Source organism: Bradyrhizobium algeriense, from assembly GCF_036924595.1.
In the GTDB taxonomy this organism is placed as follows: Bacteria; Pseudomonadota; Alphaproteobacteria; order Rhizobiales; family Xanthobacteraceae; genus Bradyrhizobium; species Bradyrhizobium algeriense.
This window is the reverse complement of the sequence record NZ_JAZHRV010000001.1, coordinates 2,782,170-2,835,553: the sequence shown is the minus strand read 5'-3', so window position 1 is coordinate 2,835,553 and position 53,384 is coordinate 2,782,170. Positions and strand designations below refer to the sequence as shown.

Sequence of the window (53,384 nt, the reverse complement as noted above, 5' to 3'; positions counted from 1 at the left end):
CGCCGGGCCGAAAGCGCGGCGCGCGCCTTTGCGATCAACGGCGATCAGGAATTCGCCAGGGAATATCGCGAGGCCAGCGACGCGATCCTGCCGGCGCTGGCGGCGCTGATCGAGGCCGTCAAGGACAATCCAGTCGAAAAGCAGCTCATCGAAGAGACCAACGCGCTGGTGGAGCGCCAGGTTACGGTCAATGGCGAGTTGATCAGGCGCCGAATCATGGGAGACACCGCCGCGGTCGCGGCGCTTGTCGGCCAGGAAGACCGTGCGGCGACGGCCGTGATCGCCGGGAACCTCGAAAGGACGGTGGCGGAAGAGCGCCGGCTGCTGTTCGCCAGACGCGCCGAATCCGAAACCATCGGCAGGTTCCTGCTGGCGATCGATCTCGCCGGCGTCACGCTGATTCTGATCCTCGCCACCGTTCTGACGGTATCGGCCCGCCGCTCGCGCCGGCAACTGCAGGATTCGCTGAGTGCCACCCAAGCCACCAACGAGGCGCTGGAGGCCGCGGTCGCCGAGCGCACCGAGCATCTGGTTGCCGCGCATGACGAACTCAGGCTTTCGGCGGCCGTGCTGCGCAGCACCTTTCACAGCATGGCGGAGGCGGTGCTGGTCATCGACACCAAGGGAGAGGTTTTGCTCTCCAATCCGGCCGCCGAGAAGATGCTGCGCTACCGGCCGGGAATGACGGTGGAAATGCTGCGCTCGCTCAGCACGGTGTTTCATGCCGACGGCGTCACGCCGCTGCTGGTCCACGACATGCCCGCCTCGCGTGCGCTGCGCGGCGAAGCGTTTGACGCCATCGAGATCGTGGTACGCCCCGTCAGCGGCAATCCGCCGGTTCATCTCCTGATCAGCGGCCGGCCGCTGCGCGATGCCGCGGGCGCCATCAGCGGCGCCGCGCTGGTCTATCACGACGCCACCGCCTCGCGCGAAACCGAACACAAGCTGCAGCAAGCGCAGAAGCTCGACGCCATCGGCAAGCTCACCGGCGGCGTTGCGCACGATTTCAACAACATGCTGACGGTGATCACCGGTACCACCGAAACGCTGGTCGCGCGGCTTGCGCGTGAGCCGGAGCTGCAGAAGACGGCCGAACTGATCGACCAGGCGGCGGAACGCTGCAGCGAATTGATCCAGCATCTGCTCGCCTTCGCCCGCCGCCAGCCGCTGCAGCCGCGCAATGTCGACATCAACGCCACCGTGCTCGATATCGCCAAACTGCTTCGGCCGACGCTCGGCGAGCAGATCGAGGTGAACTCGATCCTCGAACAGGAAACGGCGACCGCCCATATCGACGCCTCGCAGCTCGCCAATTCCCTGCTCAACATGGCGATCAACGCCCGCGACGCGATGCCGAACGGCGGCAAGCTGTTGCTGGAGACGCGCAACGTCATGCTCGACGAAGCCTACGCGCAGGCTAATCCGGGCGTGAAACCCGGCCCCTATGTGATGCTCGCGGTCAGCGACAACGGCGCCGGCATGTCGCAGGACGTGCTGGACAAGGTGTTCGAGCCGTTCTTCACCACCAAGGAAGTCGGCAAGGGCTCGGGCCTTGGGCTCAGCATGGTCTACGGCTTCGTCAAGCAGTCCGGCGGGCACATCCGGATCTACAGCGAGGTCGGCCACGGCACCACGATCAAGCTCTATCTGCCGCCGGCCCGCGGCCAGGTCGAGGCGGCGCCAGCCGCGGCGCCGCCGCTGCCGCATGGCAACGAAACCATCATGGTGGTGGAAGACGACGCGCTGGTGCGCAATTTCGTCACCACGCAATTGCAGAGCCTCGGCTACCGCACGGTGGGCGCCGCCAACGGACCGGCGGCGCTGAACCTGATCGAAGATGGTCAGGCGTTCGATCTGCTGTTCACCGATGTGATCATGCCCGGCGGCATGTCCGGCCGCGAACTGGCCGAGAAGGTGTTGAAGCTCCGGCCCGGCATCAAGGTGCTCTACACATCAGGCTATACCGACAACGCCATCGTGCATCAGGGCCGCCTCGACCCCGGCGTGCTGCTGCTGACCAAGCCGTATCGGAAGTCCCAGCTGGCTAACATGGTCCGGCGTGCGCTGACGGGATGAAGCGGTGGAAGTGGTGTTACCTTTTCACGCCTGCGGCACAGGCATTGCAAGCCCGAGCTCAAGCCGTCTCTTCTTTGACAAGCCCTGCGAGACGATAGAGTGAGACTGCCGGATGTAGTCGCCGAGCGCGGCATCGGGCAGCCCGGGCTTTGCGAAGTGCTGGATCCATTTCATGCCGCGCGATGCGAGGTACGGCGCCGGGCGCAAGCCCGGCTGATCCTTGAGCATCTCATACGCAATATCGCTCACTTTGAAGGTGACGCTCGGCTCGCCATGCTTGCCGCTGGCGATCGCAAAGACTTTGCCACCGACCTTCCAGACATGCGATCCACCCCACTGAACCACATGCGTGGTCGCAGGGAGCCTCCGGCAGAATGCATTGAATTTTCCGCGGGTCATCTTGTTGCGTTTCACCCAATCGGCCGCGCGTCGGACTTCCCATCGCGACGAGCGCCCAGCGCCTGGAGAGCATAATCAGGACAGCGCGCTTTCTGGACCGCGTGCGGGCCTATTTCATTACGAGCCATATCTCACGTTATTCTCATCGGAATGGTACCGAGGAAATCGCGCTTGCCGATTTCGACACCGCAGTGACGGAGGATGTCGTAGGCGGTGGTGACGTGAAAGTAGAAATTTGGTACCGCAAAGTGGTTGAGATAGTCCGCACCTCTCATGTGGCCCATATTCGTCGGACCGAGCGGGAATGTGATCTCGCTGTCGGCCGACTCGTCGATCTTCTTGGCGTCGAGCGTCTTCACAAAGCTGACTGTCTTGACGATGCGCGCCTTGAGCTCGGCGATTGTCTTCTCGTTATCCTCATACCTGGGCGGGTCGATGCCGGCGAGCCGTGCGCCGCCGTTCTTGGCCTGGTCACAGGCGCTCTGCACCTGCTGAGTGAATGCGAGCATATCGGGGAAGAGTCGCGCGCTGAGCAGCGTCGCGGGATCGATCGACCTTGCCGCAGCATATGTCTCAGCCTTGTCGAGAATCGCCGAGAGTGCATTGAGGCCAATCTCGAATACCGGAATTGATGCGTTCGACATCGACATGACGGGATCCTCCTTCGTTGATGGATCAGACAGGTCAAGCGGCGCGGTAGAATGACTTCTTCCGCTTGCCTGGGCGGCCTGGAAGCACCGTCGACTCGGCAACCCGGAACCCAAACGATCTCGTGCCGTCCACGCGAGCGCGCGCCTTGATGAAGCGCCCGCGGCCCCTTCGCCAAATCGTTCGCGCCGCCCAAGGTCTAATGGTGTATTCTAAGTGCATATGCACTTTATTTGTCAATATCTACGGCTTCTCCTCGCTTTGTCGACATCCATCTTTTATATGTGTATACACCTTAAATGGCCAATTTCTCTCAGTTGGCGCGACAGATGGCCGAGGAGTGTCCCGCCCTTCGTGTGCGGCAGGCCTCACGCGTTCTTGCCAAACTCTACGACGACGAATTAGCGCCCTTCGGGCTGCACTCGTCGCAGTTGCCGGTTCTCGCGGCCGCCGCACTGTTTGGGGATTCGGGCGCGACCATGAGCAGGCTCGCGCAGGCCGTGCTGATGGACCGCACTACGCTGACGCGAAGCATTCTGCCGCTCGAGCGTGCAGGACTTCTACGCGTCGCGCGGTCGCCGGAAGACGCTCGCACGAAAGTCGTCGTCATCACCCGGGCCGGCGAGCGCACGATCGAATCTATCTTTCCCGTGTGGGAACGTGTCTTCACGCGGATCAAGGAAACACTCGGAGAAGATACCCTCATCGAACTTCATTCGCAGCTCGATGAAGTGATTGGGTTGCGGGGTCGGCAGGCACCGGCGCGCTGCTCTTGACCAAGCCTTATCGAAAGTCCCAACTGGCCAACATGATCCGCCGCGCGCTTGCGGGGTGAACAAGGCGCAAGCCCCTGCTCTTGCGCCGTCGTTCTCGATTCCGACTTGATGTATGAAAGGGTGAGATGTTGGACGAAGGGATTCGGGGGAAGAGCCAAGGCTAATGGCCGACGTAACCTACAAGCGCTGCTATTTCGATTGGGGCGGACGCTGCGCCTACTGTGACATTGGACTCCCGCGGATAAAGTGGGACGGCAAGGTCAAGGCCGGCATCGACCACTTCATCCCGCTTTCAAAGGGAGGTCAGAACAGCCGGAGCAACCGTGTGCTATCCTGCTACCCCTGCAATCTCGCCAAAGGCGACACCGACCCGCGCGAGACGAATCAATGGCCGCACGTCCAACGGCGGCTTGCCGAGATCGCCGCGACGCGCCCTCTCAGTCACGGGCAGCTCAAACGGCTCCTGCCCGAACTGGTGAAACAGGTTTACGTCTAGGGCATGATCCGTAGCCGAAGAGCCCCGCGTGAGCGCAAAGTGGAACCGGTTCCCCTCGCGACAAGCGCAGCCAGTTTGCACCGAGATCATGCTCAAACAAAGAGAACGCTGCCCCCCTGACAGAGCGCCGTATCTTACGCTCTTCAAAGCGGGCGATTTCGCGCTCTCGTCCTCTATCCGCTAAACGCGCTGACCGAAAACCAGATGTCGCGGCTCCACATCTCTAACCGGCCGTCAGCAACAGAATCAGGGCCGAGCCGAGCGTCACGAGGACAAAGCGGGTCACGATCATGGGACGCAGCCAGACCGGGAAGACGGCGGATGCGGCGTTGATGACGTCCCTGACGTCGACCGCCCGGGCGTCGGGGTCTTGAGACTTCCGAAACTCGGCCTCCACGAACCGGACCGTGAACACCTGGCCGGCGGTGATGAATCCCCCGGCGATGAGAAGGATCGGATGGATGATCCAAGTCGCTATACGGCCGATATAGGGCGCGGTCAGGTTGAGCGTGGCGAGCGTCGCGAGGACTACGCTTATCCCCAAGGGGAGCATGAGCTCTGCAAGGCTCTCTTCGATCCGCACCCGGTGCCGCGAAAGAATCTCAACCGGGAAGCCCTGTCTGGTCACTGCGGTCTCGGCAGCACGCTGGCCAGCGGCGCCGTACCGATAGGCTGCCAGACCGATGACCAGGAACGTGACCGCGGTCGCATATTGAAGGGCGGCGATGACGCCGGGCATTGCGATATTTTCGAGAACTTGCACAGCCTTCAATTCTTAGCATGCATGTTCTTGCGCGCCAGCCTATGCTGGCGCGCCGTTCTCGAAGCGCGATCGCGCACTCGTCACTACGCGCCGGATCCGCCCACCACGATCTTCTCGTTCAGTTTTTGATCGACGGTCTGCACCGTGCGGTCGATCTCGGCATTGGGCGCGCCAAGCTCATGCGAAATCAGCTTTACCAGGAGGTCGACCCGCTCGATGAAGGGCGCTCCGGCGGCAACCGCACGGGCCGCCGATGACGGCTTGAGCAGGCTTTCCGCCGCCTTGGCATATTTCTCGAACGGCACCTGATCCGCCGGGTCGGCGCCCAGACGCCGGGCGATGCCGTCGACGTGGTCATAGATCGACTGCGAGAGTTTCAGGTCGCCGTGCACGGCGTCGCGGATCGACTGCGGCTCGTGCGGCGTGATGCAGCGGTAATTGCCGGTCAGCAGCATCGACCATTTGGCCAAGGGTACGAACAGCGAGTCGAACACTTTGAGCTTCACCGGAACGTCCTTGCCGTCCAGCGTCACCGCGTCGATATCGGCTTCGAGTTCCCGCAGCATCTTGTTGTGCTGCGGGTCTTCAAAGGCGGCGGCCTTGAAGTTGGTCGGCAGGCCGACATGAAGGACGTTCGCCGCCTCTTCCGGCGGGCGGAAGGCCTGCGGATCGGGCGAACACAGCGACACCAGTCCCGGCTTGAACCGCTCCCACACCAGCGCATTGGTATACGCCTCCTCCAGGTCCATATCCGCCAGCGCCGGGATCCGCTTGAGATAGGGCAAGGGCGGCATGTTCATGATCGAAAGACAGGGCAGTTTCGCCTCGGCGATCTTGATCATCAGAACGCGGATCGTATGGTTGGTGTATTGCGGCTCCTGCATCGCAAGGCCGACCAGATCGTAGCGCGAAAGATCGACCTCGGCGGGCGTGGTGGCGTCCAGTTTGCCGGGCAGATCGCGCGAGAAGATCGCGCGGTGCACCGCCTCGTCGCGCAGCTTGATGCGAACTTCGGTGCCGTCGCGATTGATGAGGTCCGCCGTCTTCATCCGGCAAACCAGAGTCACGTTGTGCCCCGCCATCAAAAGCTTCGTCGCCAGCAAGGAGCCGTACGAGGCTCCAAGGATCAAAATGTTGCGCGCCATACTCTCTCTTTCACAAATGATGCGGGGATTTTCTTGGAGGTCCGTCCCGGGGCGGGCCGAAATTTCGTCCGTGGCATACAACGAATTGATAGGCGCTACAATCACATAGCGGCCTGCCAAGACGGAAATAAAAGGGAGGTATTCCTAGGCCCGCGTCTCCTGCACGACGCCGCCCCGCGAAACTACCTCAGAGCTTCCGCAGATGCCGCAGCCGTAAACTCGCCAGGCAGGCGATGATCGCCGGAACGGCGAAGCTTGCCGGCACCCAGAACGCCACGTGCATCATGCTTTCATCCGTGGCCCCGGCGGAGAATCCACTGGCATTTGCAACCAGCCCCGCGAGCGCCGCGCCCAGGGCAAACCCGGTCTGCTGGACGGTGGGGACCGCGGAGGCCGCGACGACCTCATCACCCGCCTTGGCGCCGCTCATGATCCGGTGGGCGACAAAGGGCCAGCATTGGCCGATGCCCATCCCCAGTGCGACGATGGCCGGGATCAAGGCCAGCGTCGCCGCAGAGCTTGGGAGCAGTGACGCGATCGCCATCAGGCCGATGCCCATCACCACCGGTCCGGCCAGCATGAGCCGGTCCGGCCATGACCCGGATGCGCCGGCCGTGACAAGGGAAGCGATCGTCCATCCCAGCGAGCCGCTTGCAACCATGAAACCGGCCGCCAGCGGATCCAGTCCGCGCAAGTGCTGCAGGAAGATCGGCACGTATATCTGCAACGGGCTGAAGGTGATGCAAAGCAGCAGCGCCAGCCATAACCCAACGCCGGTCGGCGTATACAATGAAAACGCATCGCTCGGCAGCAGCGGCGCCGCCGCGACACGATCAAGCCGCAGCATCGCCGCCAGCGCGCCAATCGCAAGGACGATCAGGCCGGCTTTGGCCAACGACGATTCGACGATCGAGGCTGAAGACATCGCGGCGATTGCGAGCCAGATCAATGCGACGCGTCCGGCCGGCAGGCCTGCAGCGGGCGTCCGGCGTTCCGACGTGCCCGGCGACAGGATGACATAGGCGCTGACCGCCAATATGCCGGCGACGATCGCGGTCGCGACGAACGCGCCGCGCCAATTGCCGAAGCGGGCGAACATTCCCCCGACCAGCGGCCCCAGCAAGACGGACATGCTCCAGCTGGTCGACATCAATGCAATCGTCCGTGACCAGACGGCTTCCGGGAAAGTCGCTCGCACCGCGACATAGGCTGCGGCCGCCTCCAGACCACCGCCGAATCCCTGTACCAAGCGGCCGACAACGATCCAGCCCATTGTTGGCGCGAGCGAGCAAAGCAGCGCTCCGAGACCGAATGTCGCTACCCCGGCGCAGTAGGCCGCGCGGGGACCGACCGCAGCCGCGAGCATGCCGGCACAGCTCGCCGCGACAATGGATGACGCAAGAAATGCGGTTGTCGGCCAACTCAACATGGTGACGCCGCCCAGTTCACCGACGATGGACGGCAGCACGGTCGTCAGCATCAGGACATTCATCGATTGAAGCAGCACGCCGCCCAGCAGGATCCCGAGCGTCGGTATCCATTCCCATCTGAGCAGCGATCGCCATCCCTCGCGCCCCGGGTCCTGCTGCATGCCTGTTGCTTCCATTCCGGGACTCACACGCCGGGGTTGCCTGCCGGCTACGACCTTGTCGCCAGTACTACACCGGCCAGCGTGAACACCAGTGCCACAATCTGCGTCAGCCCGAGCGGCTCGCCCAGCGCGACCGCCGATGCGACGACGCCGATCACGGGCACCGCCATGGTGCCGATCGCCGCGACAGACGCAGGCAGGCGGGCGAGCGCGGCGAACCAGCTCACATAGGCGATGCAGAACTGGATCACGGTTGCATAGACCAGCAGCCACCAGCCGAGCCCTGTCACATCATCGATATGCGTGGTCTCGACGGCGAGACCGATGATGACGATCGGGAAACATCCCAGTCCGATCTGCCAGGCCGCGGCCGGGATCGGCGGCAGCGGCACCGGCAGTTTCTTCGCCAGCACGGTGCCGAGCGCAAAACCGAACGCGCCGCCGATCGCCATCACCATGCCCGGCAGTTTTTCGGTCGTGGCAGTGATGCCGTTGCCCCCCATGATGGCGGCGAGCCCCGCAAATGCCATCACCAGCGCCACCGTGCGCAAAATGGTCGGCCGCTCGCCGAGCACCGGCCAGGCCAGCAGCGAGGCCCATACCGGCATGGTGTAGGCGATCAGCGCGGTTTCGCTGGCCGGCAGCCACAATAGCGCCAACCCCATCAGCACCATCCAGCCGGTGACGTTGAGCAGCGCCGCCAGCATCAGCCGCGGCCATAAATGCCGCTCGACCCTCAGGCTCTGGGAGCGCGCCAGCGCCAGCACGGCCAGCAGTGCCGCACCGATCACGCCGGTCGAGCCGCGCAAGGTCAGCGGCGGCAACTCGCTCAACAGGTACTTCGTGACGGGCCAGTTAAAACCCCAGCCCACTGAGGTGATGGCGAGGAACATCAGGCCTGCGGGCGCGATCCGCGCCGGCGCGGTGGGTTTTGATTCTGTCATGGAGCCCGGCAAAGGGTGGAATCGGCGGTCACCTTGCCGCTTATCGGCGGCCGCGACCACGGGTGCGCGGACATGCCAGACCTCCCCTCCCCGTAGCCACACGTGAGTCTCATCAACGCAATCCCGAATGGCGAAAAAATACCTGCCCTGTGAACAGCGGGACGAAGCTGGTTTCCACACCTCCGAACAAAATTTTTTCCCTTGGGAATCCCTGAGGACTCACTGATACTTGGGCCCATCACAGGCGCGCGATCACCCCCTGTTTTCCCTCACTTTCCACCATATTTAGTATTTGATTCAGGAACTCGTACTAGTCCTTGACGGGCGCGACGGGTTTGGCCTAGCCTCTTTGCTGGACGGCGCGAGTTAAGTTTTGGGTCCCGCCGGACGCTTCCAAACGGGTTCCAGAGCGAGCACTCCGTCAGCCGGTCGAGGCACGGATCGAGGGCTCGTCTGCCCGTGAACGGGGGCGATCCGGCGCTGAAAAAACGAGCCGAATGGCTCAAGGCGGCAAGTTACGGCGTTGAGTTGGGATTGGCCCCGTCGATCGGCGGGACCATGGGGTGGCGAAGACAGAAACAGGGCCGGGTCCACCGGTCGAACTGGCGGATCTCAGGCCCAAGGTTGTCTTCAACCTTGGTGCCGAAGGTTCGCTCACTGACAACATCCGGCAACCGCGAAAAGCGGACCGGGCAAGAAGACGGGGCACGACCTATGCGAATCGAACGACGCAACACCACTTCCGGCCAGTCACCCTATGCAGGGATTGATTTCAGGCTGACGACATCGGAGATCCGCAACCCCGACGGTTCGATCGTGTTCCGGCTGGAAAATGTCGAAGTGCCCCAGTTCTGGTCGCAGGTCGCCTCCGACGTGCTGGCGCAGAAGTATTTCCGCAAGGCCGGCGTCGCCGCGCGCCTGAAGAAGGTCGAGGAAGAGACCGTGCCGTCCTGGCTGTGGCGCTCGGTGCCCGACACCGAGGCGCTCGCCCTCCTCCCCGAATCCGAGCGATTCGTCAGCGAGTTGAGTGCAAAACAGGTGTTCGACCGCCTCGCCGGCTGCTGGACCTATTGGGGCTGGAAGGGCAACTATTTCTCCACGGAAGAGGACGCACAGGCGTTCTTCGACGAGCTGCGCTTCATGCTCGCAAAACAGATGGTCGCGCCGAACTCGCCGCAGTGGTTCAACACCGGCTTGCACTGGGCCTACGGCGTCGATGGCCCCGGCCAGGGCCATTATTACGTCGACCCGTTCACCGGCAAACTGACCAAATCGAAGTCGGCTTACGAGCATCCGCAGCCGCACGCTTGCTTTATTCAGGGCGTGGGTGACGACCTCGTCAACGAGGGCGGCATCATGGACCTCTGGGTGCGTGAGGCGCGCCTGTTCAAATACGGCTCCGGCACCGGCTCCAACTTCTCGCGCCTGCGCGGCGAAGGCGAAAAGCTTTCCGGCGGCGGCCGCTCGTCCGGCCTGATGAGTTTTCTGAAGATCGGCGACCGTGCCGCGGGCGCCATCAAGAGCGGCGGCACCACGCGCCGCGCGGCCAAGATGGTCGTGGTCGACGCCGACCATCCTGACATCGAGACCTATATCGACTGGAAGGTGAAGGAGGAGCAGAAGGTTGCCGCGCTCGTCACCGGCTCCAAGATCAACCAGAAGCACCTCAAGGCCGTGCTGAAGGCCTGCGTGAACTGCGAAGGAAGCGGCGACGACTGCTTCGATCCCGAGAAGAACCCGGCGCTCCGCCGCGAGATCAAGCTCGCGCGCCGTGCGCTGGTGTCCGACAACGTGATCAAGCGCGTCATCCAGTTCGCGAAGCAAGGCTACAAGGACATCGACTTCCCGACCTACGACACCGATTGGGATTCGGAAGCCTACCTCACGGTATCAGGCCAGAACTCCAACAACTCGGTCTCGCTGAAGGACGATTTCCTTCGCGCGGTGGAAACCGACGGCGACTGGAACCTGATCGGCCGCACCAACAAGAAAATTACAAAAACTCTCAAGGCCCGCGAGCTCTGGGAGAAGATCGGCCACGCCGCCTGGGCGTCCGCCGATCCCGGCCTGCACTTCAACACCACCATGAACGACTGGCACACCTGCAAGTCGTCCGGCGACATCCGCGCGTCGAACCCGTGCTCGGAATACATGTTCCTGGACGACACGGCGTGTAACCTCGCCTCCGCCAACCTGATCACGTTCTATTCGACCACCACAAAACGGTTCGACGTCGAATCCTACGAGCATCTGTGCCGGCTCTGGACCATCGTGCTCGAAATCTCCGTCATGATGGCGCAGTTCCCGTCGAAGGCGATCGCCGAACTCTCCTACGAGTTCCGCACGCTGGGCCTCGGCTTCGCCAACATCGGCGGCCTGCTGATGACCATGGGGCTTCCTTATGACAGCAAGGAAGGCCGCTCGCTGTGCGGCGCGCTGACCGCGATCATGACCGGCGTCGCGTATGCCACCTCGGCCGAGATGGCCAAGGAATTGGGCCCCTTCCCCGGCTACAAGAAGAACACCCAGCACATGCTGCGCGTGATCCGCAACCATCGCCGCGCGGCGCATGGCGAGAGCCGTGGCTATGAGGCGCTGGCGGTCAATCCCGTGCCACTCGATCACGCCTCCTGCCCGCAGGCCGACATCATCACCCACGCCAAAGCGGCCTGGGACAAGGCGCTCGAACTCGGCGAGCTCAACGGCTACCGCAACGCGCAGACCACCGTGGTGGCACCGACCGGCACCATCGGCCTCGTGATGGATTGCGACACGACAGGCATCGAGCCTGACTTCGCGCTGGTGAAGTTCAAGAAGCTCGCCGGCGGCGGCTACTGGAAGATCATCAACCAGGCCGTCCCCGTGGCGCTGCGGACGCTCGGCTATAGTGAGGCCGATATCGCGGAGATCGAGGCCTACGCCGTCGGCCACGGCTCGCTCTCCAATTCGCCCGGCATCAACGTTTCGACCCTGAAGGCCAAAGGCTTCACCGACGAAGCGCTGGCCAAGGTGGAGAAGGCGCTGCCGACCGCGTTCGACATCAAGTTCGCCTTCAACAAGTGGACCTTTGGCGAAGACTTTTTGCGCGACACGCTCAACGTCGCACCGGAAGCGATCGCAGCCCCCGGCTTCGACCTGCTCGCCGCGCTCGGGTTTACAAAACGCGAGATCGAGGCCGCCAACGTGCACATCTGCGGCGCGATGACGGTCGAGGGAGCTCCCCACCTCAAGGCAGAACATTATGCGGTGTTCGACTGCGCCAACCCCTGCGGCAAAATTGGAAAACGTTATCTGTCGGTCGAGAGCCACATCCGCATGATGGCGGCCTCGCAGCCGTTCATCTCAGGTGCGATCTCGAAGACCATCAACATGCCGAACGACGCCACCGTCGACGATTGCAAGGCGGCGTATTTGCTGTCCTGGAAGCTCGCGCTGAAGGCCAACGCGCTCTACCGCGACGGCTCGAAGCTGAGCCAACCCCTTAACTCGCAGCTCATCAGCGATGATGACGACGAGGACGATGCGACCGAGGCGTATTACGAGAAGCCGATGGCCGCGCGTGCCGCCCAGGTCTCGGAAAAGATCGTCGAGAAACTGGTCGAACGTATCGTGGTGATGCGCGAGCGCGAAAAAATGCCGGATCGCCGCAAGGGCTACACCCAGAAGGCGGTCGTCGGCGGCCACAAGGTCTACTTGCGCACCGGCGAGTATGACGACGGCCGTCTCGGCGAGATCTTCATCGACATGCACAAGGAAGGCGCGGCGCTCCGCTCCTTCATCAACAACTTCGCCATCGCGGTTTCGCTGGGTCTTCAGTACGGCGTGCCGCTGGAGGAATATGTCGACGCCTTCACCTTCACCCGCTTCGAGCCGGCGGGCCCCGTGCAGGGCAACGACTCGATCAAGTATGCGACCTCGATCCTCGACTATGTGTTCCGCGAACTCGCGGTCAGCTACATGTCGCGCTTCGATCTCGCGCACGTCGATCCCAGCGAGTCGAACTTCGACGCGATGGGCAAAGGCGTCGAGGAAGGCAAGGAGCCGTCCGACAGCCACCAGGCCACCAAATATCTGTCCAAGGGCCTGACCCGCTCGCGCACGGATAATCTGGTCGTCATGCGCGGCGTCGATGCCGACGCACGCGGCTCCCACAACGTCACCGCGATCGCCGGCCACGGCCCCAGCGCCCGCCTCGCAGACACCCACGAAGGCGCGGTTGCGCTGAAGCAAGAAGCGAGCCACGACCTCTCGCCGACGGAACGGCTGGAAGCCATGCAGTGGAGCAAGGCCGGCAGCGCCGCGGTGGCCGTCGCCCCAAGCAAGGCCGAACGCCGGGCGGAAGCGAAAGCAAAGGGCTACGAAGGCGAGATGTGCTCGGAGTGCGGCAACTTCACGCTGGTGCGGAACGGGACCTGCATGAAGTGCGATACGTGTGGCAGCACGACGGGGTGTAGCTAAGCTTTGACCGACAGTCATGCCCGGGCCTTTGACCCGGGCATGCACGACTAAAGGGGTGGCTAACAGCCGCCCCTTTTTCAGAGGGTTAGTGACATGGATATTCAAACGGGAGGAAAGACATTTTCCAATCTTTCTAAGATCAACGTTTTACTTGGAAAGAATGGCTCTGGAAAAAGCACACTGCTTCGAATATTCGATCAGAATAAAGACGCCCTGCCAAATGTTGGTGGAGCGCGCTACGTGAGCCCCGAGCGCGGCGGGCTGCTCGCTTACCAAGGTGGGATCGAAACTCAACTTGTCGGAAGCCCGGAATGGGGCGCAACAACACGCCGACAAAATCGGTACGATAATTTTACGATAATTTCCGGCAAATGAGCGTTACCGAATATCGTCGATTAGAAACATTAGTTCTTAGAAAGATAGAAAAGGACACGACCGCGCGTCAGGACCTGAACTTCTCATTCGACACCACACTCGCTTCAATAAATCAGCTTCTTGACCAAGTACGGATCGTTCGCGCAGACAATGCTGCATTCAGCATCCTGGCTAGATCGAATTCCGAGAAACGGGCTCCGGAAACTCTAAGTAGCGGCGAATCCGAACTCATAAGCCTTGCCATCGAAATCCTCGCATTTGCGTACAGCACTGAGATCCATCGGGGTAGAACGTCTTACCTGTTCCTGGACGAACCCGATGTACATCTACATCCAGACCTTCAGGAACGCCTCATACGCCTTCTGGTAACTGCCGTTGAGAAGCGCGACATTGTTGTCATAATCGCTACTCACAGCACAGCCATCCTCGGCGCCCTAAGCGAGTACGATTACGCACGGGTTGGATTTGTAAGCTCGACGCAGAACGAAGTGGATTTCGTTTCTATCAGCAAAGTGATGCAGAAGATTCTGCCCGTTTTCGGCGCGCATCCTCTATCGAATGTATTCAACAAGACTCCAATTCTCTTGATTGAGGGAGAGGACGACGAACGCATTTGGCAGCAGGCAGTTAGGACTTCACAAGGCAAAATCCGAATTTCGCCCTGCCCGGCGGGTGATATCCAAAGCCTCAATGAGTATGAAGACCAAGTCGAGATCGTCGCTGGCGCGGTCTACGATAACGCGAAGGCATTTTCTCTGAGGGATCGGGATGAGTCTCCGTACGAGATCGACGACAAAGCAATCGTGAAGCGTATGCGCCTATGCTGTAGGGCTGCGGAGAATCTGTTGTTGTCGGATGACGTATTGCAATTTCTCGGAACCGATTGGGAAGAAATGACGGCAGCAATTGAAGATTGGCTGTCCAAATATCGCACGCATCCCCAATTCGTTGAGATGAACGCATTTAAGACTAGCGGATACGATCGATTGCGTAGCGACCTAAAGCCTCTTTGCAACATTCTAATGATGTTAGCAGGGTCACGGAAACCTTGGGAAATTGCGGTTGGGCAGGCCATCGCAGGTCTTTTGACAAATGCTCTCGACGGCGAGCATAGCTTAACAGCCTATCTAGGGCCTAAGTTGATAGATGCGTTGAATCTTAGGCCACCCCGTACAATATTCCCACGGCGTAGCAAATACGCTCAGTAAGTACCGACCGAGCTCCAGCCGCACGTTCGCTACGGTGCCTTTTGGAAGCGCGCTCACGCGCGGCCTATTGGCTGGGAAAGGCGATCGTCCTCAAACTAATGGCGTCAAAAAACGGAGCCCGGATGAGCGAGGCGATATCCGGGCTACGCTCGCTGTGCACCGCGACGAGGTGCGGGAAGTACATCATGGGGAAGCGGAGAGCAAATAATCCGCCCTTCCCCTTTCGGGCGCCCGCCCATTGCGCTACCTTGGGTTGGGGGTGCTGATAACGATGGCGGAGCTCTTTGATTTAGTAACGACAGCTGCATCGACGGGCTTGCAGGGGATGCAAGCCGCTTGGTCGAAAATTCCAGAAATCGCAAGATCGTTGTTGTCGGCCGCAATCGGTGTTGTCTTCGGCGCGTGGGTCGCTAGTCGCGCTCAGACCAAGCGTACGATCGTCGCGGAACTTCATGCCCTCAGGGCTGCACACGCACTTTGTTTCTCAATTGCGAATAAGTCTCTGTCGTTAAAAAAGCAGTTTCTTCGGCCCCTCAAACACGCATTCGATGAGGCATTCGCCGCTCATGCCGCTTATATCCATAGCCCCCTTGGAGTGTTCGGTCTTCAAATAGATCTACGAACAATCTCAGAAACCGAATTTCCGGCGGCGGCTTTGGAGAAAATTCTCCTCGACAAATGCTTTCTGCCTGGCGAGGCCATTGCCACTATGACGGCAGTGACAGACGCGGTTCACGACCTGAAGACCTCGTTGAAACTCCGCAACGATTTAGTTGATGAGTTTCGAAAAAATCCGCCGCCCACCCACGAGCAAAAGGCCGCCCGCTATTTTGGCATAGCGGCCGGTGACCAACGAGATGAGCGATTCAAGGATAACGTCGGTGCACTTTATGTTCAGGCCGACGACTGCATCTTCTTCGCGCGCAGGCTGAGCGATCAGATCCTCTCAGTAGAGAACAAGCTCCGAAGAAGAAATCGTTGGAAGTATTGGTTGCCAGGAAGGAAACTAAAGCCCGCAATTTGGAAACGGGCGGAAGAAGACGGATTGCTCCCGCTGGATTCGGATTACGCCAACTGGACGCGGGGTTTTGCAAAGGATCCTTCCATCGTCGATCGACTTGTAAATTGGTTTTGGTCGAATACGAGGCTGAAGCGGGAAGCATGATCCCCGACAAAGGAATTACGGTGGCAGTGCACTTAATTCCGGAAAGCCGGCAGATCTTAACCTACCTGCATGCGCCGGACGGTTTGACCTCCCCCCTTCTTCCACAGCCGAAATCCGCCCTCGAACGCGTTGGTGTTGGCGCCGAGGTGGACCTTGCGCCGCAGCAAGCGTAGCCCGGATGAGCGAAGCGACATCCGGGACTACTCTAACATCGCCCCGGATATCGCTTCGCTCATCCGGGCGACGCTCGCTACCAGCCTAGCTAACGCATCCATCGAAGCAATGAGAAGGCCGCTCGAAAGAGCGGCCTTTTGATTACAGGCGAATGAGTTTAAGTTCGGCAACAACATGAGAAGCATGCTGTCCAGACTGTTCGGGGTGATGAAATTTATCGTGCCCGCTCTCTATATCGCGGGAGCAATGGGTATCTGGCTGGCTTTTTCCAGATCAAACCCTGATGGCCTCGCCAATATTTGGATTGCAATCTACACATTTCCAATGGTCATGATCGGCACCTTTCTGCTGCAAGGCGAATTCCCATATCTGCCTGGCCGCTACTATGAAGCGCACGCCCTCTACTTCTGGCCAAGTGTTGCCCTTTTGGCTCTTGCATTATTTTTCATTTTTCACGGATTGCAGCGACTAACTCGTAAGGTGGAATAGCAAGCGTAGCCCGGATGAATTAGTAGGGCGGGTTAGCGCAGCGTAATCCGCCGCTCTCTCGCGATTGGGTCGGTGGGTTGCGCTAACCCACCCTACTCACGTCATTCACTTACTTTGCCAGCCCGAGCGACTTCAGCGCCTTGCCGTTGTCCTCGTTGTCCGCCTTCATGAACTCCGCGAAGCCAGCCGAATCCAGATAGAAGATCGTCAGCGCGACGTTTGGCTATTGTGCCCTACTTGCCCCAAAAGACGCATGCCAAGAAAAAGCAAGAGCATCCCACGCCTCCGCCGCTGGCGGCGCGGTGCACGGTGGGCGCGACGGAAGCTCGCGAGAGCACCGCGGGCGGCTCGGATCGTTGGCGTCGTGGCGATCCTGCTTGTGCTCGTCGCGCTGACGAACCTTGTCTATCACGTGATCCGCAAGCCGACTGAGCTGTTTGCCTTCGTTGGCGATGCGCTCGACAAGGAGCCGGCCGAGACGTGGCGGCAATACGGGCCGCTCTTCCGCGCCTATTCCACCAGTACGATCACGCCCGAATTGCTGGCCGCGCTGGCGCAGGTCGAGAGTTCAGGCAACCCGGTGGCGCGCACCTACTGGCGCTGGCGATTAAGCCTGAATCCTTTCGCGATTTATAAGCCCGCCTCCAGCGCCGTCGGCCTCTTCCAGATGACCGATGCGGCCTACGCCGAGGCCGCGCGGTCCTGTGTCCGAGAGAATGCGGTCACGAATACCGGCTGCGGGATCACCAGCCTCACCATCCGCGCGATCCCGAGCCATGCCATTGAGCTCGCGTCCGTGTATCTGGCTCGCAATGTCGCGGCGGTTCTCGCCCGCGTCCCCGATGTGCCGGCAAGCCTGCAGCAGAAGCAGGATCTCGCCGCGTTTATCCATCTTTGCGGCGGGGGTCCCGCCACAGCCTTCGCGCGCCGCAACTTTCAAATGATGCCCGGCGAGCGGTGCGGCGATCATCTCGTCACAGCCTATATCGTCAGGGTCAATGCGATGAAGCGGCAGTTCAAGCGCCTGGCGGCCGATGGCGGGTTCCAGAATTAACCTGCAGAGGGCATATCAAGCTTAACGCGCGAGTTTGGTTGCTACACTACGCAAGCCGAATAGATTCCGATGACCGGACGGTTTCCCCAAGTCGTCCGGGTCCACGCCAGCGAAGCCGCCAGGCGAATTGCCCTCTGCCTGGCGGCTTAGTTTTCGGCTCTCGGCGGGTGTAGCTCAATGGTGGAGCGTTGGGTTCAAGCCAAAGAGGCCGGTTCGATTTCGCGCTTCCCGCTCCTCATCCCCGAATGCGTTCAATGCGATTTATTCAGTGGGAGATGCCTATGCCTAATTCGCGCAAGCCCATTAGCGAAGTCGTTCTAGAGATCACTGACATCACCTCTCGACCTGTCATGGCAGAGAAACAACAAGCCGACAGCTACGCCCTCAAAGTAAAGGCAGCGATGACACGACTGAGCGAGAGCAAACGCTAGCCCGCAAGGACGATTAGCCCAACGGGTCCGCGCAAATGCGCGGCCCGATGACAGGCTCCGGCATCATTCGATACGCCCCGCCTTGAGCAGCCGTATCGACGACAATGTCGGTCATCCCCCGGACCGAACAACAGCCAAAGCACCTATCGAAAATTCTTGTTGAACATTGTTCATTTTCAGGCTACTCATACTTGAGCACTGCTCAAGCACTGGAGAAGCCGACAATGCAACCCGCACCCGGTATGGACGTCTCGATCGGCCCGGGCCGCCCCATGGCCCCATGGATCAAGCACGCTCCGACAATCATCACCGTCGGCATGATCGTGATCCTGGCGCTGCACGGACCCATTGCGCAGCCGGCGCATTACAACGAATTCGCCGACCAGTCGGCCGCCTTCGGGATTCCTCACGCAGCCGATGTGTTGTCCAATGCAGGCTTCGCTCTGGTCGCGATCTGGGGCTGGCTGACATTGCGGCCCCGACGCGCCAGCGACCATTTGCGCGCCGGATGGTCCGGCTACAGGCTGTTCCTGATCGGACTGTTCCTGACCGCTTTCGGGTCCGCGTTCTATCATCTCGCCCCCGACAATATCAGCCTGATCTGGGACAGGCTGCCGATCGCGCTGGTTTGCGCCGGCCTGCTCGCCGGCGTCCGCGGAGACATTCAGGGCGGATCCAGGACCGGGTTCGACGTGATCGTTCTCGCCCTCTACGCCGTCGCCAGCGTCGCATGGTGGGCTATCTCAGACAGGAACGGCGCGGGTGACCTGCGACCGTATCTCCTGTTGCAAGGGCTCGCTCTCATCCTCATCCCGCTATGGCAAGCGATTTATCGCTGCCCGCGCACCGATCGCATCGCCTTCGCCACCGCGATGGTGCTGTACATCCTGGCCAAGGCGGCTGAGGTGCTCGACCACGAGATCGCGACCGCTCTCGGCTTCGTCACCGGACACACCTTGAAGCATCTGATCGCGACGGCAGCCACGGCCGCCATTGTCTGGGGATTGACCCGACGATTTTCGCATGACGGTCACGCCGCGCGTCGGGTGGATCCATCGAATCTGGTATAAGCGACGGATGCATCCCGATGCAGCCAGCCCCCTCCTGCCACTCGTCACCTTGGCCGCGGGTGTGTTTCTGCTGGTCGCGCCCCGCATCGTCAGCGTCGCGGCGGCGCTCTATCTGATCGTCACCGGCCTTCTCGGCCTGAACGCGATCTACCACTTCTTCAGATAGGTCCGGAAAGCGCGGGACCGATGCCCGCGCCTCGCTCTGGTGTCTTTAGCCTTGTGGGGCAGACGTGGTCGCCGGGGCACTCAGGACTGCGCCTCCGACCGAAACGGGTCCGACAAAGTTCGGCTGCCGGGCCATCTTGTTGCGCATGGCCCGGGATAGCCGGTTGCGCGCGCGCTTTGTTGGAATGGACGAAGTGACGTCCGAGGTCATTGCATTTTTCAACGAGTCGACCTTCGCGATCAGCGTGGAGATCTGCGCCGACATCTTCTTCACGTCTTCACGTTCATCCGTGATCTGCGCGGATATTTTCTTGACGACGACCTGCTCGTCCGCGACGCTCTGTCTGAGAGAAGCAAGCGCAATCGAATCCTGCTGAAGACGGGCGGCGTTTTGCTGCAACAGGGAGGTATTCTCCTGCAGGGCGGCAGCGTGTTGCTGCTGGGCCGACGGAACATCCTTCGATGCGGGGCCGGCCAAATCGGCCATCAGATCGGAAATTTTCTGGTGCGGAATCAGCTCGGCCAACATGCTGACATTCGGCAGGGCAAAATCGGCAGGCGTCATGGTGTAGACGGCCGCCGCACTGTTTATTCCAAGCGCGATCACCGACAGCGCCAGGATCGATTTCCGGCTCGATGGCTTGGTCGGCGCCGTGGCTGCCGCCGTAGATGCGGGTTGTTCGCTTTGGCTCTGCTCTTCCGATGTCTTGGTCACGTGCAATAACCTCAAATGACAAAAAGAAGCCGTCGCCGGATCGTCCTCGCGACGGCTCCTTTTACGCGGCACTCAACTAGAACTGCCTCAGACTATAGGCCGATCGGATTAATTCGGCGTTAGCGTCAGTCGCGCAGGCATGAGCCGCTCCAGATACAAGCGGCGTGAGTGCTGCGAACCCGGGCCTATTCTACTTTGCATGGGGTTGTTTTCGCGATTTTGTGTCTCGGCTCTTCGGTGTACTGCGGAAGCAAGCGCAGCCACTGACCTCATCCGCTCACTTCGCCAGCCCGAGCGACTTCAGCGCCTTGCCGTTGTCCTCGTTGTCCGCCTTCATGAACTCCGCGAAGCCAGCCGAATCCAGATAGATCATGTCGAAGCCGCGCCTGTTCATGAACTCCTTGAACTCCGCGCTGTCCCAGATCTTCTTGATCGCGGTCTCGTACTGCGTGGCAATCTCCTTCGGCAGGCCCTTGGGCGCCGCAAAGCCGCGCCACACGCCCTTGTGCCACTTGTGACCCGTCGCCTCCTCGGTGGTCGGCACATCAGGGAAATTCGGCGCGCGGTTGGGTGAGAAGAACACGAGGCTGCGGATACGCCCCGCCTTGATCAGCGCCTCGGCTTCCGGCATCGAGCACGCGGCGAAGTCGATGCCGCCGGCCGCCAGATCGGTCAGCGCGGTCGCAGCACCCGTGGACGGCACCCAACGGATCGAGCCGGGCGAAACGCCGTCGGCCTGCATCAGGCCGGCGAGCGCGACATGCCAGCTTCCGCCCTGCCCCGTGCCTGAGGCCACCACCTTGTTCGGGTTCGCCTTGATATGCGCGAACAGCTCCTTGACGGTCTTGAAAGGCGAGTCCGCCTTCACATGGATCGCGGCGGGGTCCTGGTTCACCAGCGCGATCGGCGTATACTTCTCCCAGGTGAGATCGGTGAGCCCCACCCAGTGCATCAGGTTGATCTCGAGCGTGATGAGACCGAACGTGTAGCCGTCAGGCGCGGCGGTGGCGATCGCCTGGTGGCCGACCACGCCCGACCCGCCCGTGCGGTTCACGACGTTCACCGGCTGCTTGAGATCGCGTTCCAGCATGTGGGCGATCTGGCGCGCGACCGCGTCGGTGCCACCGCCGGCGGCCCATGGCACGATCAGCGTGATCGGCCGCTCCGGGAAGGCTCCTTGCGCGGTTCCGGCACCGAGCAGGCTTGCGGCCGCAAGCAGCGCAAGCGCAAAATTTCGAACATGGCGAAACATTCGCAAACCCTCCCCTTTGTTTTTGATGCGCCGGGTGAGACACCGCGACGCCGCGCTTATGCGCTATTGGCCATTCGGGCGGCAGAGCGCTGACATGTCAAGGGGAAGCGCCGGCACTTCGCGAGCGCTATTGCGCTCGTCGCGGGGCACGCATTCGCGCGACCCGTTGGCTCATCCGGCCTGCGCTCGCTGTTCTTGCAGGATCGGTGAACCGAGTTCATCGAAACGGAAGAGCTGAAAGATCCGCTGGCCGTTGAAGTCAAGGATCCTCAAATCATCAGTCTCGTGCAGATTGCTTTCGACGGCTTGAAAATGTCCGCCGTAGCGCTGCCTGGCGAGCGACAATGGAACCTCAAACGCGACGAACTTGCCGATGCCTTTTTGCTTGAGCACCTCAAGAAGCTTCTGATCGGTTAAGGACTCGTGCGATGTGAGAATGAGCAGCGGACCGCTCGCCGTGAGCAGCAAAAGCGATTTCATCGGATACTCCTTCGCGGTTGGACTGGACTCACCCGTCCTGTGCAGTTTAGCGCGCAGGGCGGATTAGTGAGGTAGCCCGTCAGGCCGACAACAGTTCGTCGAGCAAAAAAAGCCCGGCTCAAGGCCGGGCTTTTTCGTTCATTAGCGCCTGTCCTGACCGGGGCCTCCGCCACCACCGCCCGGTCCGCCGCCACCGCGCGGTGCGGCCTGCGGTGCGCCGCCGCCCTGCGGCGTCGCGGGCGCTGCTGCGCGCGGGGTGGCCGGGGCCGGCATCTGCGCGCGTGCGCTCGCCGGCGGGCCACCGCCACCGCGCGCCGCATTGGGCTGCGTCACGTGGGGCGTGGCACGCTCGCTCCGCGGCGCAACGGCACGCCGTTCGTCATGACCGCGGGCCATGACCGGCGGCGTCTGCGTGCGGGCGCGGGCCGTCGGCTGCTCGCGCACGGCCGCTCTCTCGCGCACGGGCGCCCTTGCGTCCTCACGCGTCGTGCGCACGTTCTCGCGCGTCATGCGGGGCTGCACCGCCGCGCGTTCGCGCACCTCGCGCGCGCTGCGCGTAGCGATGTCTTTCTCCCGCGTCACGCGTTCGGTCACACCGGCGCGGGTCCGCTCCGTCGCCCCGGCGCGCGTCCGTTCCTCGACACCGATACGCGCATTTGCACGCGCCTTTGCCTCGGGGAGCGCAGCGTCGCGCGCGGCCGCCGCGCGGCCGATCCGGGCCGCCGAGCGGTCGATCGTCAACCGCGTCGCGAAACGCTCATGCGATTGCCAGTAGCCGCCCCAATGGGCACGGCGGTGATACCAGGGACGTCCCGCATAGTGGCTCGACCAGTACGAGGCGAGCGCGAACGGCACGATGGGAACGTCGATCTCGTCGACATAGTCGGGCAGATAGACGTAGCGGTTGCGGTGGAGATATTCGAGATATCGCGACGACACCCAGCCACGATCGTCCGACCAGCTCACATCGCACCAGGCCTTGCCTCTGAAGCATCCGTGGATGTTGACACGGGCGCCGCCTGGAATGCGGTCGACCGTCGGAAAGCCTTCACCGGGCCCTGCCTTGAGGCTGACCGTAGTAGTAACGATGCCCGGCGCCGCCAATGCGGCGGTCGGCATCAGCAGCATGGCTGCTGCGATAAACAATCCTCTCAGTTTCATGGCGCGTTCCTCCTCTTGAGTTGGAACGCCGTAGCGAAAAAGGCGTTCCCTGAAGGAGTGGTCGCGTTATCAGAAGGATGCCGGTGTCTCGCAGGCGCGAGACGCGCCGCTCTTTTTTGTCATTTGCGGGATGCGGCCCATGCGCTGACGCCGCCAGGACGGCATCCTCTATCGGCGTACGCCGGGCGTTTTGATTGCCCCCTTCTTCCACAGTCGAAATCCGCCCTCGAACGCGTTGGTGTTGGCGCCGAGGCGGACCTTGCGCGGCAGGTTGTCGATCTTGTCGGCGTTTCCGCCGCCCAGCATGACGTAATCCGGCTCCAGTGCAGCGAGCAGACGCTTCAGGACGTCATCGACGTCGCGTTGCCATTTCTTCCTGCCAACGCGCCTGAGGGCTGCGGCGCCGACGCATTGCTCGAACGTCTTGCCGTGGCGGTACGGCAGGTGAGCGAGCTCCATCGGTTCCAGAATGCCATCCACGATCATCGCGGAGCCAAGACCCGTTCCCAGCCCCAGGAACAGCATCCGGCCGCCCTGGTAGCTGCCGACCGCCTGCATCAGCGCATCGTTGACGACCTTTGTCGGGCAGCCGAAGGCCTTTTCGAAATTGAAACCGGCCCACCCGAGACCGAGATTGTGAGGCTCCGACAAGGGCCGGTTGTTGATCACGGGCCCCGGATATCCGACCGCGATGACGTCATAGGACCAGTCTTTCGTCAGCGCCTTGACCTTCCTCACCATCACTTTCGCGGAAAGGTCGGGACCGGACGCAAACGCGCGCCTGGTTCGCTCCCTGTTGGTCATGACCTTCACGCGCGAACCACCGACGTCGATCACGAGGACCGTATGCCGCGATGCCCGCTTGCCCGTTTTCTTCGCCATGACTTCGCGCCCTGCGCTGTCGGACGAGCGTAGCCCGGATGGAGCGCAGCGCAATCCGGGATCACTCTGATGGACACCGCCCCGGATTTCGCGGAGCCTGTCATCGGGCGCGCATTCGCGCGACCCGTTGGCTCCATCCGGGCTACGCTCTCCTTGATTGTTGAATTAGAAAGCCTCTCTTTACAGTTGCACTACTACCAACACGCTTTTTCGCTGTTTTGGCGCCAGGTGTGGCAGCCGGCACACACTCTCGGTGTTAAGCGCATCGGCGCTCGCGAAAGAGCCGCACTGTTCACAGACTTGCCGCAAATGCGTGTGGAACTTTCATGGGGACATTAGCCGAGTATCAATCCATGCGTTTGTCAGCTCTATCGACCGCCGTCGCCGCGCGCGCCGGCGTGCTGTGTTGTGTCTTGTTCATGGTGATAAGCGCTCAAGCGCTCGCGCAGACGTCGGCCACTGACAATCCGGGCCCGACCGCTGCGCAGCCTTCGGCGCCCGCGCAGGAAAAGCCTGTGGCCGCTGCCGAAGAGAAACCGCCTGCCTTGGACGCCAAGCCCGCCACCGTCGAGCAGAAGTCAGCGCCCGCGGAGGAGAAACCAGTAATCGCGCAGGACAAGCCCGCGGCGGTGGAGGAGAAGTCGGCTGCCACGGACGACAAGCCTGCCATCGTCGAGCAGAAGCCGGCCCCCGCGGAGGAGAAACCAGTAATCGCGCAGGACAAGCCCGCGGCGGTCGAGGAGAAGTCGGCTGCCGCGGACGACAAGCCTGTCATCGTCGAGCAGAAGCCGGCGCCCGTGGAGGAGAAGCCAGCTGTCGCGCAAGACAAGCCGGCGGCCGCGCCGGAGAAGCCGGCCGTCGCGGACGCGAAGCCTGCGGTCGTCGAGCAGAAGCCGGCTCCGGCCGTGGAAAAACCAGCGGTTGCGCACCAGAAGCCCGCCTTGAAGCAGAAGTCTGCCGCCAGGCAATCAGCAAGCGCTGTCCACAGCAAAGGGGCAGAGCACAGTAAATCAGCGCAACCGGCCAAGGCAGCCCGCAAGCCGCGCGAGCGGACCATGGTCATGCTCTGCACCCACTTCCGCACCTACAATCCGTCGTCCGGGACTTACCGGGGCTACGACGGCCAGACGCATTCCTGCCGATAGAATCATTCCATCATCGGCCGGCCGATCCAAAGTCTGTTGAGCCAGCGCACGGCAAGGTCCGGCTGCTTGTCGCCTTGCAAGCGCGCCAGCGCCTCCTGATAAGGGCCCACTGCGCGCAGGCGCATGGGAAGGCGGGGATAGATGCGCCGGATCCACGTCAGCGCCGCCTTCATGCTGCGCGCTTCGCGTTCGCCGAACTCAAATCCGAATTCCCGGGCCAGTCGCTCCGGCAGCAGATGGGCCGTCAGCGCGCGATACCATCTCGGCACGCGCAGTCCTGTGGCGGAGCCTGAAAAGATCTGCTCCGCAATGTCGCGGGCAGCGGGGCTGACCGCAAGAATATCCGAGTGCGACATCGCCTCCGTGTAGGCGGCGAACGACGTCCAGTCCGCAGGCAAATCGGCCGCTCGAAGGCCGAACAGCGCCGCGTACAGCTTCGCCTCCGCCCAGTATTGTTCGCGCTCGCTGTTGGTGAGTGCAGGCAGGACGAGGTCATGCGTCTGCAAAGCGGTCTCCACCAGCGTGGCATGAACCCAGCGCAGCGCCGAGACCTCGTTGGCGTGGTACGCCGAACCGGCTTCGAAGCGGCCTGTCGCCTGTGGCAATGTTCCGGTTATCGCAGTGTGACGCCGATACAGCCGGCGGCTTGCGGCCAACGCCTGATCGAGCGTGCCGAACACCATCGTGAACGTGATGTTGAATGTCCGGTGAAACCGGCCGACCGGATCGGCAAAGGTTTTGGAATGCTCCGATATCGCGGCGGCGACCCAGGGGTGCGCCAACTGCAGCAACAGCGCCCGCCCCGCGCCAAGGAAAATCGCCGCCTCGCGGTCGACCCGCCACGTCAGGGAATCCGGGCCAAAGACTCCCTTGATGGGTCCGGCCGCCGCCTCGCGAACGGCGTCGAGGCTGTTTTCAAAATCATCCGCGGACAACAGCAACGGCATGTCCTCAAGCGGGCCCCCTGCCCTCACCCACCCTCCGGCTTGATCCCGGCCGCCTTCATGATCGGCAGCAGCCGCGCTTCCTCGCTGTCGCGGTAGGCGCTGATCTCCTGCGGCGTGGTCGGCCAGGTGGTGGCGCCGAGGTCGGCGTAGCGCTGTTTCACCCAGGGATCGCTGAGCGCCTTCACGGTGAGCGCGTTGATTTGCGCGACGAGGTCGGCGGGCATGTTCGCAGGCGCCACCATGCCGGCCCAGGAGGTGATCTCGTAACCCGGCAGCAGTTCAGCCATCGCGGGCACGTCGGGAAGCTCCGCCAGCCGCGTCTTCGCGGTAACCGCGACCGGCCTGATCGCGCCGGAACGCACGCTCGGCAGCGAGCCTGGCAGATTGTCGAACAGGAGATCGACATTGCCGCCGAGCAGGTCGTTCAACGCCGGCGCGGCGCCCCTGTAAGGCACGTGGCGGACCTGCACGCCGGCCATGCTGTTCATCATCTCGCCGGAGAGATGCAGCGTGGTGCCGAAGCCGGCGGACGCGTAGGTGTATTTGCCCGGCTCCTTCCTGAACGCTGCGAGCAATTCCTTGATATCAGCGGAAAACAGGCCCTTTTTCGCCGTCAGGATGTTCGGCAACTGCCACATGCCGGAGATGAAGGTGAAATCCTCGCGCGGATGATACGGCAGCTTGGCGTAGCTGCCGATCGCGAGCACGTTGTTGGCGATGCCGCCGAGCCCGACCGTGTAGCCGTCCGGCGGCGATTTTGCGATCACATCCGCGCCCAGCACGCCGCCGGCGCCGGCCTTGTTCTCGACCACGAAGGTTTGCCCGGACAGTTCGCTCATCTTCTGGCAGAGCAGGCGCGAGAGCGTGTCGGTGGCGCCGCCGGCCGGAAAGCCGTTGACGTAGCGCACCTGGCGGATCGGCCAATTCTCTCCGGCGCGGCCGACCCGCGGCGCCAGCCACGGCGCGGCAACGAAAGAGCCAAGGGTCGCAAGCACGTGACGGCGGTTCACAGACGACGGCATCGGTTCCTCCCTTACAAGGCATGTGCGTTGCGTCGGCAGCTTGTCGCTGTTCTTTTCTGGCGTTCTGGGCGCGCGTTCGGTTGCCACAGCTTACGGGCTGCGCGCGATGCTGGAAAGCCCGCTCATCGCGACAAAAGCCGGCCACGATGTCTTCGCCTGCTCTTTCGCGAGCTCCCCCGGATGACGCCACCCGCACCTGCTGCTCGTTTGGCTACTGCAAGCAAGTAGCGGCCCGGAGTTCTGGTCATCCGATAGACACCACAGCTTTGTTCTTCGTCCGACTCCATTTTGTTCTCAAAGAACGAATCGGAATCGCGCAAATCAGCGCGAGCCAATTCTTAACAACGCGTTTGCTTTGCGCTCACGCCCCGATGTCATTCGGCCAGGGATCATCAACCTGCTGCCTGCGGCAACATTCCAACCGCAAGGCAACTGCGATAAGAGACCTCGTGACGCTTCATTCAACTATTCCCTTAAATCCAGCCTTGCCAACCGAGCCCGACGACATGCCCCCGCTAAAATCCCAGGCCACCTACGACGATTTCGCCCGCCTCGACATCCGGATAGGCAAGGTCGTGGACATCAAGCCGTTTCCCCGCACCCGCCATCCGTCCTACAAGGTCGGCGTCGACATCGGCGCTGACAGGATCATGTGGTCGAGCGCGCAGATCACGAATTATGAGCCGGCAGCCTTGCTCGGCTCGCTCGTCGTATGCGTGTGCAATCTGGGTGTGAAGAACATCGCGGGCTTCACGTCCGAACTGCTGATCCTCGGCGCAAAGGACGCGGCAGGCAACGTGATCGTGCTGGGCCCGCGCAGCGAGGTTGCAATCGGCGAGCCGGTCTTTTGAGCAAGCATAGCCCGGATGGAGCGCAGCGCAATCCGGGGCGGTGTTCGAGTTGTCCCCGATTGCGCTTCGCTCCATCCGGGCTACGGCCGATCACATCTACCTTTGCCTTTGCGCGAGATAGAATCCCGACAGCACCGTAACCAGTCCCGCCGCCTGCAGCGCGGTCGGGGGCTCGCCGAGCAGGAGCCAGCCGATGAGTATCGTCAGCGCCGGCACGGTCGCCGGGAAGACCGCGGCACGGGCAACACCGATGGTCTGGATCGAGAACGCGAACAGATACATCGCGGCGGGGCCGGCCAGGATGCCCTGCGCCAGAGCCTGCAGCGCATTCTCGGCAAAGCCGAGCGCCGCCACGCGGGCGAACCCGCCGGAGGCCGCATAGAGGGGCAGCAGCGAGAGCGACAGCACGCTGATGATGGTGGCCCGCCGAGAAGGCGGAGACGCGCCAATGCCGCAACAGCGTGCCGAACACCGCGAACATGAATCCGGTCAGCACGAACAGCAGATCGCCAAGCACGCCGTCAGGGCCGATATGACCGATCGACTCGGCCCCGATCACCACGAGACCGCCGACGATCGCGACCGCCCCCAACGCGCGCGAGAGCGGAACCCGCTCGCGGAGAAACACCGCGGCGAGCAGCAGGCCGCCGAGCGTCGCGCTGGAAGGCTGGATGACGCTGCCATGGCCGAGCGGCACGAACAGGAAGCCGGTATAGCTGATGAACGACATCACCGGCCCGCCCAGCACCATCAGCGCCAGTCCGCGGCCCCATCCGATGCCGCAGAGATTGCCGATGCCTGCGCGAAGCACAAGCGGCAGGAAAGCGATGCCCGACCACAGGAAGCGGTGCATCAGCAAATCCGCCGGCATGAACCCGACCTTCAGCCCGTGCCGTGTCGCCACGAAGCCGAGCGCCCAGCACAACGCCGCACCAACGCCGCACGCGACCCCAAGCAGGGCCGGTTTCGCATCGGATTTTTTGATGGAAGCATCAGCGCCGCGGGCCGGCTCGTTCATCGCGGACGCTTAACTTGGGCCGAACGGCAGTTCAACCCACGTCCATGCAGGGCTGACGAGCGCATCGGCGTATCAGTGCTGCGCATTCGCTGTTCGCGCGCGGCGTGCCGGAGGGTTACACTAGCTCATCCTACTCACGGAAAGGATCGCCATGAACGGAAATCGATATTACGGGGTTCGGGTCGAGGGCGCGAAATACGGCGTGGGTTTTGGCTCGGCGCTCGCTATCGCGATCTCCTATACCAACAACCACTCGATCCTCTGGGCGATCATCCACGGTATTCTGGGCTGGCTCTACGTGATCTACGTTGCGCTGTTTCGGTGAGCCTGCCTGCAGCATGTAGCCCGCCGCTATGACGCGGGGTACGGATGGAAGAGATAGCGACGGCGTCGGCAGAGAAACACGCAGCACCACACTTTTGTTCTCCATCCGACTCCAATTTGTTCGCAGGGAACGAATCGGAATCGCACAAATCAGCGCGGGCCAATTCTTAACAACGCGTTTGCTTCGTGCTTCCGCGCGGGGATAACGCGGAGAACTTGCGACGAAGCTGCGCCGCGCCCTTAGCGAATGGCATAACCGACGGTTTCGCTCGAGCCTTGTGCGGTCGTGATCCTGTGCCGCGGCGTCAGAACGGTCAGTTGAACGGTCGTGGCCGACGTGGTGACCGGCGCCGCTTCCTGGACGCTCTCAGCGCCCATGACCTGAAGCTGTACGGGCGAGACCGGAAAGCTCGCCTTTTCATAGGTCGGCAACTCGGCAGCGACAGCGGCGCCAGCAGCCGTCATCACGAGCACAGCAACGGCAGCGGTTAGGGAAATCTGCTTCACGTCAATTCTCCTGGAATAGCTTTGAAATACGGACCTGGTAGTCGTTTGGTGCGTTGCAATGGTTCACGGTTGCAATGAATAATCAGGTGATACAGAACGCGGAAACCATGCGTTGGTCGCACGACCAGCCGCGAAGGTTCGCTGGAATTTTTGCATGCTCCGCGGCCCGCGGATCGAAGTCGGCGCGCTTGAGGCGCTGTGCAGGACACAGGGCGGATTAGCGATAGCGTAATCCGCCGCCGCTCGCGGCGAGTCGGTGGGTTGCGCTGACGCTAACCCACCCTACTTTCCTCGTCTCGCTCACGCCGCCTTGGCGGTCTTCTCCGGCGGCGCGGTTTCCATCGCCCGCATGTAGAGATCGAGCAGGCTTTCGCGCTCGTCGCGCTCGTCCTGGTCCTGCTTTCGCAGCTTGATGATCTCCCTTAGAATCTTTACATCGAACCCTTCGCCCTTGGCCTCTGAAAACACTTCCTTCTTCTGCTCGTTCAGCTCCTGCAATTCGCTGTCGATGTTCTCGATCCGCTCGACGAAAGAACGAATCCGGCCGCCGGGAATGGTGACGTCAGACATGGTGCCTCCCTGTTTAATGAGGTTGTGAAAATGCCCGCAAACAAATAACCAATGTGTTAACCTCGGAGGGTTCCCGCCCCCGGCCAATCAGATAATCCCCAGACCAATGTCATGAACGTGATTTCGATTCAGTCGCAGGTTGCCTATGGCCATGTCGGCAACAGCGCCGCGGTCTTTCCGATGCAGATGCATGGGATCGACGTCATAGCCGTGCCGACCACGCTGTTGAGCAACCGGCCGGGCTATCCGACCATTCGGGGCCGGGTGCTCGATAGAGAGCTCGTTGCCGATCTCCTGCGCGGGATCGAGGAGCGCGGCGCGGTCGACACCGCCACGATGATCCTGTCGGGCTATCTCGGCTCGGCCGACAACGCCGCCGTGATCGCGGATTTTGTCGCGCGCGCCAAGGCCAAAAATCCCACGCTGCTCTATTGCTGCGACCCCGTGCTGGGGGATCGCGACCGCGGCCTGTTCGTCCACGCCGACATCCCGCCGCTGGTGCGCGACCTGCTGTGCCCGTTGGCCGATATCATCACGCCCAATCATTTCGAGTTCGAATGGCTCTGCGGAGCGAAGACAGCTTCGATCGATCAGGTGCTCAACGCGGCGCGCGCATTCATGGCGCGCGGAACGGTCGTCATCACCAGCGCCGAGCTTGCCGATACGCCTAAAGGCGAGATCGAGACCTTGGCTGTCGAGCGCGGAAAAGCCTTTCGCGTCCGCACGCCAAAACTGCCGATCAGCCCGAACGGCACCGGCGATCTGTTCGCCGCGCTCTTGGTCGCCGCGCGTCTGCGCGGCGCCGACACGCCGGATGCGCTGAGCCACGCTGCGTCTGCCATCTTCGCCGTGCTGGAACGCACCGCGGCCAGCGGCAGCGAGGAGATGCGCATCGTCGAGAGCGCAGAGCTGTTCGCCCGGCCGCAACGCAAATTCGAATGTATCGCGATCAGCAAGTAGCCAAGGCGGCGGATTACCGCCCCACTCGCAGGAAGAGAAAAATGAGCCGTTTCTGGAGCCGCCTGACGCACGACCTAAAACCCTATGTACCGGGCGAACAGCCCCGCATGGCGGAACTGGTCAAGCTCAACACCAATGAGAGTCCGCTTGGTCCTTCCCCACGCGCGTTGGACGCAATCCGCGGCGAGGCGGCTGATACGCTGCGTCTGTATCCGGACCCACAGGCGTCAGCGCTGCGCGCAGCCTTGGCCACCTACCACCAGGTACGACCAGAACAAGTGTTCGTCGGCAACGGCTCGGACGAGGTGCTGGCCCACGCCTTCGCCGCGCTGCTGAAGCATGATGCGCCGTTGCTCTTTCCTGATATCACCTACAGTTTCTACCCGGTCTATTGCCGCCTGTTCGGCATCGCCTACGAAACCGTCCCGCTCGATCAGGCCATGCAGATCCGCAGTTCCGACTATCGCCGGCCGGCCGGCGCACTCATCCTGCCCAATCCGAATGCGCCGACAGGAATTGCGCTGTCGCGGGCCGAGATTGCTGCCCTGCTGGAGCAACATCCTGATGCTCCCGTTGTGATCGACGAGGCCTATGTCGATTTCGGCGCCGAGACCGCGATACCGCTGGTCGCCTCCCACCCGAATCTTCTGGTCGTTCAAACCATGTCCAAGTCCCGGGCCCTCGCCGGCTTGCGGGTTGGCTATGCGATCGGCAACGCTGAACTGATTGAGGGGCTCACCCGGGTGAAGGACAGCTTCAACTCCTATCCCCTTGGCCGGCCCGCCCAGGCCGGCGCCATCGCCTCTTTGGAGGACGAAGCCTATTTTCAACAGAGCCGCGCGCGCGTGATCGAAGGCCGCGAGCGGCTGAACCGCGGTCTGGTCGGGCTTGGCTTCGACGTGCTGCCGTCCTCCGCCAACTTCGTCTTCGCGCGTCATCCGGCGCACGAGGGCGCGGCGCTGGCCGCCGCGCTGCGCCAACGCGCGGTGATCGTCCGCCATTTTTCCGCGCCTCGCATCTCCGACCATTTGCGGATAAGTGTGGGCACCGACGGGCAAATCGACCGGCTGTTGTCGGCCCTGTCGGACATCCTGGGCAGCCAGTAGCCGCTTTCGCTCAGGAAATCTCGTAGACCGACACCTTGTCGGCAATGCCGCTCAACGCCACGCGTCTCGGCGTGGGCTTCAGCCCGCTGGTCTCGAGCAGGGCGCGCGCATGCGCGACCACCGATTCCGTCACCACGATCGAGCGTGAGGCCGCAAGGCCCTGGACGCGCGAGGCGATATTTACCGTCTGGCCAAAATAATCCTGCTGGCCGTTGAGCGTGACCGCGAGGCACGAGCCTTCATGGATGCCCATCTTCAGCCGCAGGCTCTGGTGCTGGCGCTCGGCGCCAAGATCGCTCATTGCCTCGCGCATGCGGATCGCCGCGGCAATGGCGCGGTCGGGCGTCTCGAAGGTCGCCATCACGGCATCGCCGATGGTCTTCACGATCGCCCCCCTTTCGGACGCGATAATCTCCTGCAGCAGCCTGAAATGCTCGTTGACGAGATCGAAGGCTGTGAGATCACCGACGCGCTCATAGAGCTCGGTGGAGTCCTTGAGATCGCTGAACAGAAAAGTCAGGCTGAGGATCTTGAGGCGCTGGCCGATGGCGAGCGTGTCGGTCCGGTAGATATCGCGAAAAGTCTGATTGGTGAGGAGACGCGTTGCCGTGAGAACGGACTTGCGCCGCTTCAAAAGGTCATCCAGCGCCGGATTCGCCACCCATACAGCCGGCAATGCACGACCGTCGGTGCGGTTGTCCAGGGCGAGGCGCAGCGGCCCGGGGCGCAAGGTCACGGTATCGACCGGGACTTGGACCCTGTTGAAGATCACCGACAGGTTCTGGCGCTCGCTGGTTTCTTCGCCGCTGACCTCCAGGAATTGGGCCGCATGCGTCACGGGATCGAACATGATCAACGTGCCCTGCGGCACCTGCAAGGAAAGGATGGCCCTTTCGCCCGCCGGCAAGTCGACGATTTCGAGCGTGACCTCGTCCAGCAGCTTCTCCAGATCGTCCGGAAGATCGATCGCCGAACTCCAGAAGATCTGGCGATAATATTCGGCTGCGGACAATTCGTCGGGATTATGGGCCGCGATCTTGCGCACGCGCGGGCTTACCGTGAAGGTCACCTCGACCAGATTATCGAGCGTCGTCTCATAGCCCGCGGCGCAGAAAGCGCAATGATAATGCGCCCGATCCAGGGTCTTCAGGCTCTTGTTGGCGGAAAGCACCCCGGCGCAGCTCGGGCACATCACGTTCCAAGTCATCTCGAACATGCCGAGCCCCACCGCATTCAGGAGGGCGGCGATGACCCGATCTTCGTCGATGCCCGCCGTGCCTGCGAGATCAAGCGCGTTCATCTTGTTCAAGGCATGATCCGGGGCATCCCGGACCATACGCTCAAGCATGTCGACAACGGCTTCGTCGGACGACTGACGCAGCGCCGCAAACAACGTCCCGGTTTCGCTCATCCGACAATGCTACCTGAAAGAAGGCCGCGCGAACACCCGCTAAGCCGTCCCGTGCGTAGCCCGGATGAGCCATCACGACAAAAAGCCCGCGACAAAATCGCGGGCTTTTTGCGCAAGTGGCGATGGAGAGGCCGGTCAGCGAAAGGCGCGACCGTGGTCAGCGAATGGCGCGACCGGTGGTTGGAGCTGGCGCCGCCGTCTCGGCCGTCCGTGTCGTCCGCGGTGTCAGGACGCTCAGCTGGTGCGCGGTGGCTGTGGAGGTCAGCGCCGGCGACTGTTCCCTGACGTCAGCGGCTCCCAGCACGCGAACCTGGACCGCCGATATCGGCAAGCCTTTCGTTTCATAGGCCGGCAACTCCGCCGCAAAGCCGGCAGTGGCGCCCGCAATCGAGATCAGGGCGGCGGCTGCGATGGATAGGTAAGTCTTCTGCACTTCAATTCTCCGGGGTAGGATTCGAGGCTGCAGCGTACACGGCTTTTGTTGCGCTGCGATATAACGATATTGCATTGCAACAATGCAGTTCCCCGCACTCAACTAATGGTGAGAGCCCAACCAGTTAGCAGCAGGGCCTGCCGAACAGGAGAAACGCATGCAAATCGCAGTTGTCGGTGCCGGAGCGGTCGGATGCTATTATGGGGGACTGCTGCTGCGGGCTGGGCATGACGTGACCTTCATCGGCCGGCAGCCGCATGTCGACGCCATCAACGCCCACGGCCTGCTGCTCGACACCAAGACTTTCAACGGCCGCCTGCCCGCCATAGCCGCGACCGATGCAACCGCGCTTGCCCCGCCTGACCTCGTGCTGGTCTGCGTGAAGTCGGCCGATACCGAGCAGGCTGGCCGCGCGCTCGCCGGACGCTTGCGGCCGGAAACATCCGTTCTCAGCCTGCAGAACGGCGTCGACAATGCGCCGCGCCTTGCCACCGTCACCGGCCACGCCGTCATTCCCGTCGTCGTCTATGTCGGCAGCGAGATGGCCGGGCCCGGCCATGTCCGGCATCACGGTGGCGGCGACCTCGCCATCGGCCCCTCCGCCGCGAGCCAAGCGCTGGCGCAAACGCTTGAGGCCGCCGGCGTCCGCACCACGATCGCCGACGACATCGACAAAACGCTGTGGAGCAAGCTGATCATCAACTGCGCCTTCAACGCGCTTTCCGCCGTCGCCGGCATTTCCTACGGCCCGATACTGGAAGTCGAGGGCACAAGGAATGTCGTCACAAGCGCGGTGCAGGAAGCCGTATCCGTCGCGCGCGCCAGCGGCGTATCGATCGGCGACGATCTCCTCGCGCATATCCTGAACATCCCGGCCATCATGCCGAACCAGATGTCGTCCACCGCGCAGGATCTGGCGCGCGGCAAGCCCAGCGAGATCGACTTTCTCAACGGCTACGTGGTGCGCAAGGGCGCGGAGCTCGGCATTGCCACGCCGACCAATCATGCCATGCAGGTGATGGTGAAGCTGGCCGAACGCGGCAAGGCGATGTCCGCACGACGGACGTAGCCCGCAGGGGCGGATGAGCGAAAGCACCATCCGCGTACTTGCCTACCGACGCGGAGCAGCACGGTCTTCGCCATTGCGCCCCGCGAAGTCAGCTACGAAACATTCAAGGCACCGAGCAACCGCGGTGCCTGCCGTCGCTTCGACGTGCCTACATCGCTGAGCAGGTGACGACCGGCGATCCTTGCCCGCATCATTATCTCCTCGAAAAATTTCGTACTGTTGCGGAAAAGATGCACGGCACGCACGCTGTACGTGTATCATCCGGCTATATTTATTGTTCTATTTCGGAGTAAATTATGTTCAGGCTTTTTGCATTTTTGCTATCGACGCTTCTTGTTCTCGCGGGTTGCACCATCCGTCCGTTGCCCGAAGATGTCACAGGTGTAACGACCCCGCAGATCGTCATGCGGATCCGATGTGAAACCCGCGACGCCGTCATAGAACACCTCGTCAATTGGCTTGAGGATCTCGGCCGCGACTACCCTGGCCGGCCCGGTGTAGCCTTGGGACGAGAACTGGCCGCAAAGTACAGGGCCAACCCAAACGAGATCAGAGAGTTTCGGGCGGATCTATTCAAGGGACCCCAATACGAGCAGGTACGAAATCTGATCGAGGTCTTCTACGCGATTGGCGTTGCCTACAATTTCGATTTGACGATGACCGTGGACAACGATCTTTCCGCGGGCTCGGCCAACCTCCAACGGACCGCTGCAGGCTCGGTTTTCAAGTTAGGTCTCGGCGCGTCGATGACCCGAAGACGCAGCAACGACCGAACCTTCACGATCACCGACACGTTCAGCAGTTTGCTGACCCAATTGAACGTTCGCGTGTGGGCGGACGGTCATCGTGAATGCGACGGGCATGTGGTCCAGGAGAACCACATCTATCCTATCGTGGGCCAGATAGGCGTGACCAAGCTTGTCTACGACTATCTTGAATTGACGATATTTGGCGGGTTGGCAGGCACGAAGTCGACACCCAGCCTTCCGCCAACGATGGCGGACAAATTGACCTTTACGACCACGCTCGACGCGTCCGCCACGCCAAAGATCACTTTCACGCCAACCGGTACTGCGTTTCAACTGACGGACGCGGCCATTACGGGCGAATTGAAGCGGACGGATGTTCATGAAGTGACGATGGGACTGGCGTTGCCAACCAACGCCAGCGCCTATCTCAGCAGCTTGCGTTCATTCATATTTTCGCCTGCGCGCAACATCGCCGTTGACAATCGGAGTGCCCGTCCCGGTCGCAAGGAGACGACAACGTCGGTTGTTTTGGGCGCCCGGGTCTCCGGCGGCGGCACGCCGGCCGAGGCTATGGCGGTCTACGCCGTGGACCAACTCAAGAGCCGACAATTCCAACTCGTACCAACTCCATAACCAGGAGGATATCATGGCGACCAAGAGAGCAAAGAAGACTGCCAAGCGCAAAGCGAGCAAGAAGACGGCAAAAAAAGCGACCAGAAAAACAACCAGGAGAGCGGCTAAGGTAATAGATCCGCTCCCGGGCGGGCACGTGCCCAAACGCAGAGCGGCCAAGAAAGCGGTTGTAATGGTAGACCCGCTCCCAGGTGGGCATTGGCCCAGACGCGCGACCTGATTGGCTGCGCGAAGGAAGCGGCTCAAAAAAGCGGCGAAGACACTAAAACAGTTCCCCGCTAGCCGTGCTGACCGGGAGATCCGCCGCAACTAAAAGAGCAAAAGCCGAAGCGTAATCTGTCGCTTTCGATTCATCCAGGGCGACGGATTTGCGCCTCGAGGCTAGTCCACCACGTCGAGTTTGACCTTGGCAACGCCCTTCCCCACCATGCCCAGCGCATCCGCCGCGGAATAGGAGACGTCGACGACGCGCCCCTGCACGTAGGGACCGCGATCGTTGATCCGTACCGTCACGGACTTGCCGCTGGCGACGTTGGTTACACGCAACTTGGTGCCGAACGGTAACGTCGGATGGGCCGCGGTCATATCGAGCGTGTTGAACTTTTCGCCGCTCGCCGTCTTCGTTCCCTCGGTGTAGAAGCTGGCAACCCCATGCGCGGCGGTTTTGATGTCACCTGCATCCTTGCGCGCGGCGAACGGGGTATGTCTTCTCACGGCCGCCGCGCGCCTGACAATTGACGATGTCGTTCGATCGTTCACCGACGCCTGCCGGCTGGCGCGCAATTCGGATTTTTGGGTGACGACCGACGACTGAGCGCAGGCCGCAAGCGATGCCGCTCCGAGGGCGACAGCCAGCAGCCGCATGACCTTCCCTGCACGCGCGGCCAAAACCGGCGGCGCTTCAAGTCGAGTACGGCCAGCTCTTGCGTCGATGAACGAAGTACGGGTGCAGCCGATGGAACACATGTTGCAATCCCCAGCTCGCGCCCCAGCCCAAGCCGAAATCCAACATGCGGCGATGCCGCAGCCCAATCCGGGCGGAAGCGTGGCCGGATGCGATTATGCACCGCTGTCTCAGCGCAATTCAGTTCGAGTGTGGTGATTGTGTCACAGCCCGCAGGACGCCTGCCGCAGAGCGCACGCTCGGGTCGCGCGCATGTGCGCGACCCGCTGGCTCATCCAGGCTACGGGCGCCAGTCGCCTACGCGATCACTCGCTTCTCGAGAATCTTCCGAAAATCCGTTGCCAGGCTGCCGTAGTAGCCGGCCAGCACCTCGTAAAAGGTCTGCTCGGCCTTATCGGTTGCTGCCCGCGCCTGCTGTTCGCAGCGCGAGGCTTTCGTCTCGTACTTCTCCACCTTGGTCTTGAGCTCTGCCACCACCATCGTCGTTACTCCCCGCCACGCTCACGCCCATGATGCTAGGCCGGCAAAGGTCGAAAAGATGACAACCTTGAGGAGATTTCGCAGCGCAGCCGTGAGCAAGTCGTGGCTGATCGCGCGAGGACTACCGCGCCGGCACCGGCGCCGGCGGGCGCAATGATGTCCGCGCCGTGCTCGCAGCCTGTGGCTTCTTCGCCGCGACGCGCTTTCCGCTGTCGATGGATTCCAGATAGGACGTCAGCGCCCAGGCCGAGCTGGAGCCGCTGGAATAGTGTTTTTGCAGAAACAGATAGAGCGTGAGGTGAAAGCGGCCCTTGGCGAGCCCGCGCGGGCTGCGATGGCAGGACGCGCAACTTTCGGCGAACAGTTTTGGCGCCGGCTTGCCCTGATCGAGATTCTGCGCGGCCACCGATCCGCCCGTCGCGACGATCACGGCAAGAACAAGCAGACCGCAGCGCGCTTTGTTTGGCGACATCAATTTTTCCGGTACATGGAGCGGATGAGCCGCCTCAGGCAGCTCGGGGAAGGCGGAAGATGGCGGGCGACGCGCAATCTGCTGTCCAGGCGTGGCGAAAAGTGGGTGCGCTTCCGCCATCATTGCGGTCCAATCGGGGCGTCAAGCAGTAGCCCGGCGCCCTCTCAATACGGCGGCTTCTTCTTTTCCCGCTGCGCCCTTGCCGCCTCCATCCACCACACGAGATCATCGGCAAAGCGCGGAAACGCGTGTGACAGCGCCTTGCCGCCCTCGCCGGCCGGCTTGCCGTCTTCGGTCAGTGTCTGCGCGATCGGGCCTACCGCGATCGAACTCGAAATCACCACCATGCCCATTTCCGAAAGCGTGCCGTGCCAGACAAGCGCGGCCCGCGCGCCGGAGAAGCGGCCGGCTGAATAGCTGGCGATCGCGGCGGGGCGCCAGAACCATTCCTCGAGAAAATGATCGGTGAGGTTCTTCAGCCCCGGCTGCATGCCCCAATTATATTCGCCGGTCACGAATACAAAGCCATCAGCGGTGCGGATCTGCCCGGCCAGTTTTTCGAGCGCGTCCGGCGCGCCGCCTTTCGGATATTCCTTGTACATCCGGTCCAGCATGGGCAGGCCGATCGCCTTGGCGTCGATCAGCTCGACATCGTCGCCGCGCGCGGCAAACCCCTCGACGACGAATTGCGCGAGCCGGATGCCCACGCGGTCGGAACGGTAGGAGCCGTAAAAGACCAGGATGCGGTTGCTCATGACACTTGCCCCTCAAGACATTGGATGATGCACTCGAACCACGCGGGCTATTCCCATGCAAGGCCCAAGCCTGCCAACGCCCGCTGAACAACCGTAGCCCCGGATGAGCGCAAGCGACATCCGGGGCGGTGCTGGAAGAGTCCCGGATATCGCTGCGCTCATCCGGTCTACACACTGAGCGCCAACAAAAAAGCGGCCGCAAGGCCGCTTTGATGAGGTGACCATCCGACTCACCAATAGCCGGGGTCGTCGCCGTAATAGGCATATGAATCGGCGAACGGCGCGGCTGCGATAGCGCCCGCCGTTCCGATCACGCCCGCTGCCACACCGGCAGCCAGCCCGACCGGTCCGCCAACATAGCCGGGACCATAATAGCGGGGACCGTAATGCACGCGAGGTCCGTAGTACACGCGAGGTCCGTAATAGCTGTAGTCATAGCGGCTCGGCGTGCGCACGCCATATCCGCCGAGCAGATAGTTGGAGTTCGGGTAGCTAAACCCGATCATCCCGGGCTCCTGGGTCGCTTCCTGCGACATCGCAGGCGTCGCAAGCGCCGTCGCAACGACCGCGGCCGCGGCAAGCAGTGTCAGTTTCGTCATCGCTCGTTCTCCATCTCTATATGAGAGCGAACGGGCGAGATCAGATGCTGGTTCCCGAGACCGGTTTCACGGCGCCGTGAGTTTCAGAGACGATCGCCTGTCTGTCGCCGGCAAGAGAAAAGGCCGGCGGGCATTACGCCGCCGGCCTTCTCTTGCAACTGCCGGCTCGGGAGGTCCGGTTCCGCTGCGATTCCATGCCTAAAACTTCACCACTACAACATTAATAAAATCTTAATGACCGACTGTGAGTTGCATCACGGATGGGCAAAACCATCTGGCGCTAGCTTCGTACCAACAAGAGTAGCTTCGCTTACAGGAGGCCAACATGGCCCAGGTTTATTTCCACTGCTCGAACTCCCGGGAAGTGCGGATCGATCGATCCGGGGAAGCGGTGAGCGACCTCGCCGAGGCGCGCGACCGCGCAGCCGGCATCGTCCGCTCGCTGATCATGGGACGCGACGCGGAAGACTGGCGCGACTGGGTCGTGCATGTCAGCGACGATTTCGACGAAGAGATTTTCGTTCTGCCGTTCGCTTTCGTCCTCGGCAAACCGCACTGAGAGGTTGCCATGCTGCCGGCACGACCGCCCTTCATGCCGCTGCTCCGCCGCCTCGATGCGATCGTGGCACGCTGCCACCGCCTGATCGAGCGCGCCCGCGACCCCTATCGTCCCGAGCGCCACTACATGCGCGGCCCCGGCCCGAAATGGCACGCCAGGCATCGCGCTGACGTCGCAGGAATTGCTCTCTAGGACGCGGCCAACCCCGCGCCCGGCGCGTTCTGCGCCAGGTCCAAAAATCCCCCTATTCCGTCTGCGCTTTCCACGCCATGGGTGAGCACCATTCCAAGGTGATCTCCGGCCGTCGACAGGAAACGCAGGCCGTTGGCATCGGCGAACGCCTTGCGCCGCGCGTGCGCGGGATCGTCCTGTCCCTCCCAGATCATCACCGGGAAACCGGATTCCAGCACGGCTTTGCCGGCGCCATCGAGTTGGCCGAGCGCATCAAAGCAGGCCCGCAGGCCGGACTCCGATTCCGTCGTGACCGATCGGGTCAAATGCGGCGCGGTCAGCCGCGCGAATTTCATGAAGGCGTCGAACTGCAGCGGCCCCTGCCTGGTCGGCGGCAGACCGTTCACGACGTCCCAGCCGCCGAGCACCAGCGACGACAGCCATTCGGGATAATATTTCGCGACGCCAACGCCGAGCCAGGCCCCCATCGAATGTCCGACCAGATGGGCGCGGGCGCAGTGGAGATCATCGATCACGGCGACGATATCGCCGGCCCGCTGCTCCTGACGGTAGTGATCGGTGTCCGGCGGCTTGTCGCTCTCCCCGTGGCCGAGTGAGTCCACGCATGCCACGCGGTATCTGTCGGTCAGCGCATCGACGAATCCGCCCTGCTTCCACACGCTGGCGTCCATCAGCATGCCGTGCTGCAGCACGACCAGCGGCCCCTCGCCCTCCACCGTGTAATGAATCCTCTGTCCGCGATGAACGGCAAATGGCATGCAAAATCCCCCTCACTGGTGATACGCAGATATGGTTTTTGTAGTCCGGTTCCAGCGCCCGGAACCCACGGCCGCAACCTCTCCACAAGATCGCCTTGCTTTGGTCAAACCTCGCTGGCCGTGTGGCGGCTTGGGTAAGGGGCTTTCTGGGCAGAGGGTTTTCAACGCCGCAAAGCATGCTCGCCGCCCGATGCGGGTGACATTGGACTGAGCAAGGGACCGCCAATGCAATCCACGCCAACGCTGAAAGACACCGATCCGCACGACGTCTTTGCGATCGAATCGCTGCTGCACGCGCATGCCGAAAAGGCGCCGCCGCCGGCGCACGATCCGGCCGCCCCTTCGGTGGCGCCGCAAGTTCAAGTCGCAGCGAGGCCGCAGGCCCACGTTGCACCCCCGATTTCGGTCAGCGCGCCAATTCCCCAGGTTGAACCGGCGTTTCCCGCTCCAGATGTTCGCTATATCCGGGTCGAGAATGTCAGGCCGGGCGAGATCAAGGTGGATGGTCTCAAGCCTCCCGGCGAACAGCCGATCGGCAAATGGGCGAAGCGCCTGATCATGGCGCTGCTCGGCCTGTGCGGCGCCATCGCTGCCGCTGCGTGGCAGCATTATGGCGATCATGCCAAGGCGATGGCCGCCGAGTGGGCGCCACCCTTCGTGGTGGCTGCATTGTCCTCCGACAAGGCTGCCGTCGCCGAGCAACCAAATGCGTCTGCAGTTCAGGCTGCCGCAGCCGATCCGGCTGCTGCGCAACCGGCAGCAACGACGCCGGCCCAGCCCGAACCTGCCGCAGCTCCCGTGGCCACAGCCTCGGCGGAATCGGCCCAGTTGCAATCGATGGCGCAGGATCTCGCCACGATGGGCCAGCAGGTCGAGGAACTGAAAACCACCATCGCGCAGCTCAAGGCGAGTCAGGCCCAGATGGCGCGTGAGCTTGCCAAAGCCGAGGCCAAGGCTTCAGATACCAAGGCTTCAGATACCAAGGCTTCGGAGGCCAAAGCCGTCGAAACCAGGCCTGCCGAGCAGAACCTGCGGCCCAGGGTGTCGGCGCTGACGCCGCCTCCACCGCGGCCGGCCGCCCCGCCGCCGGTGCGCAAGCCGAAGCCGGCCTATTCCTATTCGCCCGCGCCGATTGCCGCTCCCGCAGCGCCGCTCCCGCCGGCCCAAGCCGCCGCACCGTTGCCGCCTGCACCGCCCGTGCAAACGATAGCCGATGACGGCGAGCCGGTGGTGCGCCCGCCGATGCCGCTGCGGTAGCTGCGTTCCCCGGATGCTGCGCGGCGCCGACAGCGCGTTCACGCGCGTCTTCGACGCGCTATGTTTGAGGCGAGATGCGCCGCTGATTTGAAGTTCATGCTAGAGATGGGTCGCGGCTCAACGGAGCGCTACCGGACGATGCTCCGCATCGCCTGGGCCGCACCGCATCCGGGACAAGTGACCGCGCCAATCCGCTAGCTCTGATGCGGTCCCCGCATCATCTTCATGGCGTCCTCGATATGACGCCACTCCCTGGCTTCCTCGACATCACCCTTGGTCTCGCAATCCTGTGCATTGTGCGCGGCTTGCGCGATCGCGGTGAGGCCGTGCTTCTCCATCATCTGGCGCGCAATCGTGTGGATCTGCATTTCCGACATCATGTCGCTCTCCCAGGGTTCCACCAGTCCACGCCGCAGCGTTCCGATCGTCGCGGCCTGCTCGTGAAACGGCCGAACCGAAAGTCTCGTTCCTCCCGCTGCGATAGATAATTTTCGGACAAATTCAGGGATCGCGCGGTTCCACCTGCAGTCCCCGTAATATCCCGTCCGCAATCTCCCCGAATATCAAGCCGGCCTTCCGACTGGTATTTTTCGAGCGTGAATCGCAAGCGCGGGAGTCGGACATGGCAAGAGTCTATTTCCACTACGCCAATTCCGAAGGCGTATGCATCGACCAGCGCGGTACCGCCGTCGGAAACCTCGCCGAGGTGCGCGACCACGCCGCCCGCGTCGTGCAGTCGCTGATAACGGCAGAGGGTCCGGAAGACTGGCGCGACTGGACGCTGCATGTCAGCGACGATCTCAACGATGAAATCTTCGAGCTGCCGTTTTCGTCCATGCTCGGCAAGCTGCATTGAGAGGCCGTCATGCATCCGCTGCTTCGACGCCTGACAGAGATCGTGATCCATTGCTGCAGGCTGGTCGATCTTGCCCGCAACCCCTACCGCCCCGAACTGCACTACATGCGCGGCCCCGGCCCGAAATGGCACGCGAAGCATCCGCCACATAGCGCGTAATCCGGGAACGGTCTCGCCATCGGATGGGCTGATCCCGGGTTGCGCTGCGCTCCACCCGGGCTACAGGAGATCGCCCAACTCCGGCGGTTCGAACCAGTTCGTCAGCGACAGGCCGCCGTCGACCACGATCGCGGCGCCCGTGACATAGGCCGATATCCGGTTCGACAGCACCGCCAGCGCCAGCGGCGCCAGGTCTTTGGACTCGCCGAGCCGGCCGAGCGGAATGTGTCTTGCGAGCGCGGGATCGGCGACGAAGCCGCCGGCCGCGATCGCGCCGGGCACCAGCGCGTTGACGCGAATGCCGAAGCGGCCGAACGTCTTGGCCAATTCCTTCACCAGCATCGAAAGCCCCGCCTTAGACGTCGAGTAGTGCGGCAGGTTGCGCGGGGTGCCGGCATGCAGCGAGGTCAAGAGCAGGAACGAGCCGGGTTGTTTGTCGGCGATCAGCTTTCGCGCCAGTTCGCGCGAGAGATGGAAGCCGGCCTCAAGATTCACCGCATGCATCTGCGCCCATGTCTCCGTGGTGACGCCAAGCGCATGATCGGCTTCGCGCCGCGGCGGCGAGGCGCTGTGCACGAAATGCGTCACGCGCCCCAGCGCACTGGCTGCTTCCGCCAGCAGCGCATCGCGCGTCGCAGGGTCGGCGAGATCGCCGATCCAGGGCACCGCCAGTTCCGGCCGGGCCGAGGCCTTGATGGCCGCCGTCACCGTGTCCCGGTTCACGTCGGCAAACACCGTGCGCACGCCCTCGCCGACCAGGGCTTGCGCGATCGCGCGGCCTATCCCGTTGCCCGCGCCGGTGACAAGCGCGGCATCGCGCGCAAGGTCGAATGGATGGTTGAACAGGCTCATGTCGGGTACCCCCTTCGAGGGATGTCGTCATGCCTGGGCAAAAGCGCGAAGCCGCGTCCTCGCGCCAGATATCCCGGGCATCCACCTCTTACCTCATCTCAGCCGCGGATTCATTAGCACGCAGCCAAAGGCGGATTGATGCGAGCTTGCTACCTCGCCAATCGCTCAAAGCGAACATTGCGGATCCTGGAGGTGCTGAGCAACGCACCCGCGACATGCTCCTCGGCATTACGTGTAAATCGAATGCGATTCTGCCCGCTCACGAACAGGCACAATCGCATCGGGTCTGGCCTCGCTAATCCCTTTTAGCTTGAGACAAAGTCTACACTACGCCTCACACCTTGCGCTGTATCAATTCGAGCACCACCTGCATCGCTAGGTTGCTTCCACCTCGTCCAAAATCGTCCTAACCTTGCTCCGTAACCGGCGGGCACCGCCATGCAGACCCGCGTTCGAAAAGCCGCCCATGTTCTGGAACGCCTTGGGCTTGCCATGGCCGGCGCAGCGAGCGGGTTGTTTGTGGCGGCGCTGGTCGGCACGAGCCATTCCGCGCTCACCAATCAGGCCTTCCTGCTATTGATGATGATCGGCGGTGCCGTCGGCTTTTATCTCGGTATCGATACGCCGCCCCATCCTCTCACGGCCTTGAGCGGCGGGCCCGCCGATGGAACCTGGGTCGGCAAAATCGATACGCCGGAACTGCTCAGCGCGATCGGCACCTTCCTCGCGGCGTTCTCGGCGTTCGCCTGCGTCGGCGTGATCGTGCTGCGCCACGATCCGCATTTGGTATGGATATCGATGATCATGGCCGGATGGGTTGTCGGTGTCTCCATGCAGATCGTCGCCGGCACGATCGCCCGCCTGCGCCGCTAATCGGCAGTAAGTAGCCCCGCATTCGCCGTCAGCTATCGTCCTCCAGCGTCAGCACCAGACCGGTCAACGCTGCGCCGATGCCGAACATCAACCCGTAGGTCGTGACCAGCATCAGCGTGGTCTGAACAGGTGCGCCGCTTTTGGCAACGAGGTCCCTGACATGAAAGGCATCGAACAGGCCGAGCAACAGCACCAGCGACAGCCCAAGCGTCACGCCCATCAGAAAATGGGTAAGCACCGCATTGAAGAGTGACTTTTCCGGACGCATGGACGCCCTGCCTTCGGCATGATGCCATACCAACGCACGGCCGAGGGAACTGGTTCCTCGGCGCGGGAACAGAATTCATCCAGTGCCGCGGTGCGTCAGCTGGTCCCGGGGGCGTTTGCAGAACGTTAAGCAAGCGCTGGCATACCCACGGGCATTCCCAAAAAATTTCCACAATCCCTTTTAGTAAAAAACATCTTGGTCGGCTCTTCGAGAATGGAGAATTTCCCATGCGGTTAGGACAAGCGATCTTCTTCGGTTCGGCGGCCGCCCTCCTCACCTTGGCAGCGCCGACGCTCGCCAGAAATTCCAGCGCGCATTCGCATACGGCGAAAGCAACCGAGGCGCCCGCGGCCTCCTCCTGCCAGGCCTACCAGCAGCAGGCGGCCGACGGTTCGTGGACGGAACGGCCCTGTCAGGAGACGGGCTCCAAGGCGCCAGCCCAGCCTCGCTCCGCCACAAAGGGCGTGACCGAAGAAACGCAGTGATGCGGCGCAGGGTGGGCAAAGGCGCGTTAGCGACGTGCCCACCATTCATCACCGATCGCGCATCTTGATGGTGGGCACGCTGTCGCTTTGCCATTTTCGAGCCGATAAGGCCCGTACCGCCGATGATAATGGTCTTCATTTCCTCGCGCCTCTCACTGAAGCCGCGGCAACCCCGCGCTGCATCAAGGACGCACGGCAAGGCGCCGGCGTGACGGGCCCCCTGTAAACGCCGGATTAATTAGCACCACCTATACTGGTGGCCCGCATGCCCTGACCCGCGCAAATGGCCTAAATCCCATGAAAATCGGCACCCTCCTGACCGCTGCCATCGTCTCGCTTTCCGCCGTCGGCGGCGGGCTCGCCGTCTATGTGGCGGTTTCGAAATACCAGACCATGGATCAGGTCTCGGTCGCGCAGAGCCGGCTGGAGCTGGTGCGCGCGGTCGGCGACATCCCGCGCTACATGAATCCCGAGCGTGGCTTTGCCACCAACATCATGTTCGGACCTCCCGCCGTGGATCCGAAGCTGATCGCCGAACTCGACAAATATCGCAAGAACACCGATGGGGCGCGCGACAAGATGAACCGGGTCAAAGCGACCCTGCCCGGCGCGATCGATGACAGTGCCGCCGTCGGCAGCAGCATCGATGCCCTGAATACCCAGTTCGCCGGACTACGCGCGGCCATCGACAAGGCCCTCACCGGCCCGGCGGAAGCTCGCCGCGATGCGGCCAAGAAAATCGTCTCCGACAACTCGGTCTTCAACAAGGCGATCACGACGCTGCTCGACGAGCAGGTGCGCAAGATCGCGATGCTCGACGGCACGGCCTACCGGCAAGCAAGCTACGCCAATATCGCCTGGACGCTACGCGACGTCGGTGGTCTCAACTCCAGCCTGCACAAGAATCTCATCGGCGCCAACCGGGTAGCTACCGAAGCCGAGAAGATGGATATCAGCCGCTCGCAGGGGCGAAACGATCAAATTCTGATGTCGCTGCAGGAATTGCGTGGCAATCCCGCTACGCCGGCCAATGTGGCCGCAGCGCTGGACAAGATGAACGCGGCCTATGTCGAACGCTTCGGCAAAGAGCTGAAGCTCGTCAAGGATGGCGCCATCAGCGGCAAATACGAACACGATATGGAGACCTACTACGCGGAGACGCAACTCGGTCTTGCGTCCATCATTACGGTCCGCGATGCCTTCTACGACAACGCCGAACAGGTGCTCGGCGAAGCCTACTCCTCCGCGCGTCTCAGCTTTCTGATCGCGCTCGCGGGTCTCATCGCAGTCGTCGCCGCCAGCGCCGTGCTGATCATGATGGTTCGCCGCCGCGTCTGCAAACCGATCGTCGATCTCACGGCGCGGATGTCGCGGCTGGCCAGCGGTGACCTTGCGAGCGAAATATCGGGCAGCGAACGCAATGATGAGATCGGCGCGATGGCTGCTGCCGTTGGCGTCTTCAAGGACAGCATGATTGAGGCGGAACGGCTCGCCGCCGAGAAGGCCGCCGAGAGCGACGGCAAGATGCGCCGCGCCCAGGTGCTCGACGAACTCACCCGTGTGTTCGAAGCCAAGGTCATCGAACTCGTCGGCGGGTTGTCGTCGGCGTCATCCATCATGGAAGACACCGCACAGTCGATGTCATCGACCGCCACGCTTACCAACCGTCAGGCGGCCATCGTCGCCGCCGCTTCCGATCAGACTTCGGCCAACGTGCAGACGGTTGCGAGTGCCACCGAGGAACTGGCCTCCTCGATCTCGGAAATCGGCCGCCAGGTCGCGCAATCGACCGAAATCGCCGCCCGCGCGGTCGACAATGCCCGGCGCACCGGCGACACCGCCCGCTCGCTCGCCGACGGCGCGCAGAAGATCGGCGACGTCGTGACGCTGATCCAGAGCATTGCCGCGCAGACCAACCTCTTGGCGCTGAACGCGACCATCGAAGCCGCGCGCGCCGGCGATGCCGGCCGCGGCTTTGCCGTCGTCGCCTCCGAAGTCAAATCGCTGGCCGGCCAGACCGCCAAGGCCACCACCGAAATCTCCGAACAGATCGCCGCTATACAGGCGGCGAGCGACCAGACCGTAACGGCGATCCAGAACGTCGCCAACGTGATCGCCGAGATCGACCAGATCGGCACCGCGATTGCGGCCGCGATCGAGGAACAGGGCTCCGCGACCAAGGAAATCTCCCGCAGCGTGCAGGAAGCCGCGCGCGGCACCCAGGAGGTCAATTCCAACATCACGGGCGTCCAGAAGGCCGCCGACGACACCGGCGCCGCCGCCAATCAGGTGCTTGGCGCAGCCGAGCAATTGTCCTCGCAGTCAAAGGATCTCGCCGGACAGGTCAACCGCTTCCTCTCGGAGGTGCGTGCGGCTTGATCCGAATATCGGAACGGCCGGAGAAGCCTAGAGCCTTTTCCGTTCCGATAGAATCGGAACGGGGCTCTAGATTTTTGTTTTGACGCGTTTTCTTAACGCGAACCGGTTTCCACTTCGCTGGAAAACGCTCTAGCCGATCCGCTCGAGCATTTTAGCCGCGCAGCCCGAGCACGCGGCGCGCGATCGACTGGCGGTGGACCTCGCTCGGTCCCTCGTACATCCGCATCAGGCGCGCCTTCTGCCAGAGCGCGTTGAGCGGCAGTTCCAGCGTCATGCCGAGCGCACCGAGTGTCTGCATGGCATGATCGCAGGCCTCATAGGCCATCTCGGTCGCGAACACCTTGATCATCGAGGCTTCGTGGCGGACGTCCTCGCCGCGGTCGGTCTTGTCGGCGGCATCGCGCACCATCAGCCGGCAGGCATGCATGCGCGTCGAGATATCGGCGATCCACCACTGGATCGCCTGGCGATCGGCGAGCTTGACGCCGAACGTCTCGCGCTGCCTGGCGTGTTCGCACAGCATGTCGAGTGCCCGCCTGGCGATGCCGATGCAGGTCGACCCCATCTCAAGCCGCCGCGTGCGCAGCCGGAGCTGCATCGGCGCATAGCCCTTGCCGATTTCGCCGAGCACGGAGTCGGCCGGGATACGGCAATCCTCGAACACGATTTCATAGGTCGAGCCGCCGCCGAGCATCAGGATTTCACGCTCGATGACGAAGCCGGGCGTGTCCTTCTCGACAATGAAGGAGGTGATGCCACCCTGCCGCGCATCGCTGCCGACGCGGGCCATGACGATGATGAAATCGGCGGCGCGCGCATTGCTGATCCAGATCTTGCGGCCGTTGAGCACCCATTGATCGCCGTCGCGCACTGCCCGCGTCTTCATCGCGGCCGGATCGCCGCCGGCCCCCGGTTCGGAAATTGCGATCGCCGACACCATGCGTCCCTCTATATAGGGCTGCATGTATTTCCGCTTCTGCGCCTCGGTGCCGGCTGCCTGCAGCATGCGCAGGTTCGGCGAGTCCGGCGGCAACACGAAAGGCACGCAGGTACGGCCGAGTTCCTCGTGGACCGCTGCCATGGTGCGGGTCGGCAGATCGTGGCCGCCAAGATCTTCGGGGGCATCGAGACCCCACAATCCCAGCTCCTTCGAGACCGTCCGCAGCCGATGCTTCTGCTCGGCGGTCAGTTCCGGATGATCGGAGCCCGGCAACTTGGACTTCAAGTAATGCGGCTCGAGCGGAATCAGTTCGCGGTCGACGAATTTCGCGACCGTCTCGCGGATCAAGGCGGTCTCCTCATCGGTACTCATCGTCAAAACCCTCAGTCCGCGAAGCCAACATAACGCACGAAATCGCCATTGGGCTCGCGATCCGACCGCACCGCATTGGCGGGAAAGCTGTGGTCGGGATAGCCCATCGCGACGCAGGTCATGATGACCTCGTCCTCCGGGATATTCGCGACCTCGCGCACGATGTCCGAGCGCATGACGCCCTGCCCGTTGATGACGCTGCCAAGGCCGCGGTCCCAGGCAGCAAGCACGATGCCGTAGCAGAGCGCGCCGAGGTCGAAGTGGCACACCGCGCCGGGATCGAGAACCTTGTCATAGGTCAGGACCAGCGAGACCGGCGCGTCGAACTGCCGGAAGCCGCGCAGCACCCAGTCCTGCCGCATCGGCTTGTCGTCGCGCGCGATCCCCATCACGGCGAACAGCTTTTTCGCGATATCGACCTGCCGACCGCGATGCACGCCCTGATATTCGCCGTGACTGATAATGTCGCGCTTGGGGCTGGCACCCGCGATCATCTCCTCCATGTTGCGACGGCGCACCTCCTCCAGCGGCTCGCCGGTCAGAACGTGGATATGCCAGGGCTGGGTGTTCATCGACGACGGCGCGCGCTTGGCGACCTCGATGATGTCCTCGATAACGGCGCGGGAAACCGGCTCCCTGGTGAACCCGCGGACGCTCTTGCGGGTATGAACCAGCGTCTCGAAATCCATCCGTTGCATTCCGTCGGTCCGTTGCATTCCCATTGGTCAATCCCTTTTGAAACGATAATCGAAGCGGTCGCCATCCGCGGTAATCAGCCCGGCGGTGGGCGCGGGGAAATGGACGGGCAAGATCAGCGTGTCGGTGCCGGCGACGGACGCAAAGAATTTCCGCCGCGAGATCGCGGACTGCCTCGCGTCCCAATCCGGCTTTGCCGACCATTCCGGCTCGCGGCACTGGATGACGTGATGCATGAGGTCGCCGGCCACCACCGCGCGCTTGCCCTTCGAGAGGATGTTGACGCAGCAGTGACAGGGCGAATGCCCAGGCGTCGGCGTCAGTGTAACGGTATCGTCGAGCGCGTAATCGTCGTCAACCAGGACCGCCTGCCCGGCCTCGACGATCGGCAGGCAATTGTCGCGAAAGACCGTCCCGGGCGGGTTGGCTCCCTTGGCATTTTCCGCCTCCCACGCGGCATATTCCCGCTTATGGAATATGTACTTCGCATTGGGAAACGTCGGTACCCAGCGTCCGTCGCGCAGCGTGGTATTCCAGCCGGTATGGTCGATGTGCAGATGGGTGCAGAACACGTAGTCGACCTGTTCGTAGGATATGCCGAGCGCAAACAGCTCGTTGCGCCAGCGCTCCTTGCCGGGAAAATCGAACGGCGGCGGATGGCCCTTGTCCTCGCCGGTGCAGGTGTCGACCAGGATGATGTGGCGCGGCGTGCGGACCACAAACGTCTGGTAGGTGATCACCATCATGCCCAGGCCTGCGTCGAACACCTCGGGCTCCATGCCGGTGAGGTGATGCTTGAAGACGGCATCGTCATAAGCCGGAAAGAAATCCTGCGGCCGACGCCACGGCCCCTCGCGCTCAATGACAGCGTCGATGGTGATATCGCCGATCCTGAGCTGTTTCATCCCGTCTCGCTCCCCGTTATGCGGCAGCGTAACGGGCGAGTTCCACACCGACAAGCCGCCCGCAAGTTGTAGCGCCATGCGTTTCGGCTTTCCCTGTCCTCCGCCGCAAATCGAACAGAAATGCTGCCTAGCGAATGCGTCCTCTACGCGGGGGCAAGCTTGAACAAGAAACTCAAATATTCCGCGGCGGCGATCGTCTTCGCCGCAGCCATCTACATCAACAACACCAATCACCTCGCCGCCCATCGGGAGGGCAACCCCGTCCTGCTCGCGCATCGCGGCATTGCCCAGCGCTTTGACGAACGCGAGTTGAAGAACGACACTTGCACCGCGGCGCGCATGCTGCCGTCTAGTCACGAGTATCTGGAGAATACGATAAGTTCGATGCGAGCCGGCTTTGCGGCCGGCGCCGATGTCGTCGAGCTCGACGTTCATCCGACCACCGACGGCGAATTCGCGGTGTTTCACGACTGGACGCTGGATTGCCGCACCGACGGAAGCGGCGTCACGCGCGAACACTCCATGGCCTATTTGAAAAAGCTCGACATTGGCCATGGCTATACCGCCGATGGCGGCAAGACCTTTCCGTTTCGCGGCAAGGGCATCGGCCTGATGCCGACGCTCGACGAGGTGCTGGCAACCTTTCCGCAAGCGCGGCTATTGATCAATGTGAAGAGCCGAGACCCGTCCGAGGGCGAGAAGCTCGCAGCCGTGCTGAACAAGCTTCCCGCCGAACGCCGGGCGCAGATCATGGTCTATGGTGGCGACGAGCCGGTGGAGATCGTGCGCCAGCGCGCGAGCGATATCAGGACGATCTCGCGTGGCGCGATCAAGCGCTGCCTGCTCGGCTACATCGGCTACGGCTGGAGCGGCATTGTGCCGGGAGCCTGCCGCAACGCGATGCTACTGGTTCCGGTCAATGCGGCGCCTTGGCTATGGGGCTGGCCCGACCGTTTCCTCAACCGCATGAAATCCGCCAACAGCGAGGTCTTCGTGCTCGGCCCGTACCGCGGCGGCGAGTTCTCGACCGGAATAGATTCGCCTGAACAGTTTGCGCGGCTGCCGCAAAACTATTCCGGCGGCATCTGGACCAATGAGATCGAGGTGATCGCGCCGCTCACACGCAAATAGTGTTCGTAGCCCGGATTGCGCTTCGCTCCATCCGGGCTACGGCTTCAGCTCCGCAATCCCGGCGCTTCCTGTCCGGTGCGTGCGACATATTCGGTGTAACCGCCGCCAAACTGGTGGATGCCCTCCGGCGTCAGTTCCAGCAAGCGATTGGAGAGCGCGGCCAGGAAATGCCGGTCGTGGGAGACGAACAGCATGGTGCCCTCGAACTCCGAGAGCGCGTTGATCAGCATTTCCTTGGTCGCGAGGTCCAGATGGTTGGTCGGCTCGTCCAGCACCAGGAAATTCGGCGGGTCATAGAGCATTTTTGCCATCACCAGCCGCGCCTTCTCGCCGCCTGAAAGCACGCGGCACCTCTTCTCGACATCGTCGCCGGAAAAGCCGAAGCAGCCTGCAAGCGCGCGGAGCGAGCCCTGGCCCGCCTGCGGGAAGGAATCCTCCAGCGACTGAAACACCGTGCGCTCGCCGTCGAGCAGATCCATGGCGTGCTGGGCGAAGTAGCCCATCTTGACGCTGCCGCCGACGGCGACCGTGCCGTCGTCGGGCTCGGTCGAGCCTGCCACCAGCTTCAACAGCGTCGACTTGCCCGCGCCGTTGACGCCCATCACGCACCACCGCTCCTTGCGGCGGATCATGAAATCGAGCCCCTGATAGATGGTGCGGCTGCCATAGCCCTTGTGGACGTTCTTCAGGCTGACGACGTCCTCGCCCGAGCGCGGCGCCGGCAGGAATTCGAACGCGACCGTCTGGCGGCGCTTCGGCGGCTCGACGCGCTCGATCTTGTCGAGCTTTTTCACCCGGCTCTGCACCTGCGCGGCGTGGGAAGCGCGCGC

General features: G+C 62.4%; 61 protein-coding genes and 1 pseudogene (2 of these 62 cut by a window edge). 30 read left to right on the top strand and 32 right to left on the bottom strand.

The genetic code is table 11. The features are described 5' to 3' along the window. Positions 1-2,076 carry the 3' portion of an ATP-binding protein gene (locus V1286_RS14020; RefSeq protein WP_334480366.1) on the top strand. The gene continues 159 nt to the left of window position 1, outside the view, so only the last 2,076 of its 2,235 coding nucleotides appear in the window; the start codon falls outside the window, past its left edge; its stop codon occupies positions 2,074-2,076. Positions 2,077-2,100: 24 nt separating this feature from the next. Here V1286_RS14020 and V1286_RS14015 read toward each other — a convergent pair whose 3' ends face one another. Together V1286_RS14015 and V1286_RS14010 are read right to left on the bottom strand one after the other, a co-directional pair. Further along, positions 2,101-2,475 carry an MmcQ/YjbR family DNA-binding protein gene (locus V1286_RS14015; RefSeq protein ID WP_334480365.1) on the bottom strand — a complete coding sequence of 125 codons (375 nt, stop codon included), beginning with the start codon at positions 2,473-2,475 and terminating at the stop codon, positions 2,101-2,103. A gap of 131 nt (positions 2,476-2,606) precedes the next feature. Beyond that, entirely contained in the window at positions 2,607-3,125 is a 519-nt protein-coding gene (locus tag V1286_RS14010; RefSeq protein ID WP_334480364.1) for a DUF1993 domain-containing protein, read from the bottom strand. A gap of 297 nt (positions 3,126-3,422) precedes the next feature. Between V1286_RS14010 and V1286_RS14005 the strand changes: the two genes are divergently transcribed. Further along, positions 3,423-3,899, top strand: coding sequence for a MarR family winged helix-turn-helix transcriptional regulator (locus tag V1286_RS14005; RefSeq protein ID WP_334480362.1), 477 nt, complete (start codon positions 3,423-3,425; stop codon positions 3,897-3,899). Positions 3,900-4,062: 163 nt separating this feature from the next. Further along, on the top strand, positions 4,063-4,395 hold the full coding sequence (locus V1286_RS14000; protein WP_108521271.1) for an HNH endonuclease: 333 nt from the start codon (positions 4,063-4,065) through the stop codon (positions 4,393-4,395). Between the two features lie 223 nt (positions 4,396-4,618). Here the strand turns inward: V1286_RS14000 and V1286_RS13995 are convergent, their stop codons facing one another. The 4 genes from V1286_RS13995 to V1286_RS13980 all read right to left on the bottom strand — a co-directional run bounded on the left by V1286_RS13995 (position 4,619) and on the right by V1286_RS13980 (position 8,838). After that, positions 4,619-5,134 carry an arginine repressor gene (locus tag V1286_RS13995; protein ID WP_334480359.1) on the bottom strand — a complete coding sequence of 172 codons (516 nt, stop codon included), beginning with the start codon at positions 5,132-5,134 and terminating at the stop codon, positions 4,619-4,621. 107 nt (positions 5,135-5,241) lie between these two features. Further along, positions 5,242-6,303: a ketopantoate reductase family protein gene (locus tag V1286_RS13990; protein WP_334480357.1), complete on the bottom strand. Its 1,062-nt coding sequence runs from the start codon at positions 6,301-6,303 to the stop codon at positions 5,242-5,244. 187 nt (positions 6,304-6,490) lie between these two features. Continuing rightward, positions 6,491-7,894 (bottom strand): MFS transporter, encoded by a 1,404-nt coding sequence (locus V1286_RS13985; RefSeq protein WP_334480356.1) that lies wholly within the window; start codon positions 7,892-7,894, stop codon positions 6,491-6,493. A gap of 47 nt (positions 7,895-7,941) precedes the next feature. Beyond that, positions 7,942-8,838: a DMT family transporter gene (locus V1286_RS13980; protein WP_334480355.1), complete on the bottom strand. Its 897-nt coding sequence runs from the start codon at positions 8,836-8,838 to the stop codon at positions 7,942-7,944. A gap of 714 nt (positions 8,839-9,552) precedes the next feature. On the opposite strand from V1286_RS13980, the gene V1286_RS13975 reads away from it, so the two are divergent. From V1286_RS13975 to V1286_RS13930, 10 genes are all read left to right on the top strand, one after another. Beyond that, positions 9,553-13,296 carry a vitamin B12-dependent ribonucleotide reductase gene (locus V1286_RS13975; RefSeq protein ID WP_334480353.1) on the top strand — a complete coding sequence of 1,248 codons (3,744 nt, stop codon included), beginning with the start codon at positions 9,553-9,555 and terminating at the stop codon, positions 13,294-13,296. 93 nt (positions 13,297-13,389) lie between these two features. Beyond that, positions 13,390-13,671: an AAA family ATPase gene (locus V1286_RS13970; protein WP_334480352.1), complete on the top strand. Its 282-nt coding sequence runs from the start codon at positions 13,390-13,392 to the stop codon at positions 13,669-13,671. Continuing rightward, entirely contained in the window at positions 13,668-14,879 is a 1,212-nt protein-coding gene (locus V1286_RS13965; RefSeq protein WP_334480350.1) for an AAA family ATPase, read from the top strand. The genes V1286_RS13970 and V1286_RS13965 overlap by 4 nt, the downstream gene beginning before the upstream one ends. Positions 14,880-15,150: 271 nt before the next feature. Beyond that, the gene (locus V1286_RS13960) at positions 15,151-16,044 is read left to right on the top strand and encodes a hypothetical protein (RefSeq protein WP_334480349.1); all 894 of its coding nucleotides are present in this window, start codon (positions 15,151-15,153) and stop codon (positions 16,042-16,044) included. Next, on the top strand, positions 16,041-16,217 hold the full coding sequence (locus V1286_RS13955) for a hypothetical protein (protein ID WP_334480348.1): 177 nt from the start codon (positions 16,041-16,043) through the stop codon (positions 16,215-16,217). Before V1286_RS13960 ends, V1286_RS13955 begins: the two co-directional genes overlap by 4 nt. A gap of 184 nt (positions 16,218-16,401) precedes the next feature. Further along, positions 16,402-16,707 (top strand): hypothetical protein, encoded by a 306-nt coding sequence (locus V1286_RS13950; RefSeq protein ID WP_334480347.1) that lies wholly within the window; start codon positions 16,402-16,404, stop codon positions 16,705-16,707. A 253-nt stretch (positions 16,708-16,960) separates the two neighbouring features. After that, the gene (locus tag V1286_RS13945) at positions 16,961-17,761 is read left to right on the top strand and encodes a transglycosylase SLT domain-containing protein (protein WP_334480346.1); all 801 of its coding nucleotides are present in this window, start codon (positions 16,961-16,963) and stop codon (positions 17,759-17,761) included. Between the two features lie 281 nt (positions 17,762-18,042). Beyond that, positions 18,043-18,192 (top strand): hypothetical protein, encoded by a 150-nt coding sequence (locus V1286_RS13940; RefSeq protein ID WP_334480344.1) that lies wholly within the window; start codon positions 18,043-18,045, stop codon positions 18,190-18,192. A 224-nt stretch (positions 18,193-18,416) separates the two neighbouring features. Beyond that, complete coding sequence (locus V1286_RS13935) at positions 18,417-19,262, top strand: hypothetical protein (RefSeq protein ID WP_334480342.1); 846 nt, start codon at positions 18,417-18,419, stop codon at positions 19,260-19,262. A gap of 7 nt (positions 19,263-19,269) precedes the next feature. After that, positions 19,270-19,428, top strand: coding sequence for a DUF3096 domain-containing protein (locus V1286_RS13930; protein ID WP_334480340.1), 159 nt, complete (start codon positions 19,270-19,272; stop codon positions 19,426-19,428). Between the two features lie 45 nt (positions 19,429-19,473). Here V1286_RS13930 and V1286_RS13925 read toward each other — a convergent pair whose 3' ends face one another. From V1286_RS13925 to V1286_RS13905, 5 genes are all read right to left on the bottom strand, one after another. After that, positions 19,474-20,142, bottom strand: a complete 669-nt coding sequence (locus tag V1286_RS13925) for a hypothetical protein (RefSeq protein ID WP_334480338.1) — start codon at positions 20,140-20,142, stop codon at positions 19,474-19,476. Positions 20,143-20,419: 277 nt separating this feature from the next. Then, the gene (locus V1286_RS13920; protein WP_334480336.1) at positions 20,420-21,394 is read right to left on the bottom strand and encodes a tripartite tricarboxylate transporter substrate binding protein; all 975 of its coding nucleotides are present in this window, start codon (positions 21,392-21,394) and stop codon (positions 20,420-20,422) included. A 171-nt stretch (positions 21,395-21,565) separates the two neighbouring features. Next, a complete protein-coding gene (locus V1286_RS13915; protein ID WP_334480334.1) occupies positions 21,566-21,874 on the bottom strand; it encodes a cytosolic protein in 309 nt (102 codons plus the stop codon). Positions 21,875-22,015: 141 nt separating this feature from the next. Next, positions 22,016-23,035, bottom strand: a complete 1,020-nt coding sequence (locus tag V1286_RS13910; RefSeq protein WP_334480332.1) for an SH3 domain-containing protein — start codon at positions 23,033-23,035, stop codon at positions 22,016-22,018. Between the two features lie 168 nt (positions 23,036-23,203). After that, positions 23,204-23,917 carry an ROK family protein gene (locus tag V1286_RS13905; RefSeq protein ID WP_334480330.1) on the bottom strand — a complete coding sequence of 238 codons (714 nt, stop codon included), beginning with the start codon at positions 23,915-23,917 and terminating at the stop codon, positions 23,204-23,206. 69 nt (positions 23,918-23,986) lie between these two features. Here V1286_RS13905 and V1286_RS13900 point away from each other — a divergent pair, with 69 nt between their 5' ends. Beyond that, on the top strand, positions 23,987-24,256 hold the full coding sequence (locus tag V1286_RS13900; RefSeq protein ID WP_334480328.1) for a hypothetical protein: 270 nt from the start codon (positions 23,987-23,989) through the stop codon (positions 24,254-24,256). Positions 24,257-24,270: 14 nt separating this feature from the next. Next, positions 24,271-25,062: a BA14K family protein gene (locus V1286_RS13895; RefSeq protein WP_334480326.1), complete on the top strand. Its 792-nt coding sequence runs from the start codon at positions 24,271-24,273 to the stop codon at positions 25,060-25,062. Between the two features lie 2 nt (positions 25,063-25,064). Here the strand turns inward: V1286_RS13895 and V1286_RS13890 are convergent, their stop codons facing one another. After that, positions 25,065-26,000, bottom strand: coding sequence for an oxygenase MpaB family protein (locus V1286_RS13890; protein ID WP_334489662.1), 936 nt, complete (start codon positions 25,998-26,000; stop codon positions 25,065-25,067). Positions 26,001-26,032: 32 nt separating this feature from the next. Further along, the gene (locus V1286_RS13885; RefSeq protein WP_334480325.1) at positions 26,033-27,031 is read right to left on the bottom strand and encodes a Bug family tripartite tricarboxylate transporter substrate binding protein; all 999 of its coding nucleotides are present in this window, start codon (positions 27,029-27,031) and stop codon (positions 26,033-26,035) included. Positions 27,032-27,537: 506 nt separating this feature from the next. Between V1286_RS13885 and V1286_RS13880 the strand changes: the two genes are divergently transcribed. Continuing rightward, on the top strand, positions 27,538-27,882 hold the full coding sequence (locus V1286_RS13880; protein ID WP_334480324.1) for a tRNA-binding protein: 345 nt from the start codon (positions 27,538-27,540) through the stop codon (positions 27,880-27,882). 96 nt (positions 27,883-27,978) lie between these two features. On the opposite strand, the gene V1286_RS13875 is transcribed toward V1286_RS13880, so the two are convergent. Together V1286_RS13875 and V1286_RS39125 are read right to left on the bottom strand one after the other, a co-directional pair. Continuing rightward, on the bottom strand, positions 27,979-28,290 hold the full coding sequence (locus V1286_RS13875) for an EamA family transporter (protein WP_334480323.1): 312 nt from the start codon (positions 28,288-28,290) through the stop codon (positions 27,979-27,981). A gap of 481 nt (positions 28,291-28,771) precedes the next feature. After that, positions 28,772-28,900 (bottom strand): annotated as a pseudogene (locus tag V1286_RS39125) (DMT family transporter); the annotation flags it as partial. 151 nt (positions 28,901-29,051) lie between these two features. Between V1286_RS39125 and V1286_RS13865 the strand changes: the two are divergent. Continuing rightward, a complete protein-coding gene (locus tag V1286_RS13865; RefSeq protein WP_166816488.1) occupies positions 29,052-29,225 on the top strand; it encodes a hypothetical protein in 174 nt (57 codons plus the stop codon). A gap of 239 nt (positions 29,226-29,464) precedes the next feature. Here the strand turns inward: V1286_RS13865 and V1286_RS13860 are convergent, their stop codons facing one another. Continuing rightward, positions 29,465-29,731, bottom strand: coding sequence for a hypothetical protein (locus V1286_RS13860; RefSeq protein ID WP_334480321.1), 267 nt, complete (start codon positions 29,729-29,731; stop codon positions 29,465-29,467). 300 nt (positions 29,732-30,031) lie between these two features. Then, positions 30,032-30,301, bottom strand: a complete 270-nt coding sequence (locus V1286_RS13855) for a DUF2312 domain-containing protein (protein WP_108519202.1) — start codon at positions 30,299-30,301, stop codon at positions 30,032-30,034. Between the two features lie 111 nt (positions 30,302-30,412). On the opposite strand from V1286_RS13855, the gene pdxY reads away from it, so the two are divergent. Both pdxY and hisC read left to right on the top strand, forming a co-directional pair. Beyond that, positions 30,413-31,261, top strand: a complete 849-nt coding sequence (pdxY, locus tag V1286_RS13850) for a pyridoxal kinase PdxY (RefSeq protein WP_334480319.1) — start codon at positions 30,413-30,415, stop codon at positions 31,259-31,261. A gap of 41 nt (positions 31,262-31,302) precedes the next feature. Beyond that, complete coding sequence (gene hisC, locus V1286_RS13845) at positions 31,303-32,367, top strand: histidinol-phosphate transaminase (protein WP_334480317.1); 1,065 nt, start codon at positions 31,303-31,305, stop codon at positions 32,365-32,367. Positions 32,368-32,377: 10 nt separating this feature from the next. Here the strand turns inward: hisC and V1286_RS13840 are convergent, their stop codons facing one another. Both V1286_RS13840 and V1286_RS13835 read right to left on the bottom strand, forming a co-directional pair. After that, positions 32,378-33,778, bottom strand: a complete 1,401-nt coding sequence (locus V1286_RS13840; RefSeq protein ID WP_108519205.1) for an adenylate/guanylate cyclase domain-containing protein — start codon at positions 33,776-33,778, stop codon at positions 32,378-32,380. Positions 33,779-33,935: 157 nt separating this feature from the next. Continuing rightward, on the bottom strand, positions 33,936-34,211 hold the full coding sequence (locus V1286_RS13835) for a hypothetical protein (protein WP_334480315.1): 276 nt from the start codon (positions 34,209-34,211) through the stop codon (positions 33,936-33,938). A gap of 157 nt (positions 34,212-34,368) precedes the next feature. Between V1286_RS13835 and V1286_RS13830 the strand changes: the two genes are divergently transcribed. Next, positions 34,369-35,280, top strand: a complete 912-nt coding sequence (locus V1286_RS13830) for a ketopantoate reductase family protein (RefSeq protein ID WP_334480314.1) — start codon at positions 34,369-34,371, stop codon at positions 35,278-35,280. Positions 35,281-35,576: 296 nt separating this feature from the next. Next, positions 35,577-36,662 carry a hypothetical protein gene (locus tag V1286_RS13825; protein WP_334480313.1) on the top strand — a complete coding sequence of 362 codons (1,086 nt, stop codon included), beginning with the start codon at positions 35,577-35,579 and terminating at the stop codon, positions 36,660-36,662. Positions 36,663-37,043: 381 nt separating this feature from the next. On the opposite strand, the gene V1286_RS13820 is transcribed toward V1286_RS13825, so the two are convergent. From V1286_RS13820 to V1286_RS13800, 5 genes are all read right to left on the bottom strand, one after another. Continuing rightward, on the bottom strand, positions 37,044-37,526 hold the full coding sequence (locus V1286_RS13820) for a septal ring lytic transglycosylase RlpA family protein (RefSeq protein ID WP_334480312.1): 483 nt from the start codon (positions 37,524-37,526) through the stop codon (positions 37,044-37,046). Between the two features lie 337 nt (positions 37,527-37,863). Continuing rightward, the gene (locus V1286_RS13815; protein ID WP_108519209.1) at positions 37,864-38,046 is read right to left on the bottom strand and encodes a hypothetical protein; all 183 of its coding nucleotides are present in this window, start codon (positions 38,044-38,046) and stop codon (positions 37,864-37,866) included. 121 nt (positions 38,047-38,167) lie between these two features. Beyond that, positions 38,168-38,518, bottom strand: a complete 351-nt coding sequence (locus V1286_RS13810) for a hypothetical protein (protein ID WP_334480309.1) — start codon at positions 38,516-38,518, stop codon at positions 38,168-38,170. A gap of 164 nt (positions 38,519-38,682) precedes the next feature. Beyond that, on the bottom strand, positions 38,683-39,273 hold the full coding sequence (locus V1286_RS13805; protein WP_334480308.1) for an NADPH-dependent FMN reductase: 591 nt from the start codon (positions 39,271-39,273) through the stop codon (positions 38,683-38,685). 230 nt (positions 39,274-39,503) lie between these two features. Then, entirely contained in the window at positions 39,504-39,872 is a 369-nt protein-coding gene (locus tag V1286_RS13800; RefSeq protein WP_108519211.1) for a hypothetical protein, read from the bottom strand. A gap of 325 nt (positions 39,873-40,197) precedes the next feature. On the opposite strand from V1286_RS13800, the gene V1286_RS13795 reads away from it, so the two are divergent. Both V1286_RS13795 and V1286_RS13790 read left to right on the top strand, forming a co-directional pair. Then, positions 40,198-40,431: a DUF6894 family protein gene (locus V1286_RS13795; RefSeq protein ID WP_108519212.1), complete on the top strand. Its 234-nt coding sequence runs from the start codon at positions 40,198-40,200 to the stop codon at positions 40,429-40,431. 9 nt (positions 40,432-40,440) lie between these two features. Continuing rightward, a complete protein-coding gene (locus V1286_RS13790; RefSeq protein WP_334480306.1) occupies positions 40,441-40,623 on the top strand; it encodes a hypothetical protein in 183 nt (60 codons plus the stop codon). Here V1286_RS13790 and V1286_RS13785 read toward each other — a convergent pair. Beyond that, positions 40,620-41,381, bottom strand: coding sequence for an alpha/beta fold hydrolase (locus V1286_RS13785; protein WP_334480304.1), 762 nt, complete (start codon positions 41,379-41,381; stop codon positions 40,620-40,622). The genes V1286_RS13790 and V1286_RS13785 overlap by 4 nt on opposite strands. A 225-nt stretch (positions 41,382-41,606) precedes the next feature. Here V1286_RS13785 and V1286_RS13780 point away from each other — a divergent pair, with 225 nt between their 5' ends. Beyond that, positions 41,607-42,638, top strand: coding sequence for a hypothetical protein (locus V1286_RS13780; RefSeq protein WP_334480303.1), 1,032 nt, complete (start codon positions 41,607-41,609; stop codon positions 42,636-42,638). Between the two features lie 194 nt (positions 42,639-42,832). Here the strand turns inward: V1286_RS13780 and V1286_RS13775 are convergent, their stop codons facing one another. After that, a complete protein-coding gene (locus tag V1286_RS13775) occupies positions 42,833-43,018 on the bottom strand; it encodes a hypothetical protein (RefSeq protein ID WP_190241952.1) in 186 nt (61 codons plus the stop codon). A 242-nt stretch (positions 43,019-43,260) separates the two neighbouring features. Here V1286_RS13775 and V1286_RS13770 point away from each other — a divergent pair, with 242 nt between their 5' ends. Both V1286_RS13770 and V1286_RS13765 read left to right on the top strand, forming a co-directional pair. Next, on the top strand, positions 43,261-43,494 hold the full coding sequence (locus V1286_RS13770) for a DUF6894 family protein (protein WP_334480301.1): 234 nt from the start codon (positions 43,261-43,263) through the stop codon (positions 43,492-43,494). Positions 43,495-43,503: 9 nt separating this feature from the next. Then, the gene (locus V1286_RS13765; protein ID WP_334480299.1) at positions 43,504-43,653 is read left to right on the top strand and encodes a hypothetical protein; all 150 of its coding nucleotides are present in this window, start codon (positions 43,504-43,506) and stop codon (positions 43,651-43,653) included. Between the two features lie 60 nt (positions 43,654-43,713). Here V1286_RS13765 and V1286_RS13760 read toward each other — a convergent pair whose 3' ends face one another. Beyond that, positions 43,714-44,505, bottom strand: a complete 792-nt coding sequence (locus tag V1286_RS13760) for an SDR family NAD(P)-dependent oxidoreductase (protein ID WP_334480297.1) — start codon at positions 44,503-44,505, stop codon at positions 43,714-43,716. 438 nt (positions 44,506-44,943) lie between these two features. On the opposite strand from V1286_RS13760, the gene V1286_RS13755 reads away from it, so the two are divergent. Next, positions 44,944-45,378, top strand: coding sequence for a hypothetical protein (locus V1286_RS13755; RefSeq protein ID WP_334480296.1), 435 nt, complete (start codon positions 44,944-44,946; stop codon positions 45,376-45,378). A gap of 28 nt (positions 45,379-45,406) precedes the next feature. On the opposite strand, the gene V1286_RS13750 is transcribed toward V1286_RS13755, so the two are convergent. Then, positions 45,407-45,646 (bottom strand): hypothetical protein, encoded by a 240-nt coding sequence (locus V1286_RS13750; protein ID WP_108519218.1) that lies wholly within the window; start codon positions 45,644-45,646, stop codon positions 45,407-45,409. Between the two features lie 227 nt (positions 45,647-45,873). Here V1286_RS13750 and V1286_RS13745 point away from each other — a divergent pair, with 227 nt between their 5' ends. Both V1286_RS13745 and V1286_RS13740 read left to right on the top strand, forming a co-directional pair. Then, positions 45,874-46,131, top strand: a complete 258-nt coding sequence (locus tag V1286_RS13745; RefSeq protein WP_334480294.1) for a hypothetical protein — start codon at positions 45,874-45,876, stop codon at positions 46,129-46,131. Positions 46,132-46,428: 297 nt separating this feature from the next. Beyond that, positions 46,429-48,510: a methyl-accepting chemotaxis protein gene (locus V1286_RS13740; protein WP_334480293.1), complete on the top strand. Its 2,082-nt coding sequence runs from the start codon at positions 46,429-46,431 to the stop codon at positions 48,508-48,510. 151 nt (positions 48,511-48,661) lie between these two features. Here the strand turns inward: V1286_RS13740 and V1286_RS13735 are convergent, their stop codons facing one another. The 3 genes from V1286_RS13735 to V1286_RS13725 are packed head-to-tail and all read right to left on the bottom strand — an operon-like array spanning position 48,662 to position 51,423. Beyond that, positions 48,662-49,822: an acyl-CoA dehydrogenase family protein gene (locus V1286_RS13735; protein ID WP_334480291.1), complete on the bottom strand. Its 1,161-nt coding sequence runs from the start codon at positions 49,820-49,822 to the stop codon at positions 48,662-48,664. Positions 49,823-49,833: 11 nt separating this feature from the next. Continuing rightward, a complete protein-coding gene (locus V1286_RS13730) occupies positions 49,834-50,511 on the bottom strand; it encodes a nitroreductase (protein ID WP_334489659.1) in 678 nt (225 codons plus the stop codon). A gap of 36 nt (positions 50,512-50,547) precedes the next feature. Beyond that, positions 50,548-51,423 carry an MBL fold metallo-hydrolase gene (locus tag V1286_RS13725; RefSeq protein ID WP_334480290.1) on the bottom strand — a complete coding sequence of 292 codons (876 nt, stop codon included), beginning with the start codon at positions 51,421-51,423 and terminating at the stop codon, positions 50,548-50,550. A 159-nt stretch (positions 51,424-51,582) separates the two neighbouring features. Between V1286_RS13725 and V1286_RS13720 the strand changes: the two genes are divergently transcribed. Continuing rightward, the gene (locus V1286_RS13720) at positions 51,583-52,554 is read left to right on the top strand and encodes a glycerophosphodiester phosphodiesterase family protein (protein WP_334480289.1); all 972 of its coding nucleotides are present in this window, start codon (positions 51,583-51,585) and stop codon (positions 52,552-52,554) included. Between the two features lie 44 nt (positions 52,555-52,598). Here V1286_RS13720 and V1286_RS13715 read toward each other — a convergent pair whose 3' ends face one another. Next, a protein-coding gene (locus tag V1286_RS13715; protein ID WP_334480287.1) for an ABC-F family ATP-binding cassette domain-containing protein crosses the window boundary here: on the bottom strand, positions 52,599-53,384 show its 3' portion. The gene runs 837 nt beyond the window's last position; the window shows 786 of its 1,623 coding nt (coding positions 838-1,623); its start codon lies off the right edge, out of view; its stop codon occupies positions 52,599-52,601.

What these genes read in the sequence shown, in the direction of transcription:
- V1286_RS14015 (WP_334480365.1), bottom strand. Translation starts at nt 2,475, where the DNA reads ATGACCCGCGGAAAATTCAATGCATTCTGCCGGAGGCTCCCTGCGACC.
- V1286_RS14010 (WP_334480364.1), bottom strand. Translation starts at nt 3,125, where the DNA reads ATGTCGATGTCGAACGCATCAATTCCGGTATTCGAGATTGGCCTCAAT.
- V1286_RS14005 (WP_334480362.1), top strand. Translation starts at nt 3,423, where the DNA reads ATGGCCAATTTCTCTCAGTTGGCGCGACAGATGGCCGAGGAGTGTCCC.
- V1286_RS14000 (WP_108521271.1), top strand. Translation starts at nt 4,063, where the DNA reads ATGGCCGACGTAACCTACAAGCGCTGCTATTTCGATTGGGGCGGACGC.
- V1286_RS13995 (WP_334480359.1), bottom strand. Translation starts at nt 5,134, where the DNA reads ATGCCCGGCGTCATCGCCGCCCTTCAATATGCGACCGCGGTCACGTTC.
- V1286_RS13990 (WP_334480357.1), bottom strand. Translation starts at nt 6,303, where the DNA reads ATGGCGCGCAACATTTTGATCCTTGGAGCCTCGTACGGCTCCTTGCTG.
- V1286_RS13985 (WP_334480356.1), bottom strand. Translation starts at nt 7,894, where the DNA reads ATGCAGCAGGACCCGGGGCGCGAGGGATGGCGATCGCTGCTCAGATGG.
- V1286_RS13980 (WP_334480355.1), bottom strand. Translation starts at nt 8,838, where the DNA reads ATGACAGAATCAAAACCCACCGCGCCGGCGCGGATCGCGCCCGCAGGC.
- V1286_RS13975 (WP_334480353.1), top strand. Translation starts at nt 9,553, where the DNA reads ATGCGAATCGAACGACGCAACACCACTTCCGGCCAGTCACCCTATGCA.
- V1286_RS13970 (WP_334480352.1), top strand. Translation starts at nt 13,390, where the DNA reads ATGGATATTCAAACGGGAGGAAAGACATTTTCCAATCTTTCTAAGATC.
- V1286_RS13965 (WP_334480350.1), top strand. Translation starts at nt 13,668, where the DNA reads ATGAGCGTTACCGAATATCGTCGATTAGAAACATTAGTTCTTAGAAAG.
- V1286_RS13960 (WP_334480349.1), top strand. Translation starts at nt 15,151, where the DNA reads ATGGCGGAGCTCTTTGATTTAGTAACGACAGCTGCATCGACGGGCTTG.
- V1286_RS13955 (WP_334480348.1), top strand. Translation starts at nt 16,041, where the DNA reads ATGATCCCCGACAAAGGAATTACGGTGGCAGTGCACTTAATTCCGGAA.
- V1286_RS13950 (WP_334480347.1), top strand. Translation starts at nt 16,402, where the DNA reads ATGCTGTCCAGACTGTTCGGGGTGATGAAATTTATCGTGCCCGCTCTC.
- V1286_RS13945 (WP_334480346.1), top strand. Translation starts at nt 16,961, where the DNA reads ATGCCAAGAAAAAGCAAGAGCATCCCACGCCTCCGCCGCTGGCGGCGC.
- V1286_RS13940 (WP_334480344.1), top strand. Translation starts at nt 18,043, where the DNA reads ATGCCTAATTCGCGCAAGCCCATTAGCGAAGTCGTTCTAGAGATCACT.
- V1286_RS13935 (WP_334480342.1), top strand. Translation starts at nt 18,417, where the DNA reads ATGCAACCCGCACCCGGTATGGACGTCTCGATCGGCCCGGGCCGCCCC.
- V1286_RS13930 (WP_334480340.1), top strand. Translation starts at nt 19,270, where the DNA reads ATGCATCCCGATGCAGCCAGCCCCCTCCTGCCACTCGTCACCTTGGCC.
- V1286_RS13920 (WP_334480336.1), bottom strand. Translation starts at nt 21,394, where the DNA reads ATGTTTCGCCATGTTCGAAATTTTGCGCTTGCGCTGCTTGCGGCCGCA.
- V1286_RS13915 (WP_334480334.1), bottom strand. Translation starts at nt 21,874, where the DNA reads ATGAAATCGCTTTTGCTGCTCACGGCGAGCGGTCCGCTGCTCATTCTC.
- V1286_RS13910 (WP_334480332.1), bottom strand. Translation starts at nt 23,035, where the DNA reads ATGAAACTGAGAGGATTGTTTATCGCAGCAGCCATGCTGCTGATGCCG.
- V1286_RS13905 (WP_334480330.1), bottom strand. Translation starts at nt 23,917, where the DNA reads ATGGCGAAGAAAACGGGCAAGCGGGCATCGCGGCATACGGTCCTCGTG.
- V1286_RS13900 (WP_334480328.1), top strand. Translation starts at nt 23,987, where the DNA reads ATGGACACCGCCCCGGATTTCGCGGAGCCTGTCATCGGGCGCGCATTC.
- V1286_RS13895 (WP_334480326.1), top strand. Translation starts at nt 24,271, where the DNA reads ATGCGTTTGTCAGCTCTATCGACCGCCGTCGCCGCGCGCGCCGGCGTG.
- V1286_RS13885 (WP_334480325.1), bottom strand. Translation starts at nt 27,031, where the DNA reads ATGCCGTCGTCTGTGAACCGCCGTCACGTGCTTGCGACCCTTGGCTCT.
- V1286_RS13880 (WP_334480324.1), top strand. Translation starts at nt 27,538, where the DNA reads ATGCCCCCGCTAAAATCCCAGGCCACCTACGACGATTTCGCCCGCCTC.
- V1286_RS13865 (WP_166816488.1), top strand. Translation starts at nt 29,052, where the DNA reads ATGAACGGAAATCGATATTACGGGGTTCGGGTCGAGGGCGCGAAATAC.
- V1286_RS13855 (WP_108519202.1), bottom strand. Translation starts at nt 30,301, where the DNA reads ATGTCTGACGTCACCATTCCCGGCGGCCGGATTCGTTCTTTCGTCGAG.
- pdxY (WP_334480319.1), top strand. Translation starts at nt 30,413, where the DNA reads ATGAACGTGATTTCGATTCAGTCGCAGGTTGCCTATGGCCATGTCGGC.
- hisC (WP_334480317.1), top strand. Translation starts at nt 31,303, where the DNA reads ATGAGCCGTTTCTGGAGCCGCCTGACGCACGACCTAAAACCCTATGTA.
- V1286_RS13840 (WP_108519205.1), bottom strand. Translation starts at nt 33,778, where the DNA reads ATGAGCGAAACCGGGACGTTGTTTGCGGCGCTGCGTCAGTCGTCCGAC.
- V1286_RS13830 (WP_334480314.1), top strand. Translation starts at nt 34,369, where the DNA reads ATGCAAATCGCAGTTGTCGGTGCCGGAGCGGTCGGATGCTATTATGGG.
- V1286_RS13825 (WP_334480313.1), top strand. Translation starts at nt 35,577, where the DNA reads ATGTTCAGGCTTTTTGCATTTTTGCTATCGACGCTTCTTGTTCTCGCG.
- V1286_RS13820 (WP_334480312.1), bottom strand. Translation starts at nt 37,526, where the DNA reads ATGCGGCTGCTGGCTGTCGCCCTCGGAGCGGCATCGCTTGCGGCCTGC.
- V1286_RS13815 (WP_108519209.1), bottom strand. Translation starts at nt 38,046, where the DNA reads ATGGTGGTGGCAGAGCTCAAGACCAAGGTGGAGAAGTACGAGACGAAA.
- V1286_RS13810 (WP_334480309.1), bottom strand. Translation starts at nt 38,518, where the DNA reads ATGTCGCCAAACAAAGCGCGCTGCGGTCTGCTTGTTCTTGCCGTGATC.
- V1286_RS13805 (WP_334480308.1), bottom strand. Translation starts at nt 39,273, where the DNA reads ATGAGCAACCGCATCCTGGTCTTTTACGGCTCCTACCGTTCCGACCGC.
- V1286_RS13800 (WP_108519211.1), bottom strand. Translation starts at nt 39,872, where the DNA reads ATGACGAAACTGACACTGCTTGCCGCGGCCGCGGTCGTTGCGACGGCG.
- V1286_RS13795 (WP_108519212.1), top strand. Translation starts at nt 40,198, where the DNA reads ATGGCCCAGGTTTATTTCCACTGCTCGAACTCCCGGGAAGTGCGGATC.
- V1286_RS13790 (WP_334480306.1), top strand. Translation starts at nt 40,441, where the DNA reads ATGCTGCCGGCACGACCGCCCTTCATGCCGCTGCTCCGCCGCCTCGAT.
- V1286_RS13785 (WP_334480304.1), bottom strand. Translation starts at nt 41,381, where the DNA reads ATGCCATTTGCCGTTCATCGCGGACAGAGGATTCATTACACGGTGGAG.
- V1286_RS13780 (WP_334480303.1), top strand. Translation starts at nt 41,607, where the DNA reads ATGCAATCCACGCCAACGCTGAAAGACACCGATCCGCACGACGTCTTT.
- V1286_RS13775 (WP_190241952.1), bottom strand. Translation starts at nt 43,018, where the DNA reads ATGATGTCGGAAATGCAGATCCACACGATTGCGCGCCAGATGATGGAG.
- V1286_RS13770 (WP_334480301.1), top strand. Translation starts at nt 43,261, where the DNA reads ATGGCAAGAGTCTATTTCCACTACGCCAATTCCGAAGGCGTATGCATC.
- V1286_RS13765 (WP_334480299.1), top strand. Translation starts at nt 43,504, where the DNA reads ATGCATCCGCTGCTTCGACGCCTGACAGAGATCGTGATCCATTGCTGC.
- V1286_RS13760 (WP_334480297.1), bottom strand. Translation starts at nt 44,505, where the DNA reads ATGAGCCTGTTCAACCATCCATTCGACCTTGCGCGCGATGCCGCGCTT.
- V1286_RS13755 (WP_334480296.1), top strand. Translation starts at nt 44,944, where the DNA reads ATGCAGACCCGCGTTCGAAAAGCCGCCCATGTTCTGGAACGCCTTGGG.
- V1286_RS13750 (WP_108519218.1), bottom strand. Translation starts at nt 45,646, where the DNA reads ATGCGTCCGGAAAAGTCACTCTTCAATGCGGTGCTTACCCATTTTCTG.
- V1286_RS13745 (WP_334480294.1), top strand. Translation starts at nt 45,874, where the DNA reads ATGCGGTTAGGACAAGCGATCTTCTTCGGTTCGGCGGCCGCCCTCCTC.
- V1286_RS13740 (WP_334480293.1), top strand. Translation starts at nt 46,429, where the DNA reads ATGAAAATCGGCACCCTCCTGACCGCTGCCATCGTCTCGCTTTCCGCC.
- V1286_RS13735 (WP_334480291.1), bottom strand. Translation starts at nt 49,822, where the DNA reads ATGAGTACCGATGAGGAGACCGCCTTGATCCGCGAGACGGTCGCGAAA.
- V1286_RS13730 (WP_334489659.1), bottom strand. Translation starts at nt 50,511, where the DNA reads ATGGATTTCGAGACGCTGGTTCATACCCGCAAGAGCGTCCGCGGGTTC.
- V1286_RS13725 (WP_334480290.1), bottom strand. Translation starts at nt 51,423, where the DNA reads ATGAAACAGCTCAGGATCGGCGATATCACCATCGACGCTGTCATTGAG.